Genomic DNA, 51,497 nt, shown 5'->3' with positions numbered 1-51,497 from the left:
TCGGTCCGGACCCGCAAGCCATTGGCAAAAGCCGAGCGGGTCTGACGACCAAGCTGCATCTGGCGGTCGATGCCTATGGCTTACCGGTCGAGTTCAGAATCACCGGCGGTCAGGTCCATGACAGCGTCGTGGCGCCGGTACTGATTGCCCAATTGACGGATGCACAGGCGATCGTCGGAGATAAGGGATATGACAGCTTGCGCATCCGAGAGCAGATCGAGGCCCAAGACAGTCAATGCGTGATTCCGAGAAAGCGCAACTCGGTTCAGGGCAACGATTATTTGGACCGAGGCGCGTATCGTGATCGGCATCTCGTAGAAAACGCGTTTGCTCGATTAAAACAATACCGAGCGCTGGCTTGCCGCTTCGATAAACTGAAAAAACACTACGAAGGCGTGGTCGCCATCGCCTGCGTGCTCCTATGGCTACCCATGTGAAACGGCAACACGCCCTAGCATAACACTCCTTTTTACGGCCCACGATGAGCCTTCTTTGAAGTGTCCGCATTAACAGGTGAGAACCTGATTTGTTGCTGGACTCGGACGCTCTCCGGCCGGGAGCGCTGGTTGTCGCAGATCCTGCGCAACGACTACGGCTAGGCGGCTGCCGACTTCGTGTCCGGTTGCGCGCCCCTGCGCTGGCGCGCGCGTACACCGTGCTGGCGTCCCTATCGAAGCTGGGCTGAAATGCTGCGCGGCGTGCGCGATGGACAGGTCGTGCCGATCGACGAACTCATCAAGCCGGCCCCTATAAGCAGGTGTTGCGTGCTCGACCACGTGACGGCAAGCGGAAACAGGGTAGAACCCCTCGAACATATCCGAGGCAAAGTTCGCGGTCCGAGGACTCACAGTCGGCAGCTATGGCCCGTCGTATGCCGCGTTCTCCGAAATCTCGAAGTACAGACCGATAACAGCGTTGCCTTGCTGCTTGGTAACGAGCTTCACGAACAGTTCGGTCTGCTCGTTGATCTCCTTGACCGCGGGTTTGATCACCGCACGGTTTAGGTTCTTGAAGTCCTTGTAGGATCGACGGTCGAGCAGTCGCATAAGACGTCTGAACTCATCGATCGTCCAGACGCGTGTCGCGCCAGGGTCTCGATAGCGAGCACAGTTCTCGTAAAGACACTGCGTGTGGTTCGACCGGATGCGGTTCTGGATGCTGACGTTGAGCCGGGCATAGAGCTGCGGCTCCAAGATCGCATCGACCAGTTGAGGCGAATACGAGTAGTAGAGGTACCGGTCGCGGACCACGTAGCCACCAAGCCAGGTGCTTGCACCCCACTCCTTGGACGCATTTCGACCCGTGACTGCCCAATCCACACGCTTGTTGAGCAGGCCGTCCAGAGTCCGCTTGATCCGGTCGCGATTGCCACGGTTACCGAACAGGGCTTCGACTAAGTCCGGCAGATAGATACGGTACTCGCGCCGCTTCTTGAACGAGTCCACCGACTCATGACCGGCTTCTTCGCTCATCGCGTTTTCAAGGAGCACGTTGGCGCATTGCCGTTCCTTGAGCGTGAACGGTGCCGACCAGTGAACGGCGTTAACGCGCTTCTGCAGGATGCTCGCACGCGGCTGGCTACGGCTGTCGTGGCCCTCCGCCAACTCAGCCCCGAACATTTTCTGCTGTGCCTTCATAGCGTCAGTGAGTGCTTCTTGCGGGAAATCCGGCAGGTTCAGAGCGGCTTCGTTGCTTGTATACCGAGCTATCAAGGCGCATGTGTCAAGCCGATTTCAGGTCGTATTCCGGTGAATAAATAGGCCAAATCGCGCTAATCCTTTCACCTGCTTTTCCGGTGCCTTGCGCCATTTGCCGCAATACAGCGTCTTGTCTTGTCTTCAGCCAGCTCGAAAGTCGCTGAAAAACGCGCTAATTCTTTCACCTGCTTTTCAACGTCCCGGTGCTAATACCTGTAAACGATGGCTCATCAGAGGCTTGGAATGCCGCAGGCGATGGGTTTTTGCGCTATCAGCCCCCGCTTGGGAGCGCTCCAAACCACCCCATCGACCACGACGACTCACGGCCTATGTCTTTTTGTCGTAAGCGTAGCGTCCGAGCATCAGCCGCTGCTTTCTTCTTTCCTAGCAAGCAGTTCCCCTATTTAGGGCTCTGCTTCTTTAGTGCGATTAATAAGTTATGTAATTTCAGGTAAAAAGAATCGCGCGATTGCGAAGCCGACAAGAAGGCTCGAGTGCACGCCTGTCGCTGTGAGCCCGGCAGAGATCCGTCGCAACCCTCGTTCTCGCTCTTGGCATTGTGCGCAGTGCCGCGGCGCTAGTTAAGCGAGGCACATCGGTGCTTCTTTCTATATACCTGCTCCCTATGTCATTGATCGAATGTTTAAAATCCGAAACAAAACGGGCCAGACCGTGCTCCCACGGACCGCGCTCCATTGCGTGAAGGTGTCCGGAGCGTCTTCTCGTACACCTCTCGCAGCGGTCGCTGTGAACATTCGTCCGGTAAAAAAGCGCCAATCCTTTCACCGCCTTGGGCCGAGCGCCATGCCAGAAATGACTCGGTGAGGTGTATGGACGCGTCTTTTCATACACCTGCCCTCGACTGTGACCATCAAAGAGCCTGAAATCGCGCTAATTCTCTCACCTGCCGGCGAGTATGGCCGCTGAGTCATTGTTTCTTCTTTCGGGGATCGCGCTAATTTATAAATCTGCGGCTACCCGCCACGATATTGAAAGCATTTCAGGCGAGGTGTACGGGTGCGTCTTTTCGTACACCTTTCGCCCTTATTGGCGGATATTGAGCTCGGTAACAAAGCGGCATTCGGGACCAGCTCAGCCGAGCGCACATTCCACTGAATTGCCGCCAGTCGCCGTTACAGTGAACATGACTTGGGACACCGAGGCGGCGATAGGGGAACTGGTTGGCGCGTACTCACGCCAGCCTACAAATCGCGCCGGCCGATTTTTATACCATCCACATACCCCTAAACCTCGCGGCCACCGGGTGTTGACCTCTGTTCTTTCCCGGTCGGGCCTCCCCTGTAATCTTCCTGTTGTTGCCCTATTCCTCACCTGATAAAGGGACCCGCTCATCCATCGCGCTTTTTGCGGAATCTGCCACCGAACTAACGACGCCCCAGTACCAGGATCGTTACAGGACGAGTCAGGCAAATGGCCAGCTCGGACAAGAAAAGGCGGTACCGACGGCCGGCCCGCAGGGCCGGTGGCAATTGACGGGTGTGGGGATGGTATAAGTCGTCGTTTCCAAACGGATATACGGATCGCGTGTGCGACACGCTTTTTGACGTGACCGGGCTATGAGCGGAAACTAATCGTACTTCAGCCCTTTCCCCGCGCCATGAGCAGCCACGACTCCGCCTCAGTCGACCCGATATATGAACGGCTCAAGGCTATATACGGCCAGCTCGGTCCGGCCGGCAAACGCGCGGTCGTCGAGGCCGCAGCCCTGTTACGCGATATCGGCGCTACTCGGGCAAAACGTGCCACCGATGCCCCTAACAAGTCTTTATGCGAGAGCGACTCGCTGCTGCTACACGTAGATTTGCGGTCGGGTCATGTTGAACTCGCCGAAGATACGTTTCGCAGACCGCGTTCCGCGGACGGCACTGAGAGCGACGAGATCGATGACCGTGAGGTACTTGAGCCGATGTCCGACGAAGAAGGTGAAGCGTACCTGGCAAGCTACGCCGAGCCCCCGCCCGCTTACTTGACCGCCGGCGACGAGATGCTTGGGGCAGTCGATGTGGCTAAACGCCTACATACCACGCCTCAGGCTGTGCGCTACCAGTACGACCGCAACCAGATAATTGGACTTACGCGGGAAGTCGGGTCGATCGTCTATCCTCTGACCCAGTTTATCGATACGCCAAGCGGGCTACGCTGGCCAGAAGGCCTCGATGCTGTGGTCGCGCGACATGGCAATGGGTGGTCAGCGTGGCTATGGTTGATCCACGAACGTCGCGATTTGCATAGCCGCACAGCACTGGCATGTCTACGTGCAGGCGACGTAGGTTATGTGCGCGCCGCCATAGCTCGAGATGACGACGGCGCATTCTGCTGACGTAACAAACGCCGCCAGCGTGCAGAGACCGCACGGTGCTTAAAATCGTCGAGCGAGATGCACTTCATTGCGCTAAAGCTCTCCTATCGGGATGGCGTGATCGCGACGTGAGCCCGTCGGGATCAGCGATCTACACGCTCGCGTCCTAAGACCCTGGCTTCGACGACGATACCGCGTTTCGCCCTTTGTGGCGCGCTCGTCACGTAATAGAAACCAGTCGGCAAGCATGCAGCACAGATTCGCTCGCATTGGAGGATCAATCTGTTCAGTCTTCGCAACATAGGGCCCGTACTTGGGACGCGTTTCGATCCCGTAGACACCGGCGTTACCACTATCGTGCTTTTACGCTGGATTAGAGCGGTAGTGCTCTCTTTTTGACGCGGCAATAGACGCGTCCAGGCACTTAGTAGCGGGAGAGCGATTCCCAATCGCTGTCGATTCCAAACGTATTTCCGACCTCAACCCGCTCTATTTTTCTGCCGGCGATGCCCCATCGCCGGCGAGATTGAATTGGCCTTGCGTTCCAACGACCTCGGGTTAGCGTCGATTGTGTCCTGTACGGACACTCAAACCCAAACCCAGTGTTACGAAATTGTATGTCTAATCTGAATGAAATTCCTTTCGAAGATGGCGCCACAGTAGACGGGACTTATCGTCTTATCGGTGACCCTCAAAAAAATGCCATGCGAGAGCTCGACGGTGAATTGCAATTCACGGTGTCAGACTGCACCGGCCACCGCAGTTGCATCGCTCTCACCCGTGAGCACCCCGACTTACGAGATCAACTACGAAAAGGCGCGCTTGTCGCTGTAACAGGGCAAATTGAACACTTGGACGATAGCGCGGGCCATATCCGCATCCAGAGCTGTCATCGAATCAACTATTCAGAGCGTCCGAGTTGGGAGCTAATACCTCTGCCACTAGTACCACAGACGTGCCGCTGCGCTTTCTCACGACTGACAGCGCTACTAGATCGACTAAGCGACAATTCGATGCGCATGCTGTGTAACCGAATCATGGCGAACCTAAGCGTTACAGCGAACTTTGTGAGCGAGCCAAATCGATACGAGGGCGTGACCGCGCGCACCGGTAGCCTTCTTGTTGCGAGTGTCGCTCGCGCAGAGAAAGTCGAAGCAATGACGGAGATATCGCCGAGCCTCGAAGATCGCGAGGCATTAATTGTCGCGGCCCTGCTCAGGGATGTTGGCGGTATGCATACTAAATCCAGCAGTGCCTCTCAAGAACACGGCGGCATGGCTGCGCAAAATCACACGCTCGAGTTGCTGGGTGAGGAGCTATTGGCTTGGGAAACGCACGAAAACCGACGGGCGAGCTTCTGCGCCATCCTCGCGCCCCAGCTGGCCACCCTGACCAACCCGCATCAAATGTCCCTAATGCAGGCGCATTCCGATCTCATCCATGACGTGGATCACCTAGCATCGTGGGAGCCACACGCCGGTGAGCCTAAGTTGATTCGTTCGACGAGTGGAACGCTTCTCGCGCGCGCTGCGTCGATTACAAACTAAATCTGTCGACAGGCTCTTTCGCCAATCAACGGGCAGGGGCTTCTATTAGTTGCCCTGCCCAACAACCTCCCCGGCTTTGAGCTCCACTTTTCGAATAGGCGTCGAGTACAAGGGCCTCGCCCACCTTTAATGCGCCAGCCGATTAACACCCCTCTCTAACGGCACAGCGCCGACGTTCGCGTTGCGATACGCGGTTACGGTATGCCGCTAGGCATTTGGGTGAGTTTGGACTCAGCGTAAAAGTAGCGCTCCTATCCCGAGTCCGTCCAAGACCATTGCTTGATAGCAGCGTCCGCTTTTGGCCGGCCGTACGCGCACGTGCCGGATGAACCGCACAGCGTGGTCGTCTGGCACGTGAGCCAGTTATACCTCCAGATAAGGGATGCCCTCCACTGCCGGCCCGCAGCGCCGGTGGGACCACTTTGGGGTGTACGGATGGTATAGCTTTAGGCGGCCGGGCGGTTTCCCTAGATTCCGGGTTTTCCGCCTTTGACGTTTTTGGGCGGTCAGAGGACAATCCTGATTCATCGACATGCCACGGAGGGCGCCGTCATGAACGTCCATGAATCGGATCTGACAGCTCAGGTTCGGGCGTTGCTCAACACGGCCGCGAACGACCTGGGCGAGACCGCCCAGCGCGCCGTGATTGAGTTCACCCAGAAACTGCTCGAACTGCGCGCGGCCGGCACGGACGGCGCGATCGCGTCGGCCCATCCGCGTACCCCTCACGTTAAATGGTGGCCCGGCGATTGGCGCGGCGAAATAACCCCGCTGCGCGTGGGGGCTGATGTGCAAATCGTGGATACCTCGGAGGGCGTCCGTGTCGGGCCCGTCGACAGTGACAGTTATAGCGTCGTGTTCCTGATGGATATGAAGTCGGGCCATGTCGAACTGCCCGCGTCGACGTTTCAGACCCTGTGGCGAGACATGCTCGACCCGGTGAAAAGCCATGATTGGCCGCTCGCCCGTCTCGCTATGGGGAACGTCCAGGTCGGCTACCCGAAGTCGGAGCCAACCCACAGCGACGACGCCGAGGACGAGCTCACGCTGCTGACCGAAGAGCAAGCCGAAGCGTATCTGGATAGTATGACCACGGCGCCTCCTGCCCACCTGACCGCGGGCGGCGAAATGCTTGGGGCGACCAAGATGGCCGAGCTTCTGGAAACCTCGCGTCAGACCATCCGCAATCGGTACAACCGAAAGCAGATTATCGGCCTGACGCGCGAAGTCGGCCCGCTCGTCTATCCGTTGACGCAGTTCGCCAATACACCCGGCGGTCTACGCTGGCTCAAGGGTCTGGATGCGGTCGTTGTACAGCACGGCAATGGCTGGCAGGCCTGGCTTTGGTTGACCAACGAGCGCTATGACTTGGCCAATCGCACGCCATTGACGTGCCTGCGCGAAGGCGACGTTGACGCTGTGTACGCGGCACTCGCGCGCGACGATGAGGGTGCGTTCAGCTGATGGACCTGTCTGGCTTCGTCAGACCATTCAATATTACCGAAGCGTCCTATCGTCGCATCAGCCCCATCGCCCACAAGGACACACCGCTGTCCTACGGTCTCGCGCCAAGCCGCTTTTCAGGCCCCGAAGTGACGACGCCGCAGGGGCGCGAAGCCGCCTTCGGCGTGGTCTATATGGCTATCGATCTCGAAACCGCGATGGCTGAGACCCTGATCCGACAGCGCTCGGCGCACCCGAACATGCGGATCCATCGGCAGACGTTGCGAGATCATGTGTTGTTCGGGATCAAAACGACGGCGGCGTTGAACCTGCTCGACATCACCGGGCCGCGACTCAATCGCCTTGGTTACAGCCTGGAAGCACTTCACGACAGCAAAAGCTATGCACTCAGCCAAGAACTATCGGAGCACGCGTATCAGGCGACGCCCGTGATCGACGGCGTCCTCTATCCGTCGTGGCATTCGTTTCGCAATAACATCGCGGTATACCCGCACGCTTTATCCAAACTGACGTGTGTTTCCATGAACAAGCTCACCTCCCATCTGGAGGTGCTGGATCTGCTCAAGGCCTACAAAATTACGATCTACGACTGACGTGATCGCGCAGACTTGCATTTCAACGCACACCACTAAATTGATGCTGGGGTCAATCCCGAGGCCTTCGGGCAGGCCTCTTTGTGAAGGGCACGAGTGTCTACGGATCGGGGTAAGCGCAGTCCGCTCATGGCCGTTTGCGACCCAAAGCGGTCACAAAAGCTGGCTCGATGTCGGAATTTTCTCCAATAGACGGGCGCTGCGAAAATCTCCCAAAGGCGGCCGACTATCGATTTCCACGGAAATCGCGTATAGAGTGTCAAGACTGATAACGTCCCACAAGTTATATTAAGAGCGGAAGATGCTAAGCCAAGAATTAGAGCAAGCCAAACGATCAGTAACGACGGATAACTTGCAAATATCCATCGGCGAAATCGCATCTATGTATAAGCAGAACGAATTGGATATTATTCCTGAGTTTCAGCGCTTATTTCGTTGGTCCGCAACTAAGAAAACCGCATTCGTTGAGTCAATACTAATTGGGATCCCGTTGCCACCAGCTTTTGCCTATGAGAAAGAAGATGGAACTTGGGAACTAATCGATGGCTTGCAGCGTATTTCAACGATTCTTCAATTTATGGGCATGCTACGCGATCCGGACAACCCGGACCGTATCCAGCCGCCAGAACGACTAACACAAGCCACGTATTTGCCGTCTTTAGCGGGGGTATACTGGGACGCCAGCAACGCCGATGAGGATGCGAAGTCACTCGAAAAGCCTTTGCAGCTCTTTTTTCGACGGGCAAGATTAGACTTCCAAATACTTAAGTACCCAAGCGACGCTAAAACTAAATTTGATTTGTTCCAGCGGCTAAATCGGGGTGGCGAGTATGCAAACGAGCAAGAGGTTCGCACCTGTTCAATGGTGCTTGCGAACTCGGAGGCTACTAGAAGGATAAGGAATCTTGCTAATAGCGACGCGTTTAAACGCGTTCTACGAATTAGCGAGGATGACGTGGCGAAGCAAAAAGACGTCGAATATGCCGTAAGATCCTTGGTTCACGCTACCGAAGACTTGCGCCCGGGGGTAAACGTTCAAGATTTTCTTGACCGTTCTATCCTTGGAATACTTGACTCTCACGACCCATACTCAAAGATCGAGGATATCGCCTGGACCGTTCAATTGCTAGATCGCGTGATCGGAAACGAGGCTCTTATTCCGCCTCCTAATGCTCACGAAGATATCGCCAACCGTTTTTCGCTAAGAGCGCTCGAAGGCATTCTCGCGGGAATCGCGAGGAACAGACAAGCTATTGAACAACTTCCAAATGCCGACGATTTTATCGATGAACGAGTGCGTAACTTCTGGCAACAAGAAGACGTAGCTAATCTTAGCGGTTCGGGTCTTCGTGGCACCACTCGCATACAACGAAGCGTCCCGTTTGGCAGCGCGTGGTTCAGACCTTAAATCTGCGCATATGTCAGCTGATTCCGAAATTGATTCCAATCGTATTAGCAGAGCACGTGAACTTTCAGACGTTAAAACCCAGTTTTCTGGATCACGAATCAACTCTACATATGGAATTCACTCAAAGGCGATAATCGTTTTAGCGTACGCACATTGGGAAGGGTTTTATAACGACAGCGTAAACTATTACATTCAGCGTCTAGTTGAAGCAGAAACAAGAGTTGCTGATGCTGGATGGTTATTGCTCTGCGGCGTGTTGCGGTCTGAGTTTCAAAGTTTGCGAGATAGGTATCATTCGCCCGAGGCAAAGCTTCAGTTCGTCGACAGTTTGAGGGAAATATCAGAACGAGGCTTTGCTAACTTTGATAACACCGTTGTTTTATCAAAGTCTAATCTGGACTTCTCGCAGCTTCGTCATAATTTTAAGATTTTGGGTTTTGATATTACACCCTTCCAGCAACACCGTCTTCGAATCGATAACGAGCTCGTCAAGTGGCGCCATCAAGTAGCGCACGGGGACAGCCCCGATTTATCCGCAGTGGATTTAGATAATCACATTGCGTTCACGCAACAAGCGATGCTGCTTTTGGCCGATACTTTTCAGTCAGCCATTTCGGCCGTAATTTCAGAACGCTGATTGAGAAGAAGTATCCTGGCTGTCTGCAAAACTCACATGCCACCTATTAGGCCACGTTCCCACGCCTGAATTTTTGTCAAACCGGCGGCGGAGGCGCGCGAGCGCCTTTGAATAGATGTACGGGTACGTTAGATACGCAATCAAAACGGCCTCTGCGCATCAAAGACTTGGCTGTATCGAAAGTCCGCTTTTGGCCGATAGCAGACGCAATCGGGGCGGCTTGTCTTTCTTCGGAGATGACCCACTGCCGGGCCTAAACGGACGTGCTTCGGGGGCGCGGCGTCTTCGGGGTCCGACTGTCGACGCTGCAATGCACGCGCTTGCGAGCGCGCATGTCGCGGGTGCGCCGCAACCGCCGCCGTGCCGGTCTAGACCTGAGGCGGCTGCGCGTAACGGGCTGCTATGCAACCGGGTCGGTCATAGGCGCCGGGGTATCCGAGTGGGCCTATGCACACCATAGGCGGCACGCCCTGCCCTGTGTGTCGAGCTTTCGACAGCGATAGGGCCACGCCCGGCGCAAAATGCCGAATAGGCGATCAGATGCCGTAGGCGGCTTCTGACATACGGTCCACAAAGCCTTCTCCGTCGAAGCTGCGCACCATGCCCCGGCTGTCGAAAAATTCGTCCAGCTCCTGCTCGGACCAATCGCCCTCGAAGTTGAACCAGCGCAGCACTTTCTCCTACTCGACGATGCCGCGCCGAAGCGTGCTGTACTCCCCTTTCTCGAAGGCATCTTCCATCACCATCATCACGCGCTCGAGTTTCAGTGCTTTTCGATAGTTCTTGTCGGTTAGAAATCGGATCATGTAACCCGCGTGCTCCCTCGTTTTGACGCGGATGTGATTGCGCTGTGCCGCCGTGCGGCGATTGCTCTGCCGTGGGCTGCCCAAGGGTTATCAGGTCGGTGTGGAACCGCCTGCCGGGGCTCGAGGGTGAAATGACGATGGGCGTTTTGAGTACGGGTCGCGGCACGGGCCGCACCGATCAAGCCCGCTCGATGCTATATGCGGTCAGGCTATTGGCAACCGCTGCGACACGAAACCCGCGTCTGTGTGACGCGGGTGTCACCACCCCACCGGCGAACCGCCCTACCCGGCGAACGGGCCTCACGGATTGGCGATACGCTCGGTCAGTTCGCGGGACAGATCCTGAGCGCGGGTGATCTGTTCGCTTGTCATCCGGCTTTCGAGTTCGTCGCGCAGCCCGCTTTGTGTCGCCCCGGTGGCGACGACGTTGGCCCAGGCATAGCTGCGGATGTAGTCGCGTGGCATCCCGGTTCCCTTCAGGTAGAGCCATGCCAGGCTGGTCTGTGCGGTGCTGTAACCGTCATTGGCGGCCTTTTCGAGCCAGCGTGCGCCTTCGTCGTAATCGCGCCATACCGGCTTGCTGTTGACCATCGACGTGCCCAGCTCATAGGCGGCCTCGGTATCGCCACCTTCGGCGGCGCGGGTGAGCCATTTGCGTGATTCGGATTTGTTCTCGGGTACGCCATACCCGATCTCGTACAGTCCCCCGAGTTCGGCGGCGGCGCGGGCGTTCCCCTGCCGTGCGGCACGCTCGAACCACTGCGCGGCCTTGTTGATTTTGTCGTCGGCCATGCGCACCTGGGCGAGATACAGATTGCCCAAGCGCAAACCGGCGAGCGTGATGCCGGTGTCCCAGGCTTGCTCAAAGAACTGGTAGGCCCGCTCGTCGTTCTTCTCGATCCGCACGCCGTCACGCTCGATGACTTCTGAGTAGTCACGCGTGTACGCCCACTCGTCCATCAAGCCATTGGTCTGATAGGGCGCGTGGAGCTGCGCCAGCAGCAACAGGGCCGGGCCGTACCCCTGCGCGGCGCCAGCTTCGTACTGTCGAATCATGACCGCCATGTTCTTGGGCGGGCCGTACTGTGCCCGCGCGCCCATCACGGTCTGGGCGCGGGCGACCCCGGCGTTGGCGAGCACGTGAATCAACGGGCGATAGACGGGCTCGAACGGCGGCCAGTACAGATCCGGGGGCGTGTAATAGGTCGAGCCGGTTCTGCTATCGACCTGGTAGGCAGTATCGACCAATCGCTGGGCGGTATAGCCGAGCCGCTGGTAGGTGGCGGCGGTCGCCAATACGACGGCCAGACCGGCGATCCCGGCTGTGATGGCGATAGCGCGCCGCATAACGTCCCCTGTTCGTGATTCGGTTCAAGCCGGTGAAAAATAGCGGCCCATCGCGCTAATCCTTTCACCTGCTTTTCAGGTGCTCTCGCATTGGCGGCGCTCTCGCGTCACTGGCTGCGGACACGTTCGCTGTAGGCGGTGAGCAGCTGCGTCTGGAAGTCGATGGCGTCTTCGAGCGCGTGGGTGAGCGTGATGCGCGGGTGATCGCTGGGCGAGCCGGGGTAGCAGTTGAGTTCGATGATCGGATCGCCTGACCAATCTGCCGAGGCGCACAGCGCGCCGTCATTCGACTGCGTGGTGCGCAAGCCGTGGGCAATGGTCTGGGTCAGCGTGGTCGCGCCCGGCTGCGTGTGCGGCTTCAAGGCGGTGTCGATGCAGCCTTGCAGCGCGATACACAGGGCTTGGAATGTGCCGTTGTCGAGCACGAACGCGGGGCCGTCCTGATCGACACGCAGCAGCCAGCAGTCGGGCTGGTTGGTGGCGCATAGACTCAGCGCGGCGTGGTCGAAGACCGTCCCGACGCATTCTTCGGTTGCCTGGATCGCTTGCGGTATCACCTGCCCATCTCCCCCTTGGGCGTGTGCTCTAGCCCAAATGCCTGTCGTGTTTCGTGTGTCATCACAGCCCGCCCGGCCCGCGATGTTGCCATGCCTCGATGCGGCGGATGATCCGATCGAGCGAGTCGGCTTCGCTGGGGCTGATGTCGCGTACCTGCGTCGCCAGGCTGATCAGCGCTCGCTTGCCTGAATCGGCAACGGCCTTGCGCGCCTTGAGCCGTTCGCGCTTGTGGGGCTTCATGCCGCGCCTTCACAGGCGGCGCTGTCGTGTGCCTGTTCGGCGCGCTACTCAATTGCGGGGGATGGTCGATCCGACAACGGCTGTCGCCTGAGACAGGCGCGCTCGAATCGCGTTCGTGACCGCTAGAGGCCACAGTCTCGCGTGGTGTGTCGCGGGTGGTCATCGAATGCGACGCTCCGCGCGGGTGACGCTGCGTTTACTGGGTGCACGTGGCGGCACTGGCTTGGGGCTACGTCTATAGGGCTTGCATTGATGCTCTTCGCAAAGCTTGGTGTCGGAACCGTACGTACCGCGTGGTGATGCGGCTGTAACGTGCGTGCCGCGGTGGATCCGAGGACTGCGACCGACGTGGACGCACGGCGCCCGGCAATGCGCCTGACCCGGCCCGTGCGATGCGCTATGGGACGCGATGTAACGGTGGCGTCGATACTGTGAACGCAGTGCGTGGTGATGGCGCTGCGTGTACTGCGTGGTTGGCGTGAATGCTCGCGCAATGGGGCTTTGTGTGCAGCGTGGCTGTTGGCGCTTTGCGTACTGCGTGAGTGTTGGCTCTGCGTGTATTGGCTCAACGTCAGCGAGGCGCTGTGCGCCGTTCTAAGCTTTTATCTCGGGGCGCGCCGATCAGCACGCGTGTTGGCACGCCATCGCAGGATAAGGCGCTTGTGCGTGCCTCAGACGTGCATTGAGCAGGCTGCCCCTCGTGCCTCGCATCATCGCGCTATCGGCTGGACGGCTCGCGTAGCACGAACTGAGTGCGGTTGCCGCGTGGGCTGCGTGCGATCGGGTGCCGCTCTACCTGCTGCCCTCGCAGCTCGGCATTGAGCCTCGTTCCTCGATCCATGGTTCTGCTGCGAGTGTCGGGTGAGCTTGCTGCTACCCGCGAGAAGGCGGGTGCTGAGGGGCATAGTGCTCTCGCGGCTAAGCGACGCCTGTGGCTACGAGATACGCGTGGTTGATCTCGGGTCCAGCGAACACCATCAGCAGCGAAGACGCGACGAGGTAAGGCCCAAACGGCTGCGGCGTGTCGCGGCTCGCCCTGCGGGTGAGGATCTGGGCAGTGCCAACAGCGAAGGCTGCCGTGGCACCGATGAATATCACGCCGGGTATCGCCGTCCATCCGAGCCATGCCCCGACCATCGCGACGGACTTGAGGTCTCCGTACCCCAAGCCCTGCTGATCGCTTACTAGCTCGAACCCGTTGGCGATAACCCAGAGCACGCCGTACCCGGCGATCGCCCCACTCGCTCTTCTCACGCTTGAGGCTTTTCGGTGCTCAGCCATGAACTTTTCGGCCCGCGTCTCGGCGATCCGGAGGAGTCGCTCACGCTCGAGCAGGATCTGCCGAACCATCGGCCGGATATTTGCTTCCATCGATTTCACCCTTCTGGCCCTATTAGAGGGATTTTCGACCCCCTTCTGTGAGCCATAGGGATCGCTGCCTCTGACCGCTTCGCAAACGCGACGAAGGGGTCAGAAGGGGGGTCAATCTCCCTTATATGGCTGACGGAAGGGTGTCGTTTTGAACGTGTTTTTGAGCAGATTTGCACCCTTTGGTGAGCCATATAAGGGAAAACGCCCCCCTTTGGTTCTGAGCGGAGATCATTCGCACTGTGCCCAGGTGACGGTAATGGAAGGGGGGCTTCTGGCCGTATATGGCTGACCAAAGGGTCTTAATCGGTTCGCCCGTTTGGCCTGAATTGCCACCCTTTGGTGAGCCATATAGGCACTTGGCACCCCTTCCGTCCTCACGGACTCTTCGTGTCGCTTGGGGCCGCAGGGCTGGAAGGGGGGCTTCTGGCCTTATATGGCGAACCAAAGGGGTCATTTATTCCTGGGCTGAACCGAACGATTGGGAAGGTATCAGTCCGTTCATCCAAGCCACGTCGACCTTTCGACTGCCGAAGATCCGGCTGGCGACAAGCACCGCATGGCGGCGGTGGCCTCGTACGGCCTGGCCGCTCGGGATTCGCCTGTTCGGGCAGCATGGCGATCGGGTCACACTCTAGTGCGACACGCGTGCTACCCCACTGATCTACCGTCGCCTCTTTATCAGGAAGTGAACTCTAGTGGCACTAGAGTGCGACACGCGTGCGACAGGCGGATCCGCACGTCTGCGCCGTCCCGTTTCGGCCCCGCCCTGTCGCACTAGAGTGCGACTGCAGTGCGACAGCAGTTTCCTCGACATTCCCTGAGCCCATCTCGACTTACCGTTTGTTCGCTCTGACGTCGTCTCTAAGGAGGCCGACACGTGTCCAGATCGACTATTTAAGGAACGAGATATGTATTTCATGGGCCTCGATGTTGGCTATTCGAACCTGAAGGTGGCGGGTGGTGCGGCTCGCAACATGACGATTCATGAGCGATTGCCGGCCGGCGCCGGACCCGCGGCTGATCTGGATGAATCGCTCGGCGGCAACCAGACCAGCGGTGTTGATGTCGACGTGAGAGGTCAGAGCTGGGTCGCCGGTGTCGAACCAAGCGGGTTTGCTTCCCCCAGAGAGAAATCCATTCCGACTACACGGCGACTTGTTCACGCCGATGCCGAGTGTGCTGATCGGAGTGTGGTAATCGAGACTGGCGTGCGGGCGATGCCAGTTATAGTCATGCAGCCAGTGCGGCAGATGCGCCGCGCGTTGATCCGCATTCTCGTAGGCGCGGGCATACGCCCACTCGTGGAGCGCCGTTTGGATCAGCCGCTCGGCCTTGCCGTTGGTGCGCGGACGGTACGGCTGCGTTCTTCGGTGTTTGAGCCCGAGTCGGCGACACGCCTTGGCAAACACATGTGAGCGATAGCAGGCGCCATTGTCGGTGAGCACGCGATCAAAGGGCACGCCCAGGCGTCGGTAGTATCGCAAGGCCGCGATCAGTGCCGCCACGGCGCTGACGCCCTTTTCTTTGGGCCAGATCGTGGCATGGCTGACGCGGCTGTGGTCGTCGATCGCCCTATGCACATAATCCCAGCCGGCACCCCGTGAGCGGCCGGCCTGCCGATCGCCGGTCATGCGATGGCCGGGGCGCTTGAAGCGGCCGAGTTTCTTGATGTCGAGATGCAGCAGGTCACCGGGGGCCTCGTGGGTATAGCGCTGGATCGGCGGCGCCGGATCGAGCACGGACAGCCGGTTCAGGCCGGCCCGCTGAAGCACGCGTGCAACCGTGGTCACCGGCACATCGACCTCGCCACTGATCGCGCGATAGATACGGCGCTCACGCCGCAAGGCTACGATCCGTTGCTGGGTCACCGCCGACAGCTGATGCGGGCAACGGGCCGGGCGTGAACTGCGTTCATGCAGGCCTGCTTGTCCTTGCGCCCGGTATCGAGAAAGCCACTTGTAGGCTGTTCGCGGACTTACGCCCATCGCTTGCGCCGCCTCGATGGGTCGCAAGCCGTCCTCCCGGATCCGGCGGACCAGCAGGGCTCGACCATGAACGGTCAGACGCGCATTCTTGTGCGTGTTCATCCGGGTCACTCCTGAAGCTTGAAGGATTCGACACCCATCAGCCTCAAGGCGGTCGCCCCGGATGAACAACCCACTGAGAGATCACAGCTAGGCGTTCCAGTTTCGGCCAGGAATCTGTCGTTGTTAGTGGAACCCCGGCCCGCATGCTGCACGGAATGTGTCGTTGTTAGCATGGTGCTAGAACTAGAATTCGCGCTTTAAGTTGTTGATTTTAAGACGCAACTCACATCGGAATTCGCGTCTGTCGCTCAACACGGAATCTGTCGTTGTTAGACTCCTCACAGGCACTGCGAAGCCCTGATTAGGTTGCTGATTATAAAGCGGATGTACAGCGCCATTTGGCGGGCTTGAGCCGACCCGGAATCTGTCGTTGTTACGTCGATGGCCGCACTGGTGGGTCGCGAATAAATATCAGCGGATACCGAGGCTTACATGGCCGGCGCTGAGGCGGAGTGGCAACACGGAATTTGTCGTTGTTACAGCGTCTGGCATGGCTGGTGCGGGATCGCCGGACAGGGCCTACGGGCCGCTGGCGCTGCACTAGATCTATCGTGCGCTCTTCTGCCTTGGTCAATGGGAACGGTTGCCCATCTGACTGAGAAAGGCGTGCTGAATGCGGAGGAATACGAGTCACGCAAGGCCAAGTTGCTGGCCGGATAAGGCCCTCGATCCCAGACATGGCGGCTGCAGCCCTTCGGGGCCGCAGCCGCTTTTTTATGGCTACTGGCCGAGCGCGCCCATCTGGGCGGTCAGGGCCTGCATGACCTGCGGCGGCAACGTGTTGCCGTTGAGCGCGAGGCTGTTGTCCTTGTAGTCCAACACCATGCTGTAGCGCGCGTTGTTCACAGTGACGAGGTTGTTATTCTCCCACTGGTCGATCATGCGTGCGACCTGATTGGGGTTGGACGATTGTTCGACCCCGTAGGCCAGCAATGAACGATCCGCGAAGGCGGCGGCGCTGACCTGCATGCGCTGCATCACCCGCGCCGGCAGCGGCATGTACTCACGGGCCCGTTCGGATAGCGGCTCACCGAGGCTGAGCGTGACGCCCATGCCGGCATTCCCCCGGCTGGTTTCCAACGATGACACGTCGAGTTCGATTTCCGAGTCGGTATCGAAGATGGAGGCCACGTCATCGAGAAATGCCATGCGTTGACGCTCGGGCACTTGTTGCATCGGCGTATTACCGATCTTGTCCAGTGTGGTGAGCGTACGGGCGAGCGCATCCACGCGCATCTTGTTCAGGTTGAACTCGACGGTGCCGCCCTTGATGTCGACCTGGTCGCGTTGCGCAACGCCCGGGCGATCGAGTTCGACGTCACTGATGGCCAGCTTCGATCGGAAGTCGCCGCGCTCGTCGCGGTAGTCTGCCGTGGCGTCGAAGTCGGCTGCGAACGAGACCGACTCGCCGCTGGGTGCGTTGAACGAGAACTTGCCGATCGTGATCTTGGCTTGCCCGGAGCCGAGCATGGAGCGCAGTACCGTCTGCTCATAGCGGTCATCCATGCGCGAATCGCCGACGAGACGAAGCTCGTTCACCGCAACGCCGCCCTGACTGTCGGAAATACGCACGCCGGGGGCAACCAGCTCGAAGGTTTCATCAAGGTCAGCGCGTTCGTAGAAACCAGACAGACCGTTCCACTCGACATAGGTCTGCACACCGTTGGCATCTTCGCTCGTGCCTTGCGCGACGGGCGAGCGCAGCTCGACCCGGAAGTTTTCGTCGTCTGTAACCCACGTTTCGATCCGCAGCGGGGGTTCGCTGAAAATGCTCGACAGGTCCGGGTCAGCATCACGCGACAGCGTGCTGACGATGTGCGTCTGCCCGAGGCCAGGCACCCACGGATGGGTGATTTCGTTGTTGAACGTCGCGCGCTCGTCACCCAGGCCACCGACCGAGACCTCGGCTTGTGAGCTCATCCAGCCCCGGTCATAGGATTCGATCGCGAAATCGAAGTCACCGCGCTTGTTCATGTTGTCGATGCCGGCCCGGAATTGGTTTTCGACTTCGGAGCCGGTCAAATACGGCACGAGCGCGGCGATGGCCACGACCAGTACCAAAACGATCGCAAGGATCTTTTTCACGTGAGTTTCCCCCTCGTAATGATGATGGCCAACGCCGGCACACGGCTATCCCGCAAAAAACGGCTACGCGCTTGGTCGACCGGGTAAAGCGTTGCCCGCCGATATGCGGACAACAGTTCGACGGGCCGCGCCCTGAGGCGACTCGTCTACGCCGCCGCTTAGTGCAGCGTGCGAATTTCGCGGGCGTGCTTGAGCTTTTCCATGACCGAATGCGGCGGATCACCGGCCTGTCGACGCTGGCGGTACCAGGCCATGAGGATGTAGCCGAACACGTCGTCGGTGATGGTGCCGCGCTCGAGGTCGTTGACGTCCTCGAGTGCTTCGATGGTGCCTTCGACGATATCGAGCTGGCCGGTCTGGCTGTCGAAGTGTCGAACCGGCAGTGGCCAGTCGCCCGGCACGTCGATGGATTGAACGGTAGCGGTATGGGTTGCGGTCATTGGAATATGCGTTGGCTGCTCGCCGGCGAGAACCGGCGGTCTGTTCTTATTCGACCCGTTCGGGGCCGGCGTGTATTGAGCTCTGCCGCATTGGCCGGTTTCAGCATGGCACGGCCGCCAGGGATCGCAAAGGCGGCTTCAGACAAGCGGTTGTCGCTGCCCTACCCCGCAGCTTGCGCCCCGATGATTTCGCCCTGCCGGGCGTTTGACGGCTAAGCGATCGAAAGGTAGCCCACCCGCGAAAGCGCGCAATCTTGTGCTGTATCCCATCTTGAATAGCGTGCCGGGCGAGGTTGTGCGTGCCGGCGACATACTCCGCGGCTGCGATGACTCATGCCATGTCCCGCGTCGGTCATTCGGCCAACGACACAGCCTCGTCCCAGTGTTTACCTCTGGCGGGGCAACTGGCCTTCTTGGCGACCTGTTGAACAAGCGGGCCGGCCAGTTGGTAGGCGCGACCGCCGTCGTCGGGCTTGGTCGCGTCCAGCATCTGCCGGTTTTTAAGGGTGTTGCACATGGGTGTCTGAATCCAGAGCGAGCTTTTCGCCGACGAAGGCGACGCAGCATGAACGTCCGCGATTTCTTTGGTCAGCCCGGCCTGGACACCGGGGCTGACATTGCCGTGTTCGTCGGTTTCAGTCGTTGTTGCCTGCTAGACAAGCTCGCCGAACTCCTCGGCGAATTTGACCAGGTCGTTGCTGGCCATGCTCATGACGCCACCGCGCATTGGGAGGGCATCATCGAGGAGGCCGGCATGCGCAGCCGGTCTGCGACCGCCTTGATGACCATGCTGTCGATCCCAACTGCGTGTGCGGCCGGCGCGCCGATCTATCGCCGTTCATCGACATACCCGTTTGCTACAAGCCCTACCGCACCAGCTATAAACGTCGTCATTTCCCCAGCTGGCTACTATTGCTCGCAGCTCGAAGGTAGATTTGCCAACCTGCGGCGGTGGCTTAAGTCGGCAGCGAGTTATAGCTTCGTGCTCTACGATGTTCACGACAGAGCACTGATCGATACCACGCTCGAACGGCTGGACGCCTATTGATCTCTGCCGTCACGTTCGTGCTCGCGGTGTTCTGTGTCGCTGGATACACCGTACCGGTTCAATCTCCAGAGCATTAAGACAGCGACCATAATGAACGGGAAAAGTACAAGAATCGCCACAGGCGCCTCCGCTAGTCCTCGCGGTTCCTTACCCAGCGCTGAGTTTTAGCACCGCAAAGCATTTTCAGGAGAGCCACGCCACGCTTAATTTAGCGTAGTTCGGTTTCGAATTGGCGCTGTGCAGCAAATCCATTTTCCGTACCAGTTAAATGGCTCTGGCAACTGATTAACTCCACGCCAGGCCCGGCTATAGCGTACGTAACCGAGTCAGTCTGATCCGTAGGCATCGCTCCGGAGGATACGAGTGAATCATTCTCAACCCCTGCTTGCGACGAACGCCTCTACATCGGAAAGTCTCCAGCGCGTGCATCCAGGTCCGAGTCGGACCGGCTGCGGCAGCCGCCCCTCCCGGGCCCAACGCCATATCGTATTTCGCGATACTAGAAAGCGATCTGCAAGGTCCCGGTCTCGCTCGTACCGCAGTGTCATGTCGATTTTTCCCGCCATGCTTTTCAGTGCGCTGTTTGAATTCACAAGAACAAGCTACGGCATTACATGATCTATTTTGTCGAGTTAAATACACGCAATGAACACGAGTGCTATCGCCATCGTTGAGAAGATATCTAAAGCGACGAAAACGTTTAGACCTATTACGTAACGCTGCAAGCACAGACCGCCTCATGTTGGACAGTAAGCAAGCGAAGGAATCGGCGAGTCACGAAATGCTCGCTCTTTCAGACTGTAGACTGCAGCGGCTCGTAGTCTCCCACGAGAGCCGAGTGCGACCCTATAGTTGGCTATTGAGATCCCCCTGGCATGAGGCGACCAAGTAGCTATTCGCCAAGCGGGATCGGGTTGCAGCAAAACCTAGCCCACTGCTCCATCATTATGGAGCGTTGCTCCAACAGCTCATCACGAGCATAAGCTGCTCGCGTGGAATCGCTATTGACATGTGCAAGCGCTAGCTCGCTCACCTCATCTGAGGCGTCGGTGCAATTGCGGGCCCAGTCTTTAAAGCTAGATCGAAAACCGTGCGGCACGGCGTCGACATCCATTTTTCTGGTTAACGACGATAGACTCATATCTGATAAAGACCCGCCGCGCGAGGCCGTGAATACCGTGTCCTCGTTTTCAAATCTGGGTAAGGTACGCAACAACGCGACTACCTCTTTCGATAGTGGCACTCGGTGCGCCTTACCGTTTTTTGTTCGCTGTCCTGGCACTACCCACAATGCAGCGTCCAAGTCGATTTCATTCCAAGTGGCGAATCGCACTTCCCCAGATCGAGCGGCCGTCAATATCGCAAACTCAAGCGCCCTCGCCGACATCCCTGTACGTTTTCGGAGCCGTCTCATGAATCCAGGTATTTCTTGCCACGGTAGTGCGCGGTGATGCTTTACCGTCGAAATTTTTGTCGGCTTCGGCAACACCTCCGCTAGATTTCCTTTCCATGCTGCTGGATTCGCGGTCTCGCGATATTTGCGGGCAATCGCCCAATCAAAGACCGCCTCCATCCGTTGTCTAACGCGATTCGCGGTGTGCGTCTTGTCCCTCCATATCGGCTCGATAACCGATAAGACGTGCGACATCTCGACGTCCGCCACTTCCATGTCGCCAACGACTGGAACTGCATATAGCTCTAGGGAGGAAAGCCAATTTGCACGAGAACGCGCGTTGCGAAACTCTGGAGCAATCGCCTCGTGCTTGCGACGAGCAGCCTCGGCAAAGCTCAATCGTTTAGCCTGACTCGCGCGCAACGCCACCTTCGCCGCTTTCCGCTCCTCGATGGGGTCAAATCCCTGGTCAATCTTGCCGCGTGTAACGCGTGCTTTTTCGCGCGCCTGAGCCAGAGTGACGTCAGGGAAACCGCCGAGCCCGATATCTCGTCTTCGACTACCGACGGTGGCACGGAGAATCCATGATCTAGCACCGGATTTCGAAACCTGGAGTAGCAATCCGGCCACGCCGCCCACGGCATGCATGCCAGGCTTATCTAATCGCTTCACCTGAATCGCGCTTAGTTCGATTCCCTTTTTTGGCATCCCAACGACCTACCCAACAATAGCGATGGTATTGGAAGATACGTGGCGTTACTGGACGAATCAAGTAACTATTTATTTTAAAAGGAATATACAGCTCATTGGTAAGCCTTGATACTGGATAAAACATGTTCCCGACACTTCTCCCCGGCACCATCGCTTTTTAGCACCCTTTCCGGCACCCTCTCAGTTCCATCGCAAGCACGCACGTGCCAATGCAACGCGTACCGATGGCGTGCGAATCCGGGGCCATCCGCTTCGAATACCGTTTATCGGTGTTCGCTGTACGCCGGTCGGCGCACAGGCCCTATCCGACTCGCAGGCGTCGATACTGCGAGCATGCTTCAATCTCCCCCAAACACACGGGTTGGTAACCGCGGGTTCACCCTGCTGGAACTGCTCGTCACTATTGCCGTGGCCGCTGTGTTGCTGGCGATCGCGATCCCGTCCTATCTGGGCATGGTCCAGCGCAACACGATTGCGGCCAACGCCAACGATCTGGTGGGCGATTTCAATTATGCCCGCAGCGAAGCCGTCGCCCGTGGGCGGCCGGTCCATGTATGCCAGAGCAACGACCAGTCGAGTTGTGGCAACGGCAGTTGGGACCAGGGTTGGATTATCTTCGCGCCGGACGCCGGCAGCACCGCCCCCACGAACGCCAACATTCTTCGCGTACACGGTCAGCTCGACCAGACCATCAATGTCGGCTACAGCCGCTCGGCTGGCACGCAGGTCATCTTTGATGCCAACGGCTTTGCCCGGTCAAGCAACGGGACATTTGATATTACCTCCAACGATACGACCGATCGCACGCAGATTCGTATCGCCACCAGCGGGCGCATCGAACGTCTGGACCCTGGTGAATCGTCATGAAGCAGCCCGCTCAAGTCCAAGGTTTCACCCTGCTCGAGGCCCTGGTCACGATCGTGATCGTGTCCATCGGCCTGCTGGGCCTACTCGGCCTGCAGACCGTGAGCATCGTCAATACGCAAGTCTCCGCCTCGCGCACCCAGGCCACGTTCGCGGCCGACAACATTGCCGACCGCATGCGGGCCAACCGCGCGGGCGTGGACAGCAACGCCTACGACGGGCTGAATCATCAATCGGCGAATGGCAGCAAACCCAACTGCGACAACGGCAATAGCTGCTCGCCCGCGGAAATGGCGAGATATGACGCCTTCGTCTGGGACGAGGCGCTGGGCAGTTCGCAAGCGGGCCTGCCGCAAGGTCAAGGCGCAATCGCCTGTATCGAAACAGCGGCCACCGGCAGCGGCTGCGTACGCTACAGAGTCACCATCAGCTGGCAGGAACGCCAGCCCGATCAGACCTCGGGTACCGGCACGCCGACCACCCAGTCCTTTCAAACCGTGGTGCAGCCATGAAGCCGCTCAAACAACCGGCGCGAAGCGCGGGCTTCAGCCTCGTCGAGCTCATGGTGGCGCTGGTCGTTTCGCTGGTACTGCTCGCCGGCGTGCTCCAGATCCTGCTAAGCAATCGCAACAGCTTTAGTTTCCAGCGCGATATGGCCGGACTCCAGGAGAACGCACGGCTGACCACGTTCGTCATCGAAAACGTGGTGGCCCACGCGGGCTATCAGGCCAACCTCAACCGCAAGGATCTGTTCGATGCCGCAGGCGCATTCGCCAAGGATGCGTTCGTTGCCGGCAGCGCCGACGACAGCAATGGCAACGACAGCTTGCGCCTACGTTTCCAGGCCACCGCCGGCCATGACGGCTGCAGCGGCCCGGACGCCGATGTAACCGAAGTCGCGGATACCACACTCAAGCTGGCCGATCTCGAACTCTACGTGAACGATGACAACACGCTGCTGTGTCGCGACAACTCGACCGGCGCCAGCCCGATCCCGCAGCCGATCGTCGAAAACGTACAGCGCCTGAATATCAGCTACGGGCTCGATAGCGATGGCGACGGCTCGGTCGATACCTATGCCAACACAATTAATGCAACCAACGCCGCGGATGTCGTGAGCCTGCGTCTCGAGCTATTACTGGAAAGCCAGGACCTGATCACGCCGACGGCGGTGGAACACGACTACACCTTCGCCAGTGGCTCGCCTTTCGAGGTCAGCAACCGTCGGGCCTATCAAAAGATCGACCAGGTGGTCGCGCTTCGTAATGCCATACCATGAATAGCTTTACTACCCTGCCCCGTTGCCAGTCCCAACGCGGGTTCGTTCTCGTGACCAGTCTGATCTTTCTGGTGGTGATCACGCTGCTGGCCGTCTCGGCGATCAGCTCGTCGACGCTGCAGGAACGCATGGCCTCGAACCTGCGCGAAAAATCGCGTGCCCGCCAGGCCGCGGATGCGGCGTTGCGTGCCGCGGAAATCGATCTATCCAGCGCGAACCTGGCCAGCTATCAGAAAGCCCAGAACTGCAGCGAAGACGGCGAAATCAATCAGCCCGAGAGCGGGGTCGTCATCTGCCGGCAAGGCGTTTTTGCCGCCGCAGCGGACGACGGTGGCGAAAGCTACTTCGATGCCGACATCTGGGACTCAGCCGCCGTTCAGACCTACACGGCGGACCAGGAAATCGGTACCGATGTGCGCTTTATCGTCGAGGAACTCGACGACTGTGTCGGTACGGTCGATCCCGAAAAATGTTCCCGCACATATGGCACGTTTCGTTATCGCGTGACCGCGCTGGCCCGCGGCGAAAACCCGGCCGCCATTGCCGTGACACAAAGCGTCTACGAACGCACATATTAAGCCGAGGTCGACCCTATGCTGATTTGCCAATCAATCCCGCGCCTGGCCTCGACCCTCGCCTTGGGAATACTGTGCCTATCTACGTCGGTAGCTGCCGAACTCAAACTTGCCGACCGGCCATTGCTCGCGAGTAACAACGTACCGCCGAATATTCTCGTCGCGGTCGACGATTCCGGCTCGATGGACTGGGAAACATTATTCCCAACCAACAGCGGGCTGCTCTACTGGGACGCCAATAATCGAACGGTGCTCTCGGGTAGCAACTATATCCAGAATGGCGGCACAGCCTACGGCTATCTCTTTCCCAATGGTTCGGGCGAAAAAGGTCGCCGTATCTATACGGATTATGAAGGCGTACCACCGACGCCCCAATTCGGATTCGCCCGATCTTCGGCTTACAACCAGGCGTATTTCGACCCAACAACCGCTTATAGCCCCTGGGAGGGTTACAGCGATGCGACCGCATCTGCTGCGCGTTACGAACCGACCGTGGGTAACCAAGCACTCACACTGAACTTAACCACGGATCAGCGTCAGACCGATAACAACTTTACGTTCTACGTTACAAGCGGCATGAACAGCAGCGGAGTGACCTACAGAAAGCGGGAATGCTTCTTTATTTTTTGTAATTACGAATGGGTTAAAGGTCAGTCCGGGTCAACATTTTCGTCGAATGGCGAAGTGGCTATTGAGTATTTTCCGGCCACTTTTTATATGCCGGCGAACTGGACGCCGCCCAGCGATTTCGGCTGGAAGAGCGGCGCGGCACCGCTGGTGGGCTATTCGCCCAGCTATCCATCGTCGCCAGACATGCGCCGCTACGAAATCAAGGTTGAGAACTTCACCACTACCGCGAAATATAACAAAGCCCTCCAGAATTTCGCCAACTGGTTTACCTACTACAGAAAACGCCATCTGGCGACGCGCGCCGGTATCACGAGCGCCTTCGGCGATATCAACGGCGCGCGTGTCGGCGCCTGCACAATAAACCAGGCGAATGCCGATTCGCCTGCCGACCTCAGCATGCTGATGTTGAATTCCGAGAACACGGACAACTACAACACCTTCAATAATCAGATTTTCAATATCGATTATTTCTCGGCCAAAGGTACGCCCAATCGGCCTGCCCTCAAGTTCCTCGGCGAACAACTCGAAAACAACGAGGACATAATTCAGTCGTCCTGCCAGCGCAATTTCGCAATTCTGTTCACGGACGGTTACAACACGTCGACGGTGACCGGTATTGGTAACACTGATCAGAGCAGCGATGCCCGCAAGACCTACGGCGCGCCCTTCGGTGACAACGAATCGAACACCATCGCCGACGTCGCAATGCAATACTACGAACGTCTCGGCAAGATCACAGGAGCCAAAGAGCGCGGCATCGAACGTAACCAACTCCGCGTCGCCAGTGGCTGCGGCGAAACGCCGCCCGACCCGTGGCTGGATTGCCAAAACGATCTGCATATGGTCACGCTCGGTGTCACGCTTGGCCAACGTGGCGTGTTGTTCGACCCTGACGCCAATTACAGCGAAAGCGATCCTTACGAAACCCCGCCGGACTGGTCGAGCATCAACGTAACCGGTGGCTCGTACGGCAACGAACAGATCGACGACCTCTGGCATGCCACAATCAACTCGCGTGGCAAGTTGCTTAACGCAAAGACGCCGCAGGGCGTAGCCGACGCGTTCAAGACCGCACTGGAAGAAATCCTCTACCAGGATGGTTCGCTGGGCGGGGTAAGCGCCAACTCGCAAAGCCTGGAGACGGGAGCGGCCGCCTATCAGGCGAGCTATGCCGGCGGCACTTGGGAAGGATTTTTGCGCGCTTATACGCTTTCAGCGAATGGCGAAAAAGACGATCTTCTCTGGGAAGCCTCGGAGAACATTCCGGCCTTTGATAATCGCGTGATACTGACCTCCGTCGACAACGGTTCAGGCTTTGAAGGCATACCGTTTCGAGGATCCAAGCTAGCGAATTTCCTGGACAGCCTACTCTCACCACTCGGGGTATCGTTATCGGCGGATATCGTGAGTTATATTCGTGGCAATCAGGCGTTCGAAAAAAGCAATGGCGGAACGTTTCGCAACCGCTACGACAATATTCTCGGCGATATCGTGCAATCGACGCCCACCTATGTCGGTAGCCCAGATCGCGTGCGTTATCCGGTGACTTGGACCGATAAGCACCTCGGCAACGACGCCGCAAATTTCCCCGAAAATGCGCGTAGCGCGCCTCCTTATAGCAGTCCCGGCAACAACAGCAGCTTTGCCGACAAATTTGCCTCTCGTACACCCATGGTGTACGTGGGTGCCAATGACGGCATGCTACATGGCTTCGATGCCGATACCGGTGTCGAGCGGCTGGCCTATATCCCCGGCACACTCCTCGACGATGTGGCAGACCTCAGCGAACCCGGGTACGAGCATCGCTTCTATGTGGACGGTTCGCCGGTAACGGGCGATGCGTTCTTCGGGGGCAAGTGGCATACCGTGCTCGTAAGCGGCTTGAACAACGGCGGCAATGCAGTATTCGCGCTGGACATCACCGATCCCGGTGCCTTCAGCGAAGCTAACGCCGAGGACACCGTGCTATGGGAATATACTGCCGACGGAGAACTGGGCCAGACCTATGGCAAGCCTGCAATCGTACGTCTACACAATGGCGAATGGGCCGCAATCTTCGGCAACGGTTACAACAGCCCGGGCAAAAGCGCCTCCCTGCATCTCGTTGATATCGCCAACGGCAGTCCGATACGCAGTCCAATCGACACCAACTCGGCGCCGACGGGCAACCGCTACCCGAATGGCCTGAGCGAAGTCACGCCGATCGACGTCGATGGCGATTTCATCGTCGATTATGCCTATGCCGGCGATCTCTACGGCAACGTGTGGCGTTTCGATCTCACGTCGAAATCGACCGCCAAGTGGTCTGTCGAAAAACTGTTCACCGCCGAAGCGCCGGGCGGTGGCGTACAGCCCATAACCATGGGCCCGAAGGTTGGCGTGCATCCCTACGGGCGCAACTACGGCGTGATGGTGTACGTCGGTACCGGCAAATATCTCGAGGATACCGACGCCCTATTCAACGAAGACGTACGTAACAGCTTTTACGGCGTTTGGGACAGCAATGTCTTTAGCGTAACGCCCACCAGTAACTGGACTCCGTCCGATAATAAAAATCTCACTCGCCGCAACCTGCAAGTACAGACTATTACCGAAGTCAGCGCGGGCGACGAGAATGAGAAAAAAGCCTATCGCGTGCTTAGCGAGAATGAGGTGACCTACAAGACCACCGATGACGGCACCGGCGTCTATGGTTGGTATATGGACATGCCGCCCCGCAGCGGCGAATTATTGATCACGACACCGACCCTCTACGGCGATTTCGTATTCTTTAATACCCTTATACCGCCGCGCGAAACCTGCGATTTGAGCACCTCCGGCGCTATCATGGCCGTACGTGCCGATACCGGTGGGCGTACCGACCAAGCGCTTCTCGACCTCAACGGCGACTACAAATACAACAGCAGCGACACGATAACTATCAATGGGGAGCAGGTACCCGTATCCGGGATTCGTCTTTCGGATATATCGCCGGTCGGCCCTCTCACCGTAGTAAAACGAAAGGACGGTACGGTCGAAGTGATTTACGGTACGAGCGACGGCAGTGGCATTGGCCGAGTTGGCGTAAATGTCGTGCCACAAACCAACCGACGCGTCAGCTGGCGCGAAATCAGGCGATAGACCATGCGACATCGCGCAACGAAGGGCTTCACCCTCATCGAGCTCATGATTACCGTAGCGATCGTCGGCATTCTTGCCGCGATCGCCTACCCGTCCTATCTCGATCAGGTTCGCCAATCACGCCGTGCCGATGCGCAGAGCGCGTTGTTACAGGCCGCCAACCGGCAGGAGCGTTACTTTACGACGCAGTACACCTATGCCGACACGCTCGACAAGTTGGGCATGCCCGCAGTCACGGAAAATGACGCCTATACGCTCAATGTTAGGGGCGACGCCAACGGCTTCGTTATCACCGCGACCGCACAAAATGATCAGGTCAACGACGATTGCACGTCGCTGACGATCAACGAACGTGGGCAAAAGGCTGCCAACGGCACGGGCTCTAACACCGCGATTAGCCAGCAGTGCTGGTGAACCCGGCGGCCAACGATAAACCACGGCCGTCGCCGCTCGGCGCCGGCTGCCAGGGTACAAACGGGCATTGAAGCGCAGCGTCCTTGCGCGTTTTCAGCACTGGGTCGGGTCCAAGCGCGACGCCGGCATTTGAGTCACCCCGGCCTCGCCGTCAGGGCGCAAAGCCCTGGCATCGCTTATCGGTGCGGCGATGCGACAGCACCTGCACGGCGCGCACGCATCAGGGGTGAGCGTCAATCCTCATAAGCATGACACCGGCACCGCCTCGCCGGTAACGCGGGCCAATTAATGCCGGCGCGGGCGCAGCATGTCGATGCCCATCAGAATCGCGCCCAGCACGATGGCGCTATCGGCCACATTGAATGCCGGGTAATGCCAGCCGTGGATATGAAAATCGACGAAGTCGACGACATACCCACGCGCGGCGCGATCAATGGCATTGCCGAGGGCGCCGCCGAGAATCATTGCAAGCGAGGCCGCGACAAGCCGCTCGCCGTGGGGATGCCGACGCATCCAGATCAAAATACCGATCGCCACCACCACGCTCAGGGCGACGAAGAACCACGGCGTCGCCCCGGCGAAAATACTGAACGCCGCCCCCGTGTTGTGCATTAGCGTCAGGTTGAGCCAGCTGAACAGCGGGATGCGATCGAACAGGTCGAGATTGTTCACGACCAGCTGCTTGGTGATCTGGTCGATCGCGATGACAGCAGCCGATAGCCACAGCCAGTGCACGTTCTGCAATTGAAAGCCGCGCTCGTCCGGCGCGCTGGTCTTGTCGGTGGATAGCGTCATGGGGATTCAGGCTCTTGCAGATGGGCGCGCACGCTGGCGACGTCGCGGTGCATCTGGGCGGTCAAGGCATCGAGCGAATCGTAGCGCTCTTCAGCCCGTATGAACGCTTCGAAGGATACGTCAATCCGCTGGCCGTATAAATCACCCTCGAAATCGAGCACAAAGACTTCCAACAACGGCTCGCGGCCATTCACGGTCGGCCTGACGCCAAAACTGGCCGCCCCGGCGCGGCGCACGCCATCGGCCATATACACCCACACCGCATAAACGCCGTAGCGCGGCGCCGGCTTGCGAGCCAGACGAATATTCGCAGTGGGAAAACCGAGCGTGCGGCCCAGGCGCTTGCCAGCGACCACGCGTCCGCTCACCCAGTAGGCATGGCCAAGCAACCGCGTGGCTTGGCCCACCTCACCCGCGGCCAGCGCATCACGCACGCGGGTCGAGCTCACCCGTGCGCCGTCCACCTGTACGTCGGGCAGCGGCGCGATTTCGATATCGCGATCGTGGGCGAAGGCGCGCAGGGTTTCGATATCGCCGGCACGTTTCTGGCCAAATCGAAAATCTTCACCGACCAGCACATAATGCGCGTTCAAGCGTGCCGCGATCAGATCTTCGAGAAATGCATGCGGCGAGAGGCTTGCGAAGGCCGCATCGAAGCGCGCCCACGCAAAGATATCGATGCCCAGGGCCTGGGCCATGCGCATCTTCTCACGTGGCGAAGACAACCTTGCCGGCGCGCTGTCGGGCGCGAAGAACTCACGCGGCATCGGTTCGAAACTCATCATCACGCTGGGCAGATCCAGGCGGCGTGCATGCTCGCGCAGTTGGCGCACGATCGCCTGATGACCGAGATGCAGCCCATCGAAATTGCCGATCGTCACTGCACAGCCGCGCTCCAGCGCCGGCATGCGGCGAACACAACGCACAATTCGCATACTCAAGCGCTCTCTCGCATGATGAACTCACGCGGGCGCACACCCAGTACACCCAGCACGAGGAAGTACACAGCGATACCGGCGCCAATCCAGATAAGCAGCCACTCAACCCTTGCCAATGCGCCACGGCCGATCCAGACCGACAGATCGGCCGCGCCGAACCAGAGTACGCCACCCATGGCCAGACAACCGGCGCTGACCTGCAGCATGAGTCGACGCCACGCCGCACTGGGGCGGTACACATCCGCCTTGCGCAAATAGCGATAAAGCAAGCCGGCATTAATGAATGCGCCCAACGAGGTCGCGAGCGCCAACCCGGCATGCGGCGCCGGCCAATCCATGAGCGTGAACAGCCCCACGAACGACAGATTCATGATCATTGCGCCAATCAGCGAGATCACGCCACAACGTACCGGCGTTCGCGAATCCTCACGCGAAAAGAAACCGGTCACCAATACCTTGACCAAAGAAAACCCCATAAATCCCAACGCATAGGCCATCAACGCATACTGGCTCATCAGCGCATCGTGGCCATCGAACGAGTGATAATTGAACAACGTGGTCACCAGCGGCCCGGCGAGCACGAACATACCCACCATGGCCGGCAAGCCGACGACCAGCAACAAGCGCAAGGCCCAGTCCAGCGTATCGGAAAACGCGCCCGAAGACTGGCTTGCGTGGCGGGCGGACAGGCTGGGCAGTATCACCGTCGCGATCGCAATCGAAAACACACCCAGCGGAAACTCCATCAACCGGTCGGCATAATACAGCCAGCTCACACTGCCCGAGGCCAGCAACGAAGCGATCACCGTATCCAGCAACAGGTTGAGCTGTGCGACCGACGAGCCGAACAGAATGGGCAGCATCAGTGACAGGATGCGTCGGACCTGCGGATCAGACCATCCCCAGCGCGGGCGCGGCAGGCGATCGATTTGCAGCAGAAACGGCAGTTGGAACGCCAGCTGCACAATACCGGCGATCAGCACGCCCACGGCCAGCGCCATTTCCGGGCGCGGAAAATGCGGCGCCAGGCCGATCGCTGTACCAATCAGGCAGACATTGAGCAATACCGGGGTAAACGCCGGCACGCTGAACCGCCCGTAGGTATTGAGAATCCCGCCCGCCAGTGCGGTCAGCGAGATGAACAGCAAATAGGGAAAGGTCAGCCGCAACAGATCCACGGCCAGATCGAACTGTTGCGGCTGGTGGGCAAAGCCCGGCGCGAATACATAGATCAGCACGGGCGCGGCAATCACCCCGACCACCGTAATCCCGACCAGAATCACGCCCAGCGTACCGGCCACCACATCGATCAGATGCTGGACGTCCCGGCCCGTATCGCGGCTCTTGGTCGCCGAGAGCACCGGCACGAAGGACTGCGCGAATGCGCCTTCGGCGAACAGTCGGCGCATGAAATTCGGGATCTTGAAGGCCACCAGAAAGGCGTCCATACCCACGCCCGCGCCGAAGATGACCGCAAAGATCACATCGCGCAAAAACCCGAGTACGCGCGACAGCAGCGTCATCACGCCGACCGTACTGGTGGATCGCGCCAGCGACGAGGCCATGAATATATTTCCGTAAAAGCGCCAGAGTGCGGCGCACTATAGCGGGATTGCCGAATGCTTTGAAAGCGATCGTGCGCAAGGCGCGCGTATTTCGAACGCGCACATCGCACCCAACGGCCGGTCGCCGATGTCCAACGCATCACGTCCTGCTCTGCACAACCGAGCAGGCGTGTTGAAACGCTGACTACGTGCGCTTTGACCGGGTTGTCCTCTGCTTTAATTGCGCTTGTTCGTGTTCCTTTGCCAACAAGGGCCATCCTTTACTGTTGGCCGAGCGCATCTTCTCGCTGATCGCCAGATGTAACCGCGAACCCGGGAGTTGACAAATGCCGCGCAAATCACAATAATCGCGCGCCTGCCAACCTTACATTCAACGATTTCGAGGAGCCGCTCAGTGGCGAACTCTCCGCAAGCCCGCAAGCGCGCCGAACAGGCCGTAACCCGTCGTGAACGCAACATGGCGCAGCGCTCGCTCGTGCGCACCCATATCAAGAAGGTGCAGAAAGCCATTGCCGCCGGTAGCGAATCCGATGCGCGCGCTGCTTTCCAGGCCGCGGTCCCGATTATCGATCGCATGGCCGGCAAGGGCCAGATTCATCGCAACAAGGCCGCACGCCACAAGTCGCGCCTGAACGCGCAGATCAAGGCTCTGGCGAGCGCTTGATAACGGCCAGACGGGCCGCTTTCGGCCCTGACGAAAAAGCCCGCTACGTGCGGGCTTTTTTGTGGCTGAAAGAATAATGATGTCCGGGCTGCCCTGCGGCCTCGAAGCTTTGCGCTAGCCAGCCCGCGACAGCACCAGGTTGTTGCGGTGGATGAACTCCGGCTCCCCGCCGTAACCCAGCAGCGCTTCAATCTGATCGCTCGATTGCCCGGCAAGCTGGCGAACCTCGCGCGCATCGTAGTTGGCCAGCCCCTGCGCAATTTCCTCGCCCTCGGGGCCGATACAAGCAACCAGATCGCCCCGTCGGAAATTGCCGTCCACCGAGGTAATACCAATCGGCAGCAGGCTACGACCGGCGCTGCGCAGCACCTTCACCGCGCCGGCGTCGAGATGGACCGCACCCCGCACTTGGCGCTGACCGGCGATCCAGTTCTTACGCGCCGCACGGCGTGCACCCTGGCCCGGCGTAAGCAGCGTGCCGATCGACTCCCCGCCCATGATGCGCGCCAGCACATCCGGCGCCAGGCCATCGGCGATGATCGTCGCTGCCCCGGAATCGGCCGCCTGGCGGGCCGCCAGCACTTTCGTTCGCATCCCGCCACGGCCCAGCGCGCCGCCGGTACCGGCCGCGGCCGCCAGCAAAGCGCTGTCGTGGGCATCGCATTCGTCAATCCGGCGCGCATCCGGACGCTGGCGCGGGTCCGCGTCGTAAACCCCTGCCTGGTCGGTGAGAATGAGCATCGCATCGGCATCGAGCAGATTGACCGTCAGCGCGGCCATGGTGTCGTTGTCGCCCACACGAATCTCGTCGGTGGCGATGGCGTCGTTTTCGTTGACGATCGGCACCACGCCCAACCCCAGCAGCGTCATCAGCGTACTGCGCGCGTTTAGATAACGCCGGCGGTCTGACACATCCTCATGGGTGAGCAGCACCTGCGCGGTGCGCAACCCGTGGGTTTCGAAACAGCGGGCATAGGCTTCCACCAACCCCGCCTGGCCAACCGACGCGGCCGCCTGCACCGCACTCAAACTCGACGGACGTTCGCTCCAGCCCAGCCGTACCAGGCCCTCGGCGACCGCCCCGGAGGAAACCAGTACCACCTGACAGCCGGCTTTCTGCAGCGCCGCGATTTGTGCCGCCCAGCCGGCCAGTCGCTCGCGATCGAGCCCGCGACCGTCGGCGGTGAGCAGCGCGCTGCCGATCTTGACCACCCAGCGCCGTGCGCTGGCCAGATCCTTACGCGTCGAAATCATCGCCTTCGTCGTCCGTCTCTCGCATTGCCTCGTCTTGTGCGGGGTCGGCTTCGCGGCGCGCCTGTTCGGCCTCGAGATGATCCATCGCGTCGCCCAGCAATGTCCGCAAGGTATCGGGCTTGACCGCCGACACCGTGTACACGGGGCCTTGCCAGTCGAGCGTTTGCACGATGCGATCCCGAAGCGACGCGACTTCGTCGGCATCGAGTACTTCGGTCTTGTTGAGCACCAGCCAGCGCGGCCGCTCGGCCAGCTGCGGGCTGAACCGCGCCAGCTCGTCGGCGATCATGCGTACGTTCTCGGCCACGTCGCCCTGCTCGAAATCGAGCAGATCGACGACATGAAACAGCAGCCGTGTACGCTGGATGTGGCGCAGAAAACGATGGCCAAGGCCCACGCCTTCCGCCGCCCCCTCGATCAGCCCTGGCAGATCCACGAGCGTAAAGCTGCGCAGCGCACCGACGCTGACCACGCCGACCTGCGGGTTCAGCGTCGTGAACGGATAATCGGCGATACGCGGGCGCGCGCCGGAAACCGCGGCCAGCAGCGTGGATTTGCCGGCATTGGGCATGCCGACCAGACCGACATCGGCCAGCAGCTTGAGCTCCAGGCGTAACTCGCGGATTTCGCCGGGCGTGCCATCGGTGGTCTTGCGCGGCGCCTGGTTGGTGCTGGACTTGAAACGCGCATTCCCCAGACCGTGGAAACCACCCTGGGCAACCAGCAGCGTATCGCCGTCGTGGGTCAGATCACCGATCAGCTCGCCGGTTTCGCGGGCGTAACACAGCGTGCCGACCGGCACCGGCAGATAGCGATTCTCGCCCTTGGAACCCGTTCGGTTCTTGCCCGCGCCGTTCCCGCCACGCTCGGCCTTGAACACCCGGCTTACCCGGTAGTCGTAAAGCGTATTGAGGTTGTGGTCGGCAACCATGTATACGCTGCCGCCATCGCCCCCGTCGCCGCCGTCCGGTCCACCGTGCGGCACGTATTTCTCGCGCCGAAAACTCAGACAGCCGTGCCCGCCATCACCTGCCTCAACGCGCAGATTGGCTTCATCGACGAATTTCATGCGGTTCTCTCTCGGCGCTGTGATGCGGTGGGCTGCGCCTCGCGCACGCCCGTGATCACCCTATTCTCGGACAAAAAAAAGCCCCGCGCTCGGCGAGGCCTTTTTCGCGGCATACGCGCGGTTCGTTACTCGACGGCTTCGATCGAGACGAACTTGCGGTTGCGCGGGCCCTTGACAGCGAAATTGACGATACCGTCAGTGCTGGCATAGAGCGTGTAATCACGACCGGTGCCCACGCCATCGCCGGCATGGAAGGTGTTGCCGCGCTGACGCACGATGATGTTGCCGGCCTTGACCTTCTGGCCACCGAACTTCTTGACGCCGAGGCGTTTCGATTCGGAATCGCGACCGTTGCGGGTACTGCCGCCTGCCTTTTTATGTGCCATGAGTGCTTTCCTCTAACCTGTCTGGTGAGCCGAGCGCTACGCGTCGAACGGTCGCTCAGGCGCCCGGGATCGACGTAATCTTGAGCTGCGTGTAGTGCTGGCGATGGCCGAAGGTACGACGGTACTTCTTGCGGCGCTTGAACTTGATCACCTGGATCTTATCAGCGCGCGCATGCGTCATCACTTCGGCGGATACGGCCTTGCCGTCGAGCAACGGCGTGCCGATCTGGACGTTGTCGCCGTCGGAAATCAGGAGCACGTCGCTCAGATCGATGGTGCTGCCGGCTTCCACATCCAGCTTTTCGACGCGCAGAATATCGCCTTCTGCTACTCTGTACTGCTTACCGCCGGTGCGTATAACCGCGTGCATGACCACTCCACATCGCGTAAAAACAAGGGCTGTTGCCCGTTTGAAGAGCGCGAATGATACGTTCTCGAACCCCCGCGGTCAACGACTGGATACAACAGTCGCTGTTCTTGACAGCAAACGGGCACACGCCTAAGTTTGCGGCTGTTTTCTCAGCCCCTGCCCCATGAGTATCCAGCCGCTTCTCAAGCCGGTCGATGACGATATGCGCGCGGTCGATGCGCTGATCCGCGCACGCCTGAATTCGGACGTCATCCTCATCAACACCCTGGGCGAATACATTATTTCCAGCGGTGGCAAGCGTTTGCGACCCGCGCTGGTGCTACTGGCCGCGCGTGCGAGTGGCTATAGCGGCGAAAAACAGCACCTGCTCGCCGCGATCATCGAATTCATCCATACCGCGACGCTGTTGCACGACGACGTGGTCGACGAATCGACCATGCGCCGCGGTCAGCAGACCGCCAATACGGTCTGGGGTAACGACGCCAGCGTACTCACCGGCGATTTTCTGTATTCGCGCGCATTCCAGATGATGGTCGAGCTGGAAAGCTTCGACGTCATGCGCGTTCTCGCCGACGCGACCAACCGGATTGCCGAGGGTGAGGTCATGCAGCTGATGTATGCCCATAACCCGGATCTCGCCGAGGCGGACTACCTGGAAGTGGTGGATCGCAAGACCGCCAGCCTGTTCTCGGCCGGCTGTCGCCTGGCGGCCCAGCTGGGTGGCTGCGACGCGCAGCAGCAACAGGCCATGGCCGACTATGGCCGCCACCTGGGCGTGGCTTTTCAGGTCATTGATGACGCGCTCGACTACGGCCGCGGCGATGGCAACTACGGCAAGAACGTCGGCGACGATCTCGCCGAAGGCAAGGCCACCCTGCCCGTGATCCGCGCGTTAGCCTGCCTGGACGCCGATACGGCGGCTCCGATTCGGGCTGCTATTCGTGATGGCGACCTCAATGCCATGGATTCGATCATGAAAGCGATTGAATCCACTCAAGCGATGGCATACACTTGCCGCCGCGCTGAGGAGGAAGCCGCCAAGGCTATCGCCGCCCTCGACGCTTTCGAGGAGTCCGAAGCAAAGCGAGGGCTCATCGAGCTGGCCGAGTTCTCGGCCCAGCGACGACACTAAAATCGGAGTATAGCTCAGCTTGGTAGAGCGCCACCTTCGGGAGGTGGAGGTCGTAGGTTCAAATCCTGCTACTCCGACCATTGACTCGTCTTTCCCGACTTCTTCCTGATCGCCACGGGCGTATCGGCGACAAAAGCCGATAACACCCTTTGCCCGCGGGCGCGAAAGCCGGGCGCGACACGCCCGGGCTTTCGGCTATCTGGCTCGTCGCTTCAGGCGCCGGCCTGTTCCTCCATCATGTCGTCGTAGGTCTTGGCCAGTTCAGTCTTGTCGCGCTCGCTCAATACCTTGCCGGCGACCTGAAAGACTTCCTGTTCTTCTTCATCGAGGTGATGGGTCACCAGTTCCTGCAGCTGCTTGGCGTAGGTAAGCCAGGCCGGCGAGCTGTAATCGGTCTGCTCCAGCGTTTCCACCAGCTCGTCGATCTCATGATGCTCGGCCACGCTGTGGCGCGCTTTTTCCTGCGTCTGATCGTATTCCATCAGCGGCACATAAAAATGTCGCTCCTCGGCGGCCGCATGATGATGAAGCTCCGCCTTGAGCGCCGCGAACAGCCCCTCGCGCTTGTCGGTATCGCCGTGCGTGTCGGTGAGCGCGTCGAGTAGGCGGCGTTGCTTGTCGTGGCTTTCACGCAACGCTTCGAAGATATTTTTCACGTATTGTCCTTATGTCGTCTCGGTGGTCTTTAGTGCATTGATGGTACCGTGGCCGAAGACCGCATAAAATCCGGTCGGACACCGATGCGCAAGCCGCCCGCCATCGCACCTTCTCGCCGGTGCGGCTCGGGCGTAACCGGTGCCGAAATCATTTCGAGAACACCCTATGGCCACGAAGAAGAATACGCTCGCAACCCCGGCACTGGGCGGGCTGGCGCGGCAACTCGTCGAGGATCGGCTCATCGATGCCGACAAGGCGCGCGAGATCCAGAACGAAGCCCAACAGGAAGGCGAGTCCTTCGTGGCACGCGTGGTCAGCCGTGGCGTGCTGTCCGCGGCGGTACTGGCCAAGGCCGCCTGCGAAGAATTTTCCATGCCGCTACTGGATTTGCGTGCGGTCGATATCGACCAGATGCCGATCAAGAAGGTGCCGGAAAACCTGATCCGCAAGCACGAAGTCCTGCCGCTCTATGAGCGCGGCCGCGACCTGATGGTAGCGGTCGCCGATCCGACCAATCTGCAGGCGCTGGATGAATTCAAGTTCAGCACGGGCCTGAATATCGAGCCGATCCTGGTCGAACAGGACAAGCTCGCCAAGGCGATCGAAAACGCCTTCAGTGCGATCGACAGCGCCATGGCGGGCCTCGACGACGTCTCGCTGGATGGTCTGAGTTTCGATGATGCCGCCGACAGCAACGAAGCCGCCTCCGATGCCAGTCGTGTCGATTCCGACGACGCGCCGGTGGTGCGCTTCGTCAACAAGGTCATGCTCGATGCCATTCACAAGGGCGCGTCGGATATTCATTTCGAGCCCTATGAAAAAAGCTATCGCGTGCGCCTGCGCCAGGACGGCGTACTGCGCGAGGTGGCCGCGCCTCCGGCCGGACTGGGCATGCGCCTTTCGGCACGCCTGAAGGTCATGGCCCGCCTGGATCTGGCCGAACGGCGTGTACCGCAGGACGGACGGATCAAACTCAACCTGTCGAAGAACCGATCGATCGACTTTCGTGTGTCGACCTGCCCCACCCTGCACGGCGAAAAGATCGTGCTGCGTATCCTCGACCCGACCAGCGCCCAGCTGGGCATCGAGGCCCTGGGGTACGAAGCCGATCAGCGCGCGCTGTTCGAAGAGACGATCCACCGGCCTTACGGCATGGTCCTGGTCACGGGGCCCACGGGTAGCGGTAAAACCGTGTCGCTGTATACAGCGCTGAACATGCTCAACACCGCCGACCGCAATATCTCGACCGCCGAGGATCCGGCCGAAATCAACCTGCCCGGCATCAATCAGGTCAATGTACATCCCAAGGTCGGACTCACCTTCGCCAGTTGCCTGCGCGCGTTCCTGCGCCAGGATCCGGACGTGATCATGGTGGGTGAGATTCGTGATCTGGAGACCGCCGAGATCGCGATCAAGGCCGCCCAGACCGGCCATATGGTGCTGTCCACGCTGCATACCAACGATGCGCCGCAAACGCTCACGCGCCTGGTGAACATGGGTGTGCCGGCGTACAACATCGCGGCTTCGGTATCGCTGATCATTGCCCAGCGTCTGGCACGCCGGCTGTGCAACCACTGCAAGGTCGAAGCCCAGATTCCGCGCGAAGAACTCATTGCCGAGGGCTTTCGCGACGACGAGGTCGACGAACTGCGTCTTTTCGAGGCCAACCCGGACGGCTGCGACAACTGTACCAACGGCTACAAGGGCCGGGTCGGCATCTATCAGGTGATGCCGGTTACCGACGAGATCGGCCAGATCATCATGGAAGGCGGCAACGCCGGCGATATCGAACGCCAGGCCGAACGCGACGGCGTGATCGATCTGCGCGAGGCCGGACTCAAGAAAATGCGTACCGGCGTGCTCAGCCTGGCCGAAGTCAACCGCGTGACCGTCGACTAGCGTCAGTAATTCGGCCAGATACCGGGCGTCACCAACTCCAGCAGATGGGCGTCCGGGTCGCGAAAATAAATGCTGATCGCGCCCTGCGGCCAATGCGTTCGCCCTTCGATGGCAATATCGTTGGCCTGTAGATGCCGTTCCCAGTCGGCGAGCGCCTCGGCCTCGATTGCAAAGGCAATATGCTGGCGCCCTGTGCCGTCGTGGGGCGGGATGGTTCCCTGGGCGTCCGGCAATTCGACGGTTTCGCGGGTTTCGCCTTCCGCGAAGATCAACAACATGTTCCAGGCTAGCGCGTAGGCGGTAAAACGATGATCGGCCGTATGCGCCTGCAATCCCATGACCGACTCGAAGAAGTCGCGGGCCGCGTTCATATCGCGCGTGTAGAGCACCGTTTCTACAACGCCTTTGAGTTGCGGCATCGGGGACTCCTTTGGGCAGGCCGCTGTCGTTCGTGGTGGCCGTTTAGTCGTCGTAGCCGCGATCGCGGGTATCGGTTTCCACCACGACGGCGTTTTCGAGGGTTACCTCGCGCAGCAGACGGCTGCTACCGAAATTGAATATCCAGCGTTCGCGATAAACCGGTACCACGCCGCGGGCCCGGCGATAGTCGTACACGCCATCGTCGTTACGCGCGCTATACACATAGCCGCCGCTTTTCTGTACTGGCTGACCACAGGCCACGAGTAGCCGGTACTTGCTCATGCCGCGCACGATATCGCTCGGCCGGCAGCCCGAGCCGTTGCCCGACACGCTGAACCCATAACCGTCTTCGCGAATACGCTCAAGCTCGCCATCGCGAAAACGCAGAATCTGAAGCAGACGCCGCGGACCGCGATTGTAGGTCCACTCTTCCATATCGGGCACCGCCCCATAGGCGATGCTCGCGCCGCCGATCCAGGGATCGACGAAATCGGGCTCGCCGCAGTTCGCACGAACCACGGCCGCCGGATCACCCGTTTGAACCAGTGAGCCACCGCAGCGCAGGTTGTCGGCGTGGGCCGGCGCACTCAACAGGCACGCGAGCCCTACCAACGCAGCCACGGCCATGTTATAGCGGCCCGTGTTCGATTTTGTCATTAGCCCGGGCCTCGCACGTGGTAACGCCTGCCTTGATAATTGAGTGTGGCGCCGGTGGCATCGATACTCTCCACCGCCGGCCCCTGCGCAAGGCGCTCGCCCTCATGGTAGCGCTGTCCGCGCACGAGGATGAAGCTGCGCCCGGGTACTGAGCTGTAGAGATGGCCGTTGATGGCCACGTCCGGCGCGCCCGGCGGGGGACTGTCGGCGACCGGCGCGCCGCGCTCCTCGTCGGCAACGAAGCCGGCGTCGTCATCCAGCGGCGTGGCCGAATAGGTCACTTTGCCACCCGCACGCGGGCGTGCATCCACCGGCGCATCGGGCAGCGACTCGACGGGCGTGTCGTTATCGCTATTATTGCGGCGTGACGGCGGCAGCGTGGGGCTTGCGGCCGTATCGGTCGCGCTCGCTTGCACAGCGCTACCCGATGCACCCACCACGGGCGAATCGGCTTCGGGCTCTGGCTCGCCGGTGGGCATCGCATCCTTTGTGGCTGAGGAGTCATCAGAACGTACAGCCGTGCGCTGAGGACGTTCGGCGGCCGCGGGCGCCGTTACGCTTTCAGGGGCAGTATCGCCTTGCGCTACGGGCTGCGACTGCTGTTCCGTGGCGGGCGATGTCACCAGCCCGGCAGAAACCGAAGCGGGCAGGAATAGATAGACCAGCAAGGCCGCGTTACACAGTACCAGCACGCCCACCAGCCAGCGCAGCGCGCGGCCGGCGCCCCCCTCGGCGGGGCCGCCCCCGGCCACCGATCGCATATCGGCACGCTGATTTTCGTGGCGTTCGCGCTCGGCCTTTTTCAGTGCATCGACGAGATACGACACGCCCTACTCCTGTTCCACCGGTTTCAAGGCCGGCGAACCCGGCGACGGCACCGCGCCATTAAGCATCATCTGCGTGCGCGGGCCGGCCATGCCGTCCGCCTCGAGACCGTTAGCGGCCTGGAAATCGCGCAGACGGCGCTCGAGCGCATCGTCGTAGACTGGCGACGCAGGGCCCAGGCGCGTTTCCGGGTTCTTGCCGTCAATCCGATCGAGGCGCTTGCGTAACCACACCACCGCCGAGCCAACCGCGCCCGGCTGGATCAGGCCCACGCCCGAATCCGCGCGCCAGACAACTTCGAACTCGCCATTCCAGATACGCAGCAGCGCCATGCGCGAAATACGGCGCGTACCGTTTTCGCCCACCAGCGTTGCGTCGTCGTCTTCGAGCGAGCTCAGCAACACCTTGTGGGTACGCCCGTCATGACGAATGGTCAGCAACGCCGGCCGATTGTAGCGTTCGATCATGGAGAAGCTGCCCCGGTCGGCCAGACAACGCAGATCGCCGATCCGCAGATTCTCGCAACCGCTGCGCACCTGGGCACCGAACACGCCCCACAGGCGCAGCAACTGGGTGATGGTGGCATCGCCGGCGGGCACGCCCTCGAGCGCGGCGGTGTTATCGGCGCTGAGTTCGCCGCCACTGTCGCTACTAATGCTGGTCGCTTCGGCTTCGCCGGGCGTCGACACCTTATCGGCCGTCGGCGGGTTGGACGCATCCGAGGTGGCGTCAGTCGCGACCCGCGTGTCGTCGTTCTTATCCGCGGGCGAATCGTCGGCCGCCGCCCCGCTGCCGTCTTCCGGGCGATAACTGTCACCGCCCTCGCCGCGCGCGCTGGCGGCGGGCTCGCTCGGCACGCCCGTTGTGCCATCGGGCTGCGATGACGGCTGGTCCGTGTCGACCGCGACCGCCGGTGCGGAAGCGCCGGAGGATTTCACCCAGTCCGCTGCGCGGCTGAGCTCGATGCCCGGATACCAGGCCAGCGCGCCCACCACCGCGAGCGCTGCCAGGCTGAGCGAGGGCACCGCCACCCGTAGCCAGCGCGCGCGGCGTTCGCGCGGCAGGGTTTCGGCAGCGGCACGCAGCACCATGGGCGCGCCGATGCGCGCACGCGAATGGGCATAGCCGCCCATGAGCGCGCGCTCGCAGACCATATTGATCAGGCGCGGAATCCCGCCGGTCACCCGGCGCACCGCAAACAGCGCAGGGCCGGTGAACAGATGCGGCGGCCCGCCCGCCAGACGCAGTCGATGCTGGACGTAGGCCCGCGTTTCACCATAGCCAAGCGGCTTGAGCTTGAAGCGCGCGGTGATGCGCTGTGAGAGCTGGCGCAGGTCGTGCCGGGCAAGCAGCTGCTCGAGCTCGGGCTGGCCCACCAGGATGATGCGCAGCAGCTTGTGCTTGTGGGTTTCCAGATTGGTCAGCAGCCGCAGTTGTTCCAGCACGCCGCGGCTCAAGTTCTGGGCCTCGTCGATCACCAGCACGGTCCGCCGGTTACGGGCGTGGGTTTCCAGCAAATGCCGGTTCAAACGATCGACCAGATCTTTAAGTGACGTATCGCGACGGGCATCGTAGCTCGCGCCCAGTTCATCACAGATGGTGGCCACGAACTCGCGCACCTCCAGATGCGGGTTCCAGCACAGCGCGATATCCAGATCGGGCATGTCGTTATCGACCAGGGCCCGAATGAGCGTGGTCTTGCCGGTGCCCACTTCGCCAATCAATGCCACAAAGCCGCTGTGTTCACCGGCGCCGTAGAGCAGATGACCCAACGCCTCGCGGTGGCTGGCGCTCAGATACAGAAACGCCGGGTCGGGCGTGACCGAAAAGGGATAATCGTCAAAGCCGTAATAGCGCAGATACATGCGAACAAACAAGCGAGGCGGCAACCCGCCAAGTCTAACCCGCACCCGCAGCCGCGCAAACTCGTACGGTGAAGGTGAAAATCTTTCTGTGCGCAAGCGCGAAACGTTTGTGCTGGGTTAGACTTGCCGAATGGCCGTTGAACTCTCACGCGACGCGCAGCGCTGGCTCGCCCGGCTGCCGGAAATCGTCAACATTGTGCTCGTGATTCTGATCGCGCTGTCGTTGGCGCGATTGTTCTGGCTGGCGTGGCCGGCCGGCGATAACGAACTGACCCCGGCAACCACCGCACAAGAGTCCGCAAAAAACGAAAGCGGCGCGGTGGATGTCGATACCATTGCCAGCGCGCACCTGTTCGGCGAGCAAACGGTCAAGGATCGCGCAGCCGAACAACGCGAGATCATCAACGCGCCGGAAACCCGCCTCAATCTCGTGTTGACCGGCATCGTCTCCGAGGCCAACGGGGATCGTTCGCGCGCGCTGATCAAAAGCGGGCGCAACGATCAGGACAGCTATGCCGTGGGTGACGATGTCAGCAACGGCGTGAAACTGCATGCCATTTATGCCAATCGCGTCATCCTCGACCGTAGCGGCCGCTACGAAACACTCACGCTCGAAAGCGTGAAACAGGCCCGTAACCTGACCGGCGTAAAACGCACCCAGGCCGTATCCAGCGATCTCGCACAGGATCTCGGCGAAGTCCGCAAACAGATCCTGGCCAATCCGGCAAATGCCTCGCGATACATTCGCTTGCAGCCAGAGCGACAAAACGGCAACCTCGTTGGCTACCGGATATATCCGGGGGCCGACCGAGGGCTTTTTGAAAAGGCCGGCCTTAAATCGGGGGAACTGGTCACCGCTGTCAACGGGCAGCCGCTCGACAACCCGGCCGCGTCGCTCAAGCTGTTGAGCAATCTGGCCTCGGCGAGCAGCGCGTCGGTGACGCTCGAACGCGATGGCCAGCAACGTACCGTCACGGTGAATTTTTAGATGACAGCCATGCTATTGCGTCGGTTCTGCCTGTTCGCACTGCTCGCCCTCGCCGCGGGCCCGGCCGCTATGGCGCAATCGACCGGCAATGCAGCCACGGCCGGCGATGCGTTCACGCTCAACCTTAAGAACGCCGATATCACAACGCTGATCGCGACCGTCAGCGAGGTCACGGGCCGCAATTTCGTGGTCGACCCGCGGGTAAAAGGCGACATCACGGTCCTGTCCACCGAGGCGATGACGCCCGACGAACTCTACGAGACGTTTCTGTCGGTGCTCGAAGTCCACGGCTTCGCGGCCGTGCCCTCGGGCGAAGTCACCAAGATCATCCCCCAGATCAACGCCAAGCAGGATGGCGGGTTCGGGCGCGGCGGCAGCACCCGCGAAGACATCGTCACGCGGGTGATTTCGGTAGCCAACGTACCGGCCGACCAGCTAGTGCCGATCCTGCGCCCGCTGGTGCCCCAGTACGGCCATCTGGCGGCGTATTCTGCATCCAACACCCTGATCATCTCGGATCGCGAGGCCAATGCTCAGCGTATCGCCGAGATCGTTAACAAGATCGACCGCAACGGCCTGCAGGACGTCGAGAACATCCGCCTGCAATATGCCAGTGCATCGGAAGTCGCCCGGGTGATCGACCAGCTCAAGTCCGGCGCGGGCAATAATTCCGCAGCCGCGAATTTCAGCGTGACCCCGGACGAGCGCACCAACAGCGTGATCATCAGCGGCGGGCGCAAGGAACGTCTGCGCCTGCGCGCGATCATCGCCGATCTGGATACCGCCACCGAACAGACCGGCGGCACCCAGGTCGTCTACCTCGACTATGCCGATGCCGAATCGCTGGCCCCGGTCTTGCAGAACTTCGCCAGCGGCCGCGGCGCAAGCACCAGCAGCGCCTCTTCGTCGGCCAGCGGCGCAGCCGGCGGCAATGCCAGCGGGCTACGTGCCAGTACAAGCGGCGGCGCGGGCGCGAACGGCGTGACCGTAATAGCGGAACCGGCCGCCAACGCGCTGGTCGTCACCGCGCCGGCCGATACCATGCGCGAGATCAAGCAGGTCATCGATCAGCTCGATATCCGCCGTGGTCAGGTACTCGTCGAGGCCATCATCGCCGAAGTCACGCTGTCGCGTTCGCGCCAGTTGGGCGTGAACGTGGCCGTGTTCGAAGACGGCGGGCCGGCGGCCGCGAGTATTCTGGATTCGGACACGCTCAATGTGGTGCCCTCGCTCGCGCTGGATGGCACGCCGCTCGATCTCGTCAAGCAGGGTATCAACCTGGGCATCGGCAATATCAGCGACAGCGGCACCAGCTTCGCGGTGCTGGTCAATGCCTTGTCCGGCAACACCAATACCAACGTGTTGTCCACGCCCTCGCTGATCACGCGCGATAATGAAGAAGCCGAGATCAAGGTCGGCCAGGAAGTACCGTTCGTCACCGGCAACTACACCAGCGGCACGACCGGCGGCGGCGCCACCAACGGCCTGACCAACCCGTTCCAGACCATCGAACGCAAGGATGTGGGCCTGACCCTGGGCTTTACCCCGCAGATCAGCGCGGGCGATACCATCCAGCTGACCATCGATCAGGAAGTCTCGAGTATTGCGCAGGGCTCCAGCGCGACCGGTGCCGTGGACCTGATCACCAACAACCGGACCCTCACCACCTCCGTGGAGGTCGAAAACGGCCAGATCCTGGTGCTCGGCGGGCTCATAGACGATCAGGTGACCGAAACCGAGCAGAAAGTGCCGGTGCTCGGCGATATCCCGATTCTCGGCGCCCTGTTCACCAATCGATCCGTAACCAAGAACAAGCGCAACCTGCTCAACTTCATTCGTCCGACGATCCTGCGCGGCGGCGGCGAGGCGGATTACTACACCCGCAAGAAATACAACTACATTCGCTCGCTGCAGGAACAACAGGCCAAGACCAGTATCCCGCTGATGGGCGAAGAACAGCGTCCCCAGTTGCCCGCGATCGAGTCCTATGACGACCGCGACTCGTTTTCCGAAGACTCGGGCGTGAGCGGCAATGACAGCGTGCCGCGCGACTCGGCGCCCGATACGCGCAGCGGTAAACGCCGCGGCGATGATTTCTAGCCGTACACGGCAGGAGCGAACATGAGCGACAGCCTGGAAACGCTCAGCCTGGAACCTCTCGTCGAACACAACCCGCCGCCCGCTACTTCGAGCGCGGGCGGCGGTATCGACCGCCTGCCGTTCGCGTTCGCCAAACGCCACGGCGTCATGCTCGGGCCCGAGCGCGATGGCGCGATTCATGTCACCGTGCGCACGCCGGTCAACCAGACCGCGCTGTCGGAAGTGCGCCGCTATTGCGGCCGTCCACTGACCATCGAGCGCGTCGATGCCGGCTCCTTCGATGCGCTGCTGCAGAACGACTACGAAGGCAAGGCCAACGAGTCGATGCAGATCGTCGAGGGCATGGACGAGGATATGGATCTGTCGGACGCGGCGCGCGCGCTTTCCGAGCCCGCCGATCTGCTCGAGTCTTCCGACGACGCACCGATCATCCGCCTCATCAATGCTCTGCTGACCGAAGCCATCAAGGAAAACGCCTCGGATATCCATATCGAGCCGTTCGAAGCCCGGTTGACCGTACGTTTTCGCGTGGACGGCGTGCTGCGCGAGGTGCTTAACCCGCCGCGCCAACTCGCGCCCCGGCTGATTTCGCGCGTGAAGGTCATGGCCAAGCTCGATATCGCCGAAAAACGCGTGCCTCAGGATGGGCGTATTTCGGTACGTATCGCGGGCCGGCCCGTCGACGTGCGTGTGTCCACGATTCCTTCAGGCAATGGCGAGCGCGTGGTGATGCGTCTGCTCGACAAGCAGGCCGGTCGTCTGGATCTGCCCCAGCTGGGCATGCCGGCGGATACGCTCACCGCGATCGACGAACTGATTCACAAGCCGCACGGCATCATGCTCGTCACCGGCCCGACCGGTTCGGGCAAGACCACCACGCTCTACGCCGGGCTGACTCGCATCAACGATCGCACCCGCAATATCATGACCGTGGAAGACCCGATCGAGTACTACCTCGACGGCATCGGTCAGACCCAGGTCAATTCCAAGGTGGACATGAGCTTCGCGCGCGGGCTGCGCGCGATCCTGCGCCAGGACCCGGACGTGGTGATGATCGGCGAAATCCGCGATCTGGAAACCGCGGAAATCGCAGTCCAGGCCTCGCTGACCGGACATCTGGTGCTCTCGACATTGCATACGAACACCGCCGTGGGTGCGATCGCGCGCCTGCGCGATATGGGCGTGGAGCCGTTTCTGCTGTCGTCGAGCCTGATCGGCATCATGGCGCAGCGGCTGGTCCGTACCCTGTGCAAACACTGCCGCACGCCCTACGAAGCCAACCGGCGCGAATGCGAACTGCTGGGCGTAGACCCGGCGACCCCGCCCACGCTCTACAAGCCCGCAGGCTGCGAGGCCTGCAATCAGTCCGGTTTTCGCGGCCGGACCGGCGTGTACGAGCTGGTGGTCGTCGACGACGAGATGCGCAATCTCATCCACGAACAGGCCTCGGAACAGAAACTCGAGAAACACGCGCGCCTGACCACGCCGAGCATACGCGCGGATGGCGTGGCCAATGTGCTGGCAGGCAACACCACGCTCGAGGAAGTACTGCGCGTTACGCGTGAAGGCTGATGGGCGCCTACGAATACACCGCACTCGACGCCCGCGGGCGGGAAAAGAAAGGCATCCTCGAGGGCGATGCCGCACGCGCGATTCGTGCCCAGCTGCGCGAACAGGGCCTGACACCGCTGGAAGTCAGCGAGGTCTCCGACCGCAAGAGCGGTGGCAGCCGCAACATATCCTTTCGACGCGGTATCAGCGTCACCGAGCTGTCGTTGTTCACCCGCCAGCTGGCGACCCTCACCCATGCCGGTCTGCCCATGGAGGAAGCCCTCAAGGCCGTGGCTGAGCAGACCGACAGCGACAAGGTGCGCAAGATCATAGTGGGTGTGCGTTCACAGGTAGTAGAAGGCAATACGCTCGCCGATGCGCTGGGCCAGTTCCCCAACAGCTTCGACGAGCTGTATCGCGCGACCACGGCGGCGGGCGAGCAGTCCGGGCGAATCGACGAGGTCCTCAACGGGCTGGCCGATTATGTCGAGGACCAGCAGTCCATGCGCCAGAAGGTCATGGCGGCGTTGATCTATCCGGCGTTTCTGTCGATCGTGGCGATCGCCATCGTCATCGCCCTGCTGACGACCGTCGTGCCCGATCTGGTCCAGGTCTTCGACAGCGTGGGTGCAGATCTGCCCGCCCTGACCACGGGCCTGATCTCGGTCAGCGATTTTCTGCGGGTGTGGGGCTGGTTGCTGGCGCTGATACTCATCGCGCTGATCACCGCCTTTGTCTACGGCATGCGCCGACCGGCATTCAAACGCGCGGTGCAGGCACGTATTCTCCAGTTACCGTTGATCGGCCGGTTCGTACGCGGCGTGAACACCGCCCGCTTCACGCGTACGCTCTCCATTCTCACCCGTAGCGGCGTGCCGGCGCTCGACGCCATGACCATCGGTGCGGACGTTGTAACCAATCTGCCCATGCGCGATGCGATCAAGCGGGCCTCCACGCGTGTGCGCGAGGGCGATGCCATTCATCGCGCACTCGGGCGCGAACGCCTGTTCCCGCCGATTACCCTGCACATGATCGCCAACGGCGAGATTTCGGGCGAGCTGGACATGATGCTCGGGCGTGCGGCCGAACATCAGGAACGCGAAGTCGAAACATTACGGCAAGGTGTCATGGGCATACTCGGGCCGGCCGTGATTCTGCTCATGGGCGGGCTGGTACTGATCATCGTGCTCGCCATCCTGCAGCCGGTGTTCAATCTCAATCAGCTGGTCAAATAAGCCAGCATCTCGTTCGCGCCGGCTCCGTCGGCACGCGCGTACACTCAGTCAGCCAACACAAACGATCGTCATCGAGGAGTAAAACGACATGACACGACAAGGCCTTCGCGCTGCACAGCCGCGCGCCCAGGGCGGTTTCACGCTTATCGAAATCATGGTCGTGGTGGTCATCCTCGGCATTCTCGCCGCGCTGGTCGTGCCGCAGATCATCTCGCGCCCCGACGAGGCCCGCGTAGCCAAGGCGCGCCAGGATATCCGTGCCGTGGAATCGGCACTTAAGCTCTACCGGTTGGATAACTTCCAGTATCCGACCACCGAACAGGGCCTGGCCGCGCTCGTGGACAAGCCCACCACCCAGCCCGAGCCACGCAACTGGAAGTCAGGCGGTTATCTCGATCGTATCCCCACCGACCCGTGGGGTAATGTCTATCACTATCGCAACCCCGGCGAGCACGGCGAGATCGACGTCTACACGCTCGGGCGCGATGGCCGACCGGGCGGCGACGAATCCGACGCCGATATCGGCAACTGGGCGCTGGACAACTAGCGCGCGGCTGATTCGCAGGTGCCGGCACGGGGTCAACAGCGCGGTTTCACGCTGATCGAGGTACTCGTCGTTGCCCTGATCATCGGCGTGGTACTGGCGTTCGTATCGCTGTCGATCAACCCCACCGGCCCGGCCGACCGTCTCGATACCGAAGCCCAACGCCTGAACGCGCTGCTTGAAGCAGCCGCCGACGACGCCATCCTCTACGGACGCGAACTCGGGCTGGATATCACCCGTGGCGGCTATCGCTTTCTGCGCCTGGGCGACGACGGCTGGCAGCCGCTTAACGCGCCCGACACGCCGCTGCGCGCGCGCGAGCTTGGCGATGGGATCGTGCTCGTACTCATCGACCGCGGCGACGACACCCCGCGGCTCGTCGCCGCCGATGACGATGACGATGAAGAAGAAGAGGATCTCGTTCGCCCGGAAGCGGTACTGCTGTCGAGCGGCGAATTCATCCCCTTCGAACTCGAGCTGTATGCGCCGGACGTGGGCTATCGTTATCGGCTGACCGGTGCCGCGGCCGGCACGCTCGAAATGCAGCGTATCGACGGCCCACGATGAAAACGCAAGCCGGTTTCACCCTGGTGGAAGTGCTGGTCGCCACCGCGATCATCGCGCTGGCCCTCGGCGCCTTTATTTCCGGCGGCGCGCGCTATGCCGACTATGCCCGTTATATCCACGACCGCACCCTGGCCCAGGGCGTCGCGCGCAACCAGCTGGTGCAATACCAGATCGCGGAACAATGGCCGGGCACGGGCACTGAAGACGGCGATACGGATATGGGCGACACGGCCTGGCACTGGGAGGCCGAAATCCAGGAATCGCCCGATCCGGATGTTCGCCGGATCGATATCCGCGTGTTTCGTATCGACCCCAACAGCGGCGAACCCGAAGACAATTCCGTGGCCCTGCTCAGCGGCTTCGTCACCCAGCACATCGCCCTGCAAAATGCCCCCGCGAGCGGCGACAGCGCGCAGGCCGATGAAGACACCGCGAGCGACTACGGCTCGAAGTTCTAATGCGTACGGCCCGAGCTCAAAACGGTTTCACCCTGATCGAACTGCTGATCGCGATCGCCGTATTCGTGGTCATGGCCGCCATGGCCTATGGCGGTTTGTCGTCGGTGATCTCGACCCGCGAGACGGTGAGTGCAGCGCTCGATCGCAGCAAGACACTGCAGATGTCGATCTGGCGCATGCGGGGCGATATCGAACAGATCGTCAATCGCCCGATTCGCGATAGCTTCGGCGACAGCCAGCCGGCGCTGTTCGGCAGCCCGGATATCGGCCTACAGTTCACCCGCAACGGCTGGCGCAATCCCCTGGGCGATATTCGCAGCAATCTCCAACGTGTGGCCTATCGTATCGACGAAGACGACAACCTCGTGCGCGCGCACTGGCGCGTGCTCGATCGCGCCCAGGACAGCGCACCGGTGGAATCGGTTCTGTTCGAGAACGTCTCCAACGTGGAATGGCGTTTTCTCGACAGTAATCGCGAATGGCAGGACCGATGGCCCGCGGATGCTTCGATCGGCGCATCGTTGTCCGGTGCCCCGACCCCGGCCGGCGCCGGCAACTACGAACCGCCCCTTGCCGTTGAACTGCGCCTGACCACACCGGCCTGGGGCGATCTGCGGTTTTTGTTCATGATCCCCGGGGCCGAACGATGACCCGCGTCGGCGCAATCCGACAGCGCGGTGTGGCATTGCTGACCGCCATGCTCATTGTGACGCTGGTCGCGATCATCGGTGCCGGCATGCTCTCGCAGATGAATCTCGCCCTGCACCGCAGCGGCAATATCTGGCAGTCGGAGCAGGCCTGGTGGTACGCCGTGGGCATCGAGAACTGGCTGGGCAAACTGCTGCGCCAGGACGCCGAACACAGCGATATCGACAGCCTCGACGAGGCCTGGGCCAAGCCAGTCGACTACCTGCCACTGGACGG

Annotated in this window: 50 protein-coding genes, 1 tRNA gene and 2 pseudogenes (1 of these 53 cut by a window edge); 28 read left to right on the top strand and 25 right to left on the bottom strand. The window is 60.4% G+C overall.

Annotation, left to right across the window (positions count from 1 at the left end):
* Positions 1-437 (top strand): IS5 family transposase (locus S4A8_RS11875; RefSeq protein WP_353220298.1); only part of this gene is annotated, 437 nt, incomplete at its 5' end.
* 420 nt (positions 438-857) lie between these two features.
* Here the strand turns inward: S4A8_RS11875 and S4A8_RS11870 are convergent.
* Complete coding sequence (locus S4A8_RS11870) at positions 858-1,637, bottom strand: replication initiation protein (RefSeq protein ID WP_293624166.1); 780 nt, start codon at positions 1,635-1,637, stop codon at positions 858-860.
* A 1,678-nt stretch (positions 1,638-3,315) separates the two neighbouring features.
* On the opposite strand from S4A8_RS11870, the gene S4A8_RS11865 reads away from it, so the two are divergent.
* From S4A8_RS11865 to S4A8_RS11840, 6 genes are all read left to right on the top strand, one after another.
* Positions 3,316-4,038, top strand: coding sequence for a hypothetical protein (locus tag S4A8_RS11865; RefSeq protein ID WP_293624168.1), 723 nt, complete (start codon positions 3,316-3,318; stop codon positions 4,036-4,038).
* 596 nt (positions 4,039-4,634) lie between these two features.
* A complete protein-coding gene (locus S4A8_RS11860; RefSeq protein WP_293624170.1) occupies positions 4,635-5,564 on the top strand; it encodes a hypothetical protein in 930 nt (309 codons plus the stop codon).
* A 489-nt stretch (positions 5,565-6,053) separates the two neighbouring features.
* On the top strand, positions 6,054-7,028 hold the full coding sequence (locus tag S4A8_RS11855; RefSeq protein ID WP_293624172.1) for a hypothetical protein: 975 nt from the start codon (positions 6,054-6,056) through the stop codon (positions 7,026-7,028).
* Positions 7,028-7,621 (top strand): RES family NAD+ phosphorylase, encoded by a 594-nt coding sequence (locus S4A8_RS11850; RefSeq protein ID WP_293624174.1) that lies wholly within the window; start codon positions 7,028-7,030, stop codon positions 7,619-7,621. Before S4A8_RS11855 ends, S4A8_RS11850 begins: the two co-directional genes overlap by 1 nt.
* Before the next feature lie 301 nt (positions 7,622-7,922).
* Entirely contained in the window at positions 7,923-9,029 is a 1,107-nt protein-coding gene (locus tag S4A8_RS11845; RefSeq protein WP_353220297.1) for a DUF262 domain-containing protein, read from the top strand.
* A complete protein-coding gene (locus S4A8_RS11840; protein WP_353220296.1) occupies positions 8,971-9,666 on the top strand; it encodes an MAE_28990/MAE_18760 family HEPN-like nuclease in 696 nt (231 codons plus the stop codon). The genes S4A8_RS11845 and S4A8_RS11840 overlap by 59 nt, the downstream gene beginning before the upstream one ends.
* Positions 9,667-10,202: 536 nt before the next feature.
* Here the strand turns inward: S4A8_RS11840 and S4A8_RS11835 are convergent.
* The 6 genes from S4A8_RS11835 to S4A8_RS11810 all read right to left on the bottom strand — a co-directional run bounded on the left by S4A8_RS11835 (position 10,203) and on the right by S4A8_RS11810 (position 13,988).
* Entirely contained in the window at positions 10,203-10,340 is a 138-nt protein-coding gene (locus S4A8_RS11835) for a hypothetical protein (protein ID WP_293626396.1), read from the bottom strand.
* Between the two features lie 6 nt (positions 10,341-10,346).
* Complete coding sequence (locus tag S4A8_RS11830) at positions 10,347-10,472, bottom strand: hypothetical protein (protein ID WP_293626397.1); 126 nt, start codon at positions 10,470-10,472, stop codon at positions 10,347-10,349.
* Positions 10,473-10,772: 300 nt separating this feature from the next.
* Positions 10,773-11,819, bottom strand: coding sequence for a tetratricopeptide repeat protein (locus tag S4A8_RS11825; protein ID WP_353220295.1), 1,047 nt, complete (start codon positions 11,817-11,819; stop codon positions 10,773-10,775).
* Between the two features lie 107 nt (positions 11,820-11,926).
* Positions 11,927-12,376, bottom strand: a complete 450-nt coding sequence (locus S4A8_RS11820; RefSeq protein ID WP_293626400.1) for a hypothetical protein — start codon at positions 12,374-12,376, stop codon at positions 11,927-11,929.
* Between the two features lie 61 nt (positions 12,377-12,437).
* On the bottom strand, positions 12,438-12,617 hold the full coding sequence (locus S4A8_RS11815) for a hypothetical protein (protein ID WP_293626402.1): 180 nt from the start codon (positions 12,615-12,617) through the stop codon (positions 12,438-12,440).
* 918 nt (positions 12,618-13,535) lie between these two features.
* Complete coding sequence (locus tag S4A8_RS11810) at positions 13,536-13,988, bottom strand: prepilin peptidase (protein ID WP_353175698.1); 453 nt, start codon at positions 13,986-13,988, stop codon at positions 13,536-13,538.
* 908 nt (positions 13,989-14,896) lie between these two features.
* On the opposite strand from S4A8_RS11810, the pseudogene S4A8_RS11805 reads away from it, so the two are divergent.
* A pseudogene (locus S4A8_RS11805) lies at positions 14,897-15,055 on the top strand (ParM/StbA family protein); the annotation flags it as partial.
* 105 nt (positions 15,056-15,160) lie between these two features.
* Here S4A8_RS11805 and S4A8_RS11800 read toward each other — a convergent pair.
* The 4 genes and pseudogenes from S4A8_RS11800 to S4A8_RS11785 all read right to left on the bottom strand — a co-directional run.
* Positions 15,161-16,075, bottom strand: a pseudogene (locus S4A8_RS11800) (IS481 family transposase); the annotation flags it as partial.
* Between the two features lie 720 nt (positions 16,076-16,795).
* Entirely contained in the window at positions 16,796-18,160 is a 1,365-nt protein-coding gene (locus S4A8_RS11795; protein ID WP_293626406.1) for a DUF945 family protein, read from the bottom strand.
* A 158-nt stretch (positions 18,161-18,318) separates the two neighbouring features.
* Positions 18,319-18,600: a hypothetical protein gene (locus S4A8_RS11790; RefSeq protein WP_006911997.1), complete on the bottom strand. Its 282-nt coding sequence runs from the start codon at positions 18,598-18,600 to the stop codon at positions 18,319-18,321.
* A 352-nt stretch (positions 18,601-18,952) separates the two neighbouring features.
* Positions 18,953-19,117, bottom strand: a complete 165-nt coding sequence (locus S4A8_RS11785) for a hypothetical protein (RefSeq protein ID WP_293626409.1) — start codon at positions 19,115-19,117, stop codon at positions 18,953-18,955.
* A gap of 48 nt (positions 19,118-19,165) precedes the next feature.
* Here S4A8_RS11785 and S4A8_RS11780 point away from each other — a divergent pair, with 48 nt between their 5' ends.
* Entirely contained in the window at positions 19,166-19,648 is a 483-nt protein-coding gene (locus S4A8_RS11780) for a hypothetical protein (protein ID WP_293626411.1), read from the top strand.
* 374 nt (positions 19,649-20,022) lie between these two features.
* Here S4A8_RS11780 and S4A8_RS11775 read toward each other — a convergent pair whose 3' ends face one another.
* Both S4A8_RS11775 and S4A8_RS11770 read right to left on the bottom strand, forming a co-directional pair.
* Entirely contained in the window at positions 20,023-20,196 is a 174-nt protein-coding gene (locus S4A8_RS11775) for a helix-turn-helix transcriptional regulator (protein ID WP_084623670.1), read from the bottom strand.
* Positions 20,197-20,540: 344 nt separating this feature from the next.
* Positions 20,541-21,749, bottom strand: a complete 1,209-nt coding sequence (locus S4A8_RS11770; protein ID WP_006912000.1) for a tyrosine-type recombinase/integrase — start codon at positions 21,747-21,749, stop codon at positions 20,541-20,543.
* A 336-nt stretch (positions 21,750-22,085) separates the two neighbouring features.
* Here S4A8_RS11770 and S4A8_RS11765 point away from each other — a divergent pair, with 336 nt between their 5' ends.
* The 6 genes from S4A8_RS11765 to S4A8_RS11740 are packed head-to-tail and all read left to right on the top strand — an operon-like array spanning position 22,086 to position 28,634.
* A complete protein-coding gene (locus S4A8_RS11765) occupies positions 22,086-22,619 on the top strand; it encodes a GspH/FimT family pseudopilin (protein WP_353175706.1) in 534 nt (177 codons plus the stop codon).
* A complete protein-coding gene (gene pilV / locus S4A8_RS11760) occupies positions 22,616-23,128 on the top strand; it encodes a type IV pilus modification protein PilV (RefSeq protein ID WP_353175708.1) in 513 nt (170 codons plus the stop codon). Before S4A8_RS11765 ends, pilV begins: the two co-directional genes overlap by 4 nt.
* A complete protein-coding gene (locus S4A8_RS11755; protein WP_353175710.1) occupies positions 23,125-23,895 on the top strand; it encodes a PilW family protein in 771 nt (256 codons plus the stop codon). Before pilV ends, S4A8_RS11755 begins: the two co-directional genes overlap by 4 nt.
* Entirely contained in the window at positions 23,892-24,473 is a 582-nt protein-coding gene (locus tag S4A8_RS11750; protein WP_353175712.1) for a pilus assembly PilX family protein, read from the top strand. Before S4A8_RS11755 ends, S4A8_RS11750 begins: the two co-directional genes overlap by 4 nt.
* A 15-nt stretch (positions 24,474-24,488) precedes the next feature.
* Positions 24,489-28,220: a pilus assembly protein gene (locus S4A8_RS11745; RefSeq protein WP_353220294.1), complete on the top strand. Its 3,732-nt coding sequence runs from the start codon at positions 24,489-24,491 to the stop codon at positions 28,218-28,220.
* 3 nt (positions 28,221-28,223) lie between these two features.
* The gene (locus tag S4A8_RS11740; RefSeq protein ID WP_353220293.1) at positions 28,224-28,634 is read left to right on the top strand and encodes a type IV pilin protein; all 411 of its coding nucleotides are present in this window, start codon (positions 28,224-28,226) and stop codon (positions 28,632-28,634) included.
* 285 nt (positions 28,635-28,919) lie between these two features.
* Here S4A8_RS11740 and lspA read toward each other — a convergent pair whose 3' ends face one another.
* The 3 genes from lspA to murJ are packed head-to-tail and all read right to left on the bottom strand — an operon-like array spanning position 28,920 to position 31,932.
* The gene (gene lspA, locus S4A8_RS11735) at positions 28,920-29,429 is read right to left on the bottom strand and encodes a signal peptidase II (RefSeq protein ID WP_353220292.1); all 510 of its coding nucleotides are present in this window, start codon (positions 29,427-29,429) and stop codon (positions 28,920-28,922) included.
* Positions 29,426-30,364 (bottom strand): bifunctional riboflavin kinase/FAD synthetase, encoded by a 939-nt coding sequence (locus S4A8_RS11730; RefSeq protein ID WP_353220302.1) that lies wholly within the window; start codon positions 30,362-30,364, stop codon positions 29,426-29,428. Before S4A8_RS11730 ends, lspA begins: the two co-directional genes overlap by 4 nt.
* A 2-nt stretch (positions 30,365-30,366) precedes the next feature.
* Entirely contained in the window at positions 30,367-31,932 is a 1,566-nt protein-coding gene (gene murJ / locus S4A8_RS11725; protein ID WP_353220291.1) for a murein biosynthesis integral membrane protein MurJ, read from the bottom strand.
* Positions 31,933-32,326: 394 nt separating this feature from the next.
* Between murJ and rpsT the strand changes: the two genes are divergently transcribed.
* On the top strand, positions 32,327-32,596 hold the full coding sequence (gene rpsT, locus S4A8_RS11720; protein WP_353175722.1) for a 30S ribosomal protein S20: 270 nt from the start codon (positions 32,327-32,329) through the stop codon (positions 32,594-32,596).
* A 114-nt stretch (positions 32,597-32,710) separates the two neighbouring features.
* Here the strand turns inward: rpsT and proB are convergent, their stop codons facing one another.
* The 4 genes from proB to rplU form a co-directional block, all read right to left on the bottom strand.
* Positions 32,711-33,850 carry a glutamate 5-kinase gene (gene proB / locus S4A8_RS11715; RefSeq protein ID WP_353220290.1) on the bottom strand — a complete coding sequence of 380 codons (1,140 nt, stop codon included), beginning with the start codon at positions 33,848-33,850 and terminating at the stop codon, positions 32,711-32,713.
* Positions 33,834-34,919, bottom strand: a complete 1,086-nt coding sequence (gene cgtA / locus S4A8_RS11710) for an Obg family GTPase CgtA (RefSeq protein ID WP_353220289.1) — start codon at positions 34,917-34,919, stop codon at positions 33,834-33,836. The genes proB and cgtA overlap by 17 nt, the downstream gene beginning before the upstream one ends.
* A gap of 125 nt (positions 34,920-35,044) precedes the next feature.
* Complete coding sequence (gene rpmA, locus S4A8_RS11705; RefSeq protein WP_353175727.1) at positions 35,045-35,305, bottom strand: 50S ribosomal protein L27; 261 nt, start codon at positions 35,303-35,305, stop codon at positions 35,045-35,047.
* Positions 35,306-35,360: 55 nt separating this feature from the next.
* A complete protein-coding gene (rplU, locus tag S4A8_RS11700) occupies positions 35,361-35,675 on the bottom strand; it encodes a 50S ribosomal protein L21 (RefSeq protein ID WP_353175729.1) in 315 nt (104 codons plus the stop codon).
* Between the two features lie 163 nt (positions 35,676-35,838).
* Here rplU and S4A8_RS11695 point away from each other — a divergent pair, with 163 nt between their 5' ends.
* On the top strand, positions 35,839-36,807 hold the full coding sequence (locus tag S4A8_RS11695; protein WP_353175731.1) for a polyprenyl synthetase family protein: 969 nt from the start codon (positions 35,839-35,841) through the stop codon (positions 36,805-36,807).
* 3 nt (positions 36,808-36,810) lie between these two features.
* Positions 36,811-36,887: transfer RNA gene (locus S4A8_RS11690), tRNA-Pro, on the top strand.
* Positions 36,888-37,019: 132 nt separating this feature from the next.
* On the opposite strand, the gene S4A8_RS11685 is transcribed toward S4A8_RS11690, so the two are convergent.
* Entirely contained in the window at positions 37,020-37,463 is a 444-nt protein-coding gene (locus S4A8_RS11685; protein ID WP_353175733.1) for a hemerythrin domain-containing protein, read from the bottom strand.
* 166 nt (positions 37,464-37,629) lie between these two features.
* Between S4A8_RS11685 and pilB the strand changes: the two genes are divergently transcribed.
* On the top strand, positions 37,630-39,363 hold the full coding sequence (gene pilB, locus S4A8_RS11680; RefSeq protein WP_353220288.1) for a type IV-A pilus assembly ATPase PilB: 1,734 nt from the start codon (positions 37,630-37,632) through the stop codon (positions 39,361-39,363).
* A gap of 2 nt (positions 39,364-39,365) precedes the next feature.
* Here the strand turns inward: pilB and S4A8_RS11675 are convergent, their stop codons facing one another.
* The 4 genes from S4A8_RS11675 to S4A8_RS11660 are packed head-to-tail and all read right to left on the bottom strand — an operon-like array spanning position 39,366 to position 43,130.
* Positions 39,366-39,782 carry a VOC family protein gene (locus S4A8_RS11675; protein WP_353220287.1) on the bottom strand — a complete coding sequence of 139 codons (417 nt, stop codon included), beginning with the start codon at positions 39,780-39,782 and terminating at the stop codon, positions 39,366-39,368.
* 43 nt (positions 39,783-39,825) lie between these two features.
* Positions 39,826-40,440, bottom strand: a complete 615-nt coding sequence (locus tag S4A8_RS11670) for a DUF2845 domain-containing protein (protein WP_353220286.1) — start codon at positions 40,438-40,440, stop codon at positions 39,826-39,828.
* The gene (locus S4A8_RS11665; protein WP_353220285.1) at positions 40,440-41,267 is read right to left on the bottom strand and encodes a general secretion pathway protein GspB; all 828 of its coding nucleotides are present in this window, start codon (positions 41,265-41,267) and stop codon (positions 40,440-40,442) included. The genes S4A8_RS11670 and S4A8_RS11665 overlap by 1 nt, the downstream gene beginning before the upstream one ends.
* A 3-nt stretch (positions 41,268-41,270) precedes the next feature.
* Entirely contained in the window at positions 41,271-43,130 is a 1,860-nt protein-coding gene (locus S4A8_RS11660) for an ExeA family protein (RefSeq protein WP_353220284.1), read from the bottom strand.
* A 130-nt stretch (positions 43,131-43,260) separates the two neighbouring features.
* Between S4A8_RS11660 and gspC the strand changes: the two genes are divergently transcribed.
* From gspC to gspK, 9 genes are all read left to right on the top strand, one after another.
* Positions 43,261-44,118, top strand: a complete 858-nt coding sequence (gspC, locus tag S4A8_RS11655; protein WP_353220283.1) for a type II secretion system protein GspC — start codon at positions 43,261-43,263, stop codon at positions 44,116-44,118.
* 9 nt (positions 44,119-44,127) lie between these two features.
* A complete protein-coding gene (gene gspD, locus S4A8_RS11650; protein ID WP_353220282.1) occupies positions 44,128-46,218 on the top strand; it encodes a type II secretion system secretin GspD in 2,091 nt (696 codons plus the stop codon).
* Between the two features lie 21 nt (positions 46,219-46,239).
* On the top strand, positions 46,240-47,790 hold the full coding sequence (gene gspE / locus S4A8_RS11645) for a type II secretion system ATPase GspE (protein WP_353220281.1): 1,551 nt from the start codon (positions 46,240-46,242) through the stop codon (positions 47,788-47,790).
* Positions 47,790-49,004 (top strand): type II secretion system inner membrane protein GspF, encoded by a 1,215-nt coding sequence (gspF, locus tag S4A8_RS11640; protein ID WP_353220280.1) that lies wholly within the window; start codon positions 47,790-47,792, stop codon positions 49,002-49,004. The genes gspE and gspF overlap by 1 nt, the downstream gene beginning before the upstream one ends.
* An 88-nt stretch (positions 49,005-49,092) precedes the next feature.
* Positions 49,093-49,551: a type II secretion system major pseudopilin GspG gene (gspG, locus tag S4A8_RS11635; RefSeq protein ID WP_353220279.1), complete on the top strand. Its 459-nt coding sequence runs from the start codon at positions 49,093-49,095 to the stop codon at positions 49,549-49,551.
* An 18-nt stretch (positions 49,552-49,569) separates the two neighbouring features.
* Positions 49,570-50,115, top strand: coding sequence for a type II secretion system minor pseudopilin GspH (gene gspH / locus S4A8_RS11630; RefSeq protein WP_353220278.1), 546 nt, complete (start codon positions 49,570-49,572; stop codon positions 50,113-50,115).
* Positions 50,112-50,573 (top strand): type II secretion system minor pseudopilin GspI, encoded by a 462-nt coding sequence (gene gspI / locus S4A8_RS11625; protein ID WP_353175758.1) that lies wholly within the window; start codon positions 50,112-50,114, stop codon positions 50,571-50,573. Before gspH ends, gspI begins: the two co-directional genes overlap by 4 nt.
* Positions 50,573-51,223 (top strand): type II secretion system minor pseudopilin GspJ, encoded by a 651-nt coding sequence (gspJ, locus tag S4A8_RS11620; protein WP_353220277.1) that lies wholly within the window; start codon positions 50,573-50,575, stop codon positions 51,221-51,223. The genes gspI and gspJ overlap by 1 nt, the downstream gene beginning before the upstream one ends.
* On the top strand, positions 51,220-51,497 hold the start of the coding sequence (gene gspK / locus S4A8_RS11615; protein ID WP_353175762.1) for a type II secretion system minor pseudopilin GspK. It continues 667 nt past the right edge of the window; only the first 278 of its 945 coding nucleotides appear in the window; it begins with the start codon at positions 51,220-51,222; its stop codon lies off the right edge, out of view. The genes gspJ and gspK overlap by 4 nt, the downstream gene beginning before the upstream one ends.

This window comes from Salinisphaera sp. S4-8 (genome assembly GCF_040361235.1).
Classification (GTDB): Bacteria; Pseudomonadota; Gammaproteobacteria; order Nevskiales; family Salinisphaeraceae; genus Salinisphaera.
Note: the sequence above shows the minus strand (reverse complement) of the source record. Positions and strands in the feature narration are given on the sequence as shown.

Bases quoted from the DNA above. Each gene is read 5' to 3' on its own strand.
- S4A8_RS11825 (WP_353220295.1), bottom strand. From the start codon at position 11,819: ATGCGGCGCGCTATCGCCATCACAGCCGGGATCGCCGGTCTGGCCGTC.
- S4A8_RS11810 (WP_353175698.1), bottom strand. From the start codon at position 13,988: ATGGAAGCAAATATCCGGCCGATGGTTCGGCAGATCCTGCTCGAGCGT.
- S4A8_RS11775 (WP_084623670.1), bottom strand. From the start codon at position 20,196: ATGACACTGCGGTACGAGCGAGACCGGGACCTTGCAGATCGCTTTCTA.
- S4A8_RS11770 (WP_006912000.1), bottom strand. From the start codon at position 21,749: ATGCCAAAAAAGGGAATCGAACTAAGCGCGATTCAGGTGAAGCGATTA.
- S4A8_RS11745 (WP_353220294.1), top strand. From the start codon at position 24,489: ATGCTGATTTGCCAATCAATCCCGCGCCTGGCCTCGACCCTCGCCTTG.
- S4A8_RS11850 (WP_293624174.1), top strand. From the start codon at position 7,028: ATGGACCTGTCTGGCTTCGTCAGACCATTCAATATTACCGAAGCGTCC.
- cgtA (WP_353220289.1), bottom strand. From the start codon at position 34,919: ATGAAATTCGTCGATGAAGCCAATCTGCGCGTTGAGGCAGGTGATGGC.
- gspC (WP_353220283.1), top strand. From the start codon at position 43,261: ATGGCCGTTGAACTCTCACGCGACGCGCAGCGCTGGCTCGCCCGGCTG.
- S4A8_RS11845 (WP_353220297.1), top strand. From the start codon at position 7,923: ATGCTAAGCCAAGAATTAGAGCAAGCCAAACGATCAGTAACGACGGAT.
- gspJ (WP_353220277.1), top strand. From the start codon at position 50,573: ATGCGTACGGCCCGAGCTCAAAACGGTTTCACCCTGATCGAACTGCTG.
- S4A8_RS11870 (WP_293624166.1), bottom strand. From the start codon at position 1,637: ATGAAGGCACAGCAGAAAATGTTCGGGGCTGAGTTGGCGGAGGGCCAC.
- S4A8_RS11780 (WP_293626411.1), top strand. From the start codon at position 19,166: ATGAACGTCCGCGATTTCTTTGGTCAGCCCGGCCTGGACACCGGGGCT.
- S4A8_RS11660 (WP_353220284.1), bottom strand. From the start codon at position 43,130: ATGTATCTGCGCTATTACGGCTTTGACGATTATCCCTTTTCGGTCACG.
- rpmA (WP_353175727.1), bottom strand. From the start codon at position 35,305: ATGGCACATAAAAAGGCAGGCGGCAGTACCCGCAACGGTCGCGATTCC.
- S4A8_RS11830 (WP_293626397.1), bottom strand. From the start codon at position 10,472: ATGATCCGATTTCTAACCGACAAGAACTATCGAAAAGCACTGAAACTC.
- S4A8_RS11755 (WP_353175710.1), top strand. From the start codon at position 23,125: ATGAAGCCGCTCAAACAACCGGCGCGAAGCGCGGGCTTCAGCCTCGTC.
- S4A8_RS11785 (WP_293626409.1), bottom strand. From the start codon at position 19,117: ATGTGCAACACCCTTAAAAACCGGCAGATGCTGGACGCGACCAAGCCC.
- S4A8_RS11730 (WP_353220302.1), bottom strand. From the start codon at position 30,364: ATGCGAATTGTGCGTTGTGTTCGCCGCATGCCGGCGCTGGAGCGCGGC.
- S4A8_RS11675 (WP_353220287.1), bottom strand. From the start codon at position 39,782: ATGCCGCAACTCAAAGGCGTTGTAGAAACGGTGCTCTACACGCGCGAT.
- S4A8_RS11670 (WP_353220286.1), bottom strand. From the start codon at position 40,440: ATGACAAAATCGAACACGGGCCGCTATAACATGGCCGTGGCTGCGTTG.
- rplU (WP_353175729.1), bottom strand. From the start codon at position 35,675: ATGCACGCGGTTATACGCACCGGCGGTAAGCAGTACAGAGTAGCAGAA.
- S4A8_RS11790 (WP_006911997.1), bottom strand. From the start codon at position 18,600: ATGACCGCAACCCATACCGCTACCGTTCAATCCATCGACGTGCCGGGC.
- pilB (WP_353220288.1), top strand. From the start codon at position 37,630: ATGGCCACGAAGAAGAATACGCTCGCAACCCCGGCACTGGGCGGGCTG.
- gspG (WP_353220279.1), top strand. From the start codon at position 49,093: ATGACACGACAAGGCCTTCGCGCTGCACAGCCGCGCGCCCAGGGCGGT.
- gspF (WP_353220280.1), top strand. From the start codon at position 47,790: ATGGGCGCCTACGAATACACCGCACTCGACGCCCGCGGGCGGGAAAAG.
- lspA (WP_353220292.1), bottom strand. From the start codon at position 29,429: ATGACGCTATCCACCGACAAGACCAGCGCGCCGGACGAGCGCGGCTTT.
- S4A8_RS11815 (WP_293626402.1), bottom strand. From the start codon at position 12,617: ATGAAGCCCCACAAGCGCGAACGGCTCAAGGCGCGCAAGGCCGTTGCC.
- pilV (WP_353175708.1), top strand. From the start codon at position 22,616: ATGAAGCAGCCCGCTCAAGTCCAAGGTTTCACCCTGCTCGAGGCCCTG.
- S4A8_RS11860 (WP_293624170.1), top strand. From the start codon at position 4,635: ATGTCTAATCTGAATGAAATTCCTTTCGAAGATGGCGCCACAGTAGAC.
- S4A8_RS11740 (WP_353220293.1), top strand. From the start codon at position 28,224: ATGCGACATCGCGCAACGAAGGGCTTCACCCTCATCGAGCTCATGATT.
- murJ (WP_353220291.1), bottom strand. From the start codon at position 31,932: ATGGCCTCGTCGCTGGCGCGATCCACCAGTACGGTCGGCGTGATGACG.
- S4A8_RS11765 (WP_353175706.1), top strand. From the start codon at position 22,086: ATGCTTCAATCTCCCCCAAACACACGGGTTGGTAACCGCGGGTTCACC.
- gspI (WP_353175758.1), top strand. From the start codon at position 50,112: ATGAAAACGCAAGCCGGTTTCACCCTGGTGGAAGTGCTGGTCGCCACC.
- S4A8_RS11695 (WP_353175731.1), top strand. From the start codon at position 35,839: ATGAGTATCCAGCCGCTTCTCAAGCCGGTCGATGACGATATGCGCGCG.
- gspE (WP_353220281.1), top strand. From the start codon at position 46,240: ATGAGCGACAGCCTGGAAACGCTCAGCCTGGAACCTCTCGTCGAACAC.
- S4A8_RS11865 (WP_293624168.1), top strand. From the start codon at position 3,316: ATGAGCAGCCACGACTCCGCCTCAGTCGACCCGATATATGAACGGCTC.
- proB (WP_353220290.1), bottom strand. From the start codon at position 33,850: ATGATTTCGACGCGTAAGGATCTGGCCAGCGCACGGCGCTGGGTGGTC.
- gspD (WP_353220282.1), top strand. From the start codon at position 44,128: ATGCTATTGCGTCGGTTCTGCCTGTTCGCACTGCTCGCCCTCGCCGCG.
- S4A8_RS11750 (WP_353175712.1), top strand. From the start codon at position 23,892: ATGAATAGCTTTACTACCCTGCCCCGTTGCCAGTCCCAACGCGGGTTC.